Origin of the sequence: Pseudomonas sp. (assembly GCF_035512415.1) — a bacterium.
Classification (GTDB): Bacteria; Pseudomonadota; Gammaproteobacteria; order Pseudomonadales; family Pseudomonadaceae; genus Aquipseudomonas.
The window spans coordinates 1-46,264 of sequence record NZ_DATKDZ010000040.1 but is presented as its reverse complement, the minus strand read 5'-3'; the positions used below and the strand labels follow the sequence as shown (position 1 = coordinate 46,264).

44 protein-coding genes and 1 other RNA gene are annotated in these 46,264 nt (G+C 62.8%); 13 read left to right on the top strand and 32 right to left on the bottom strand.

Going from position 1 to position 46,264, the window contains the following annotated elements:
- The 4 genes from groEL to VMP31_RS20705 all read right to left on the bottom strand — a co-directional run.
- On the bottom strand, positions 1–800 hold an 800-nt coding region (gene groEL / locus VMP31_RS20720), incomplete at its 3' end, for a chaperonin GroEL (RefSeq protein WP_325509596.1).
- Between the two features lie 59 nt (positions 801–859).
- The gene (locus VMP31_RS20715) at positions 860–1,153 is read right to left on the bottom strand and encodes a co-chaperone GroES (RefSeq protein WP_325509595.1); all 294 of its coding nucleotides are present in this window, start codon (positions 1,151–1,153) and stop codon (positions 860–862) included.
- Positions 1,154–1,377: 224 nt separating this feature from the next.
- Positions 1,378–1,827 (bottom strand): FxsA family protein, encoded by a 450-nt coding sequence (locus VMP31_RS20710; RefSeq protein ID WP_325509594.1) that lies wholly within the window; start codon positions 1,825–1,827, stop codon positions 1,378–1,380.
- Between the two features lie 63 nt (positions 1,828–1,890).
- The gene (locus VMP31_RS20705) at positions 1,891–2,622 is read right to left on the bottom strand and encodes a HugZ family protein (protein WP_325509593.1); all 732 of its coding nucleotides are present in this window, start codon (positions 2,620–2,622) and stop codon (positions 1,891–1,893) included.
- A gap of 89 nt (positions 2,623–2,711) precedes the next feature.
- Here VMP31_RS20705 and VMP31_RS20700 point away from each other — a divergent pair, with 89 nt between their 5' ends.
- A complete protein-coding gene (locus tag VMP31_RS20700; protein WP_325509592.1) occupies positions 2,712–3,470 on the top strand; it encodes an SDR family oxidoreductase in 759 nt (252 codons plus the stop codon).
- Positions 3,471–3,665: 195 nt separating this feature from the next.
- Here VMP31_RS20700 and VMP31_RS20695 read toward each other — a convergent pair whose 3' ends face one another.
- Together VMP31_RS20695 and VMP31_RS20690 are read right to left on the bottom strand one after the other, a co-directional pair.
- Positions 3,666–4,670: a DUF481 domain-containing protein gene (locus VMP31_RS20695; RefSeq protein ID WP_325509591.1), complete on the bottom strand. Its 1,005-nt coding sequence runs from the start codon at positions 4,668–4,670 to the stop codon at positions 3,666–3,668.
- Between the two features lie 109 nt (positions 4,671–4,779).
- Entirely contained in the window at positions 4,780–5,778 is a 999-nt protein-coding gene (locus VMP31_RS20690; protein ID WP_325509590.1) for a DUF481 domain-containing protein, read from the bottom strand.
- Between VMP31_RS20690 and VMP31_RS20685 the strand changes: the two genes are divergently transcribed.
- From VMP31_RS20685 to VMP31_RS20675, 3 genes are all read left to right on the top strand, one after another.
- On the top strand, positions 5,777–6,169 hold the full coding sequence (locus VMP31_RS20685) for an MGMT family protein (protein WP_325509589.1): 393 nt from the start codon (positions 5,777–5,779) through the stop codon (positions 6,167–6,169). The genes VMP31_RS20690 and VMP31_RS20685 overlap by 2 nt on opposite strands.
- Before the next feature lie 43 nt (positions 6,170–6,212).
- Complete coding sequence (locus VMP31_RS20680; protein WP_325509588.1) at positions 6,213–7,772, top strand: AmpG family muropeptide MFS transporter; 1,560 nt, start codon at positions 6,213–6,215, stop codon at positions 7,770–7,772.
- 86 nt (positions 7,773–7,858) lie between these two features.
- The gene (locus VMP31_RS20675) at positions 7,859–8,533 is read left to right on the top strand and encodes a lipopolysaccharide kinase InaA family protein (protein WP_325509587.1); all 675 of its coding nucleotides are present in this window, start codon (positions 7,859–7,861) and stop codon (positions 8,531–8,533) included.
- 41 nt (positions 8,534–8,574) lie between these two features.
- On the opposite strand, the gene VMP31_RS20670 is transcribed toward VMP31_RS20675, so the two are convergent.
- Entirely contained in the window at positions 8,575–9,402 is an 828-nt protein-coding gene (locus tag VMP31_RS20670; protein WP_325509586.1) for a mechanosensitive ion channel family protein, read from the bottom strand.
- 114 nt (positions 9,403–9,516) lie between these two features.
- The gene (locus tag VMP31_RS20665) at positions 9,517–9,996 is read right to left on the bottom strand and encodes a YajQ family cyclic di-GMP-binding protein (RefSeq protein ID WP_325509585.1); all 480 of its coding nucleotides are present in this window, start codon (positions 9,994–9,996) and stop codon (positions 9,517–9,519) included.
- A 151-nt stretch (positions 9,997–10,147) separates the two neighbouring features.
- Between VMP31_RS20665 and VMP31_RS20660 the strand changes: the two genes are divergently transcribed.
- The 4 genes from VMP31_RS20660 to VMP31_RS20645 are packed head-to-tail and all read left to right on the top strand — an operon-like array spanning position 10,148 to position 14,678.
- Positions 10,148–11,113: a GGDEF domain-containing response regulator gene (locus VMP31_RS20660; protein ID WP_325509584.1), complete on the top strand. Its 966-nt coding sequence runs from the start codon at positions 10,148–10,150 to the stop codon at positions 11,111–11,113.
- Between the two features lie 8 nt (positions 11,114–11,121).
- Positions 11,122–12,033 carry a putative 2-dehydropantoate 2-reductase gene (locus tag VMP31_RS20655; RefSeq protein WP_325509583.1) on the top strand — a complete coding sequence of 304 codons (912 nt, stop codon included), beginning with the start codon at positions 11,122–11,124 and terminating at the stop codon, positions 12,031–12,033.
- Between the two features lie 48 nt (positions 12,034–12,081).
- Positions 12,082–14,100, top strand: a complete 2,019-nt coding sequence (locus VMP31_RS20650) for an ATP-binding protein (RefSeq protein ID WP_325509582.1) — start codon at positions 12,082–12,084, stop codon at positions 14,098–14,100.
- A gap of 2 nt (positions 14,101–14,102) precedes the next feature.
- Complete coding sequence (locus VMP31_RS20645) at positions 14,103–14,678, top strand: cob(I)yrinic acid a,c-diamide adenosyltransferase (protein ID WP_325509581.1); 576 nt, start codon at positions 14,103–14,105, stop codon at positions 14,676–14,678.
- A 58-nt stretch (positions 14,679–14,736) separates the two neighbouring features.
- Here VMP31_RS20645 and VMP31_RS20640 read toward each other — a convergent pair whose 3' ends face one another.
- The 6 genes from VMP31_RS20640 to VMP31_RS20615 form a co-directional block, all read right to left on the bottom strand.
- Positions 14,737–15,630, bottom strand: a complete 894-nt coding sequence (locus VMP31_RS20640) for a pseudouridine synthase (RefSeq protein ID WP_325509580.1) — start codon at positions 15,628–15,630, stop codon at positions 14,737–14,739.
- Positions 15,631–15,664: 34 nt separating this feature from the next.
- Positions 15,665–16,606: a Nudix family hydrolase gene (locus VMP31_RS20635; RefSeq protein ID WP_325509579.1), complete on the bottom strand. Its 942-nt coding sequence runs from the start codon at positions 16,604–16,606 to the stop codon at positions 15,665–15,667.
- Positions 16,603–17,235, bottom strand: a complete 633-nt coding sequence (locus VMP31_RS20630; protein WP_325509578.1) for a glutathione S-transferase family protein — start codon at positions 17,233–17,235, stop codon at positions 16,603–16,605. The genes VMP31_RS20635 and VMP31_RS20630 overlap by 4 nt, the downstream gene beginning before the upstream one ends.
- A gap of 214 nt (positions 17,236–17,449) precedes the next feature.
- The gene (gene argJ / locus VMP31_RS20625; protein ID WP_325509577.1) at positions 17,450–18,667 is read right to left on the bottom strand and encodes a bifunctional glutamate N-acetyltransferase/amino-acid acetyltransferase ArgJ; all 1,218 of its coding nucleotides are present in this window, start codon (positions 18,665–18,667) and stop codon (positions 17,450–17,452) included.
- 182 nt (positions 18,668–18,849) lie between these two features.
- On the bottom strand, positions 18,850–21,582 hold the full coding sequence (gene secA / locus VMP31_RS20620; protein ID WP_325509576.1) for a preprotein translocase subunit SecA: 2,733 nt from the start codon (positions 21,580–21,582) through the stop codon (positions 18,850–18,852).
- A gap of 118 nt (positions 21,583–21,700) precedes the next feature.
- Entirely contained in the window at positions 21,701–22,627 is a 927-nt protein-coding gene (locus VMP31_RS20615; RefSeq protein ID WP_325509575.1) for a M23 family metallopeptidase, read from the bottom strand.
- 81 nt (positions 22,628–22,708) lie between these two features.
- Between VMP31_RS20615 and VMP31_RS20610 the strand changes: the two genes are divergently transcribed.
- Positions 22,709–23,164, top strand: a complete 456-nt coding sequence (locus VMP31_RS20610; protein ID WP_325509574.1) for a DUF721 domain-containing protein — start codon at positions 22,709–22,711, stop codon at positions 23,162–23,164.
- 83 nt (positions 23,165–23,247) lie between these two features.
- Here VMP31_RS20610 and lpxC read toward each other — a convergent pair whose 3' ends face one another.
- From lpxC to rsmI, 18 genes are all read right to left on the bottom strand, one after another.
- Positions 23,248–24,159, bottom strand: coding sequence for a UDP-3-O-acyl-N-acetylglucosamine deacetylase (gene lpxC / locus VMP31_RS20605; protein WP_325509573.1), 912 nt, complete (start codon positions 24,157–24,159; stop codon positions 23,248–23,250).
- Positions 24,160–24,270: 111 nt separating this feature from the next.
- A complete protein-coding gene (gene ftsZ, locus VMP31_RS20600) occupies positions 24,271–25,467 on the bottom strand; it encodes a cell division protein FtsZ (protein ID WP_325509572.1) in 1,197 nt (398 codons plus the stop codon).
- Positions 25,468–25,510: 43 nt separating this feature from the next.
- Complete coding sequence (gene ftsA, locus VMP31_RS20595) at positions 25,511–26,758, bottom strand: cell division protein FtsA (protein WP_325509571.1); 1,248 nt, start codon at positions 26,756–26,758, stop codon at positions 25,511–25,513.
- Positions 26,759–26,778: 20 nt separating this feature from the next.
- Positions 26,779–27,642: a cell division protein FtsQ/DivIB gene (locus VMP31_RS20590; RefSeq protein ID WP_325509570.1), complete on the bottom strand. Its 864-nt coding sequence runs from the start codon at positions 27,640–27,642 to the stop codon at positions 26,779–26,781.
- 3 nt (positions 27,643–27,645) lie between these two features.
- Positions 27,646–28,596 (bottom strand): D-alanine--D-alanine ligase, encoded by a 951-nt coding sequence (locus VMP31_RS20585; protein ID WP_325509569.1) that lies wholly within the window; start codon positions 28,594–28,596, stop codon positions 27,646–27,648.
- Positions 28,593–30,002 (bottom strand): UDP-N-acetylmuramate--L-alanine ligase, encoded by a 1,410-nt coding sequence (gene murC / locus VMP31_RS20580; RefSeq protein WP_325509599.1) that lies wholly within the window; start codon positions 30,000–30,002, stop codon positions 28,593–28,595. Before murC ends, VMP31_RS20585 begins: the two co-directional genes overlap by 4 nt.
- Positions 30,003–30,036: 34 nt before the next feature.
- Positions 30,037–31,107 carry an undecaprenyldiphospho-muramoylpentapeptide beta-N-acetylglucosaminyltransferase gene (gene murG / locus VMP31_RS20575; protein ID WP_325509568.1) on the bottom strand — a complete coding sequence of 357 codons (1,071 nt, stop codon included), beginning with the start codon at positions 31,105–31,107 and terminating at the stop codon, positions 30,037–30,039.
- On the bottom strand, positions 31,097–32,329 hold the full coding sequence (ftsW, locus tag VMP31_RS20570) for a putative lipid II flippase FtsW (protein WP_325509567.1): 1,233 nt from the start codon (positions 32,327–32,329) through the stop codon (positions 31,097–31,099). Before ftsW ends, murG begins: the two co-directional genes overlap by 11 nt.
- The gene (gene murD / locus VMP31_RS20565) at positions 32,329–33,675 is read right to left on the bottom strand and encodes a UDP-N-acetylmuramoyl-L-alanine--D-glutamate ligase (RefSeq protein WP_325509566.1); all 1,347 of its coding nucleotides are present in this window, start codon (positions 33,673–33,675) and stop codon (positions 32,329–32,331) included. Before murD ends, ftsW begins: the two co-directional genes overlap by 1 nt.
- A gap of 7 nt (positions 33,676–33,682) precedes the next feature.
- Positions 33,683–34,765, bottom strand: a complete 1,083-nt coding sequence (gene mraY, locus VMP31_RS20560; RefSeq protein WP_325509565.1) for a phospho-N-acetylmuramoyl-pentapeptide-transferase — start codon at positions 34,763–34,765, stop codon at positions 33,683–33,685.
- The gene (locus VMP31_RS20555) at positions 34,765–36,135 is read right to left on the bottom strand and encodes a UDP-N-acetylmuramoyl-tripeptide--D-alanyl-D-alanine ligase (protein ID WP_325509564.1); all 1,371 of its coding nucleotides are present in this window, start codon (positions 36,133–36,135) and stop codon (positions 34,765–34,767) included. The genes mraY and VMP31_RS20555 overlap by 1 nt, the downstream gene beginning before the upstream one ends.
- Complete coding sequence (locus tag VMP31_RS20550) at positions 36,128–37,591, bottom strand: UDP-N-acetylmuramoyl-L-alanyl-D-glutamate--2,6-diaminopimelate ligase (RefSeq protein ID WP_325509563.1); 1,464 nt, start codon at positions 37,589–37,591, stop codon at positions 36,128–36,130. The genes VMP31_RS20555 and VMP31_RS20550 overlap by 8 nt, the downstream gene beginning before the upstream one ends.
- The gene (locus tag VMP31_RS20545) at positions 37,591–39,318 is read right to left on the bottom strand and encodes a penicillin-binding protein 2 (RefSeq protein WP_325509562.1); all 1,728 of its coding nucleotides are present in this window, start codon (positions 39,316–39,318) and stop codon (positions 37,591–37,593) included. Before VMP31_RS20545 ends, VMP31_RS20550 begins: the two co-directional genes overlap by 1 nt.
- Positions 39,315–39,608, bottom strand: a complete 294-nt coding sequence (gene ftsL / locus VMP31_RS20540; RefSeq protein WP_325509561.1) for a cell division protein FtsL — start codon at positions 39,606–39,608, stop codon at positions 39,315–39,317. The genes VMP31_RS20545 and ftsL overlap by 4 nt, the downstream gene beginning before the upstream one ends.
- The gene (rsmH, locus tag VMP31_RS20535) at positions 39,605–40,546 is read right to left on the bottom strand and encodes a 16S rRNA (cytosine(1402)-N(4))-methyltransferase RsmH (RefSeq protein ID WP_325509598.1); all 942 of its coding nucleotides are present in this window, start codon (positions 40,544–40,546) and stop codon (positions 39,605–39,607) included. Before rsmH ends, ftsL begins: the two co-directional genes overlap by 4 nt.
- Positions 40,547–40,548: 2 nt before the next feature.
- On the bottom strand, positions 40,549–41,004 hold the full coding sequence (gene mraZ, locus VMP31_RS20530; RefSeq protein WP_296129843.1) for a division/cell wall cluster transcriptional repressor MraZ: 456 nt from the start codon (positions 41,002–41,004) through the stop codon (positions 40,549–40,551).
- Between the two features lie 308 nt (positions 41,005–41,312).
- Positions 41,313–41,671, bottom strand: an RNA gene (gene rnpB / locus VMP31_RS20525) — RNase P RNA component class A.
- 41 nt (positions 41,672–41,712) lie between these two features.
- On the bottom strand, positions 41,713–42,618 hold the full coding sequence (gene rsmI / locus VMP31_RS20520; protein ID WP_325509560.1) for a 16S rRNA (cytidine(1402)-2'-O)-methyltransferase: 906 nt from the start codon (positions 42,616–42,618) through the stop codon (positions 41,713–41,715).
- Positions 42,619–42,721: 103 nt separating this feature from the next.
- Here rsmI and VMP31_RS20515 point away from each other — a divergent pair, with 103 nt between their 5' ends.
- Genes VMP31_RS20515 through VMP31_RS20500 form a run of 4 tightly spaced genes read left to right on the top strand, consistent with a single transcriptional unit; the run spans position 42,722 to position 46,070 of the window.
- The gene (locus tag VMP31_RS20515) at positions 42,722–44,533 is read left to right on the top strand and encodes a penicillin-binding protein activator (protein WP_325509597.1); all 1,812 of its coding nucleotides are present in this window, start codon (positions 42,722–42,724) and stop codon (positions 44,531–44,533) included.
- The gene (locus VMP31_RS20510) at positions 44,530–44,904 is read left to right on the top strand and encodes a YraN family protein (RefSeq protein WP_325509559.1); all 375 of its coding nucleotides are present in this window, start codon (positions 44,530–44,532) and stop codon (positions 44,902–44,904) included. Before VMP31_RS20515 ends, VMP31_RS20510 begins: the two co-directional genes overlap by 4 nt.
- Positions 44,905–44,946: 42 nt before the next feature.
- Positions 44,947–45,540: a phosphoheptose isomerase gene (locus VMP31_RS20505; RefSeq protein WP_325509558.1), complete on the top strand. Its 594-nt coding sequence runs from the start codon at positions 44,947–44,949 to the stop codon at positions 45,538–45,540.
- Positions 45,537–46,070, top strand: a complete 534-nt coding sequence (locus VMP31_RS20500; protein ID WP_325509557.1) for a BON domain-containing protein — start codon at positions 45,537–45,539, stop codon at positions 46,068–46,070. Before VMP31_RS20505 ends, VMP31_RS20500 begins: the two co-directional genes overlap by 4 nt.
- Positions 46,071–46,264: the final 194 nt, after the last annotated feature.

Here is a 46,264-nt window from a genome sequence, read left to right as displayed (position 1 = left end):
AGCTTGTTGATGACCAGCGTGGCAAGGGCCTCGCCCTCGACGTCCTCGGCGACGATCAGCAGCGGCTTGCCCGACTGGATCACCGACTCGAGCAGCGGCACCATCGGCTGCAGCGACGAGAGCTTCTTCTCGTGCAGCAGGATCAGGACATCCTCGAGCTCCGCCACCATCTTGTCGGCGTTGGTGATGAAGTAGGGCGAGAGATAGCCGCGGTCGAACTGCATGCCCTCGACGACCTCGGTCTCGGTCTCGAGGCCCTTGTTCTCCTCGACCGTGATGACGCCCTCGTTGCCGACCTTCTGCATGGCGTCGGCGATCTGGCGTCCGATCTCCTTCTCGCCATTCGCCGAGATCGAGCCGACCATCGCGACCTCGTCCGACCCGCTGACCGGGCGCGAGACGGCGCGGATGTCGGCGACGACGGCCCGCACGGCCTGGTCGATGCCGCGCTTCAGGTCCATCGGGTTCATGCCGGCAGCGACGGCTTTCAGGCCTTCGTTGACGATGGCTTGAGCCAGAACGGTGGCGGTGGTGGTGCCGTCGCCAGCGTCATCGTTAGCACGGGAAGCAACGTCTTTAACCAGCTGCGCGCCCATGTTCTCGAAGCGATCTTTCAGCTCGATTTCTTTGGCAACGGAAACGCCGTCCTTGGTGATGGTCGGAGCGCCGTAGCTCTTCTCGATGATCACGTTACGGCCTTTCGGGCCGAGGGTGGCTTTTACTGCGTCAGCCAGAACGTTGACACCAGTAAGCATTTTCTTGCGGGCGGAATCGCCGAATTTAACTTCTTTAGCAGCCATGATGGTTATTCCTTGATTCGTTCAAATAGAGCGGAATTCGTAGCGACGGGACGCTGAAATCAACCTTCAACTACAGCGAGAATTTCGTTCTCGCTCATTACCAGCAGGTCTTCGCCGTCAACTTTGACAGTGTTGCTGCCGGAGTAAGGGCCAAACACCACTTTGTCGCCGACTTTAACGGCCAGGGCACGTACTTCACCGTTGTCCAGCACGCGGCCGGTACCGACAGCGAGGATTTCACCGCTGTTGGCTTTCTCGGCAGCGGAACCTGGCAGCACGATGCCACCAGCGGTTTTCTTTTCTTCTTCGCTGCGACGGATTACGACGCGGTCATGCAGAGGACGAAGCTTCATTGTCGATCTCTCCCAATAGGTGGTTTACAGCGGCCGGTGCGTTCACCGGCGGGTTAGCAAAATCCGGCGGAGCCGGTAGCGCCGTGCCAGGCACAACGCTGAAGTCTGATCTGCCGAAACGACAGAAAACCTTGCGGTGACCGCTACATAAGGGCGTGCGGGGGGATTTCAAGGGCTGGGGGTGAAATTTTTATCGTGCGAAGACCTTTTTCACGAGCCGCAAATCAGTCGCGGCGTTCGTATTCGCCTTCCAGCACATTGGGGCGAACTTGCCCGGAGCGCGCGGCCTGGTCGTCGAAAAAGGCGCGCTGACGCATGGCCTGTTCGGCCGCACGCAGGCGCAGCTTGTTGACCAGCAGACGGCGAGTAAAGGGAATCAGACAGAACACGCCGAAGATGTCGCTGATAAAGCCCGGCAGCAGCAGCAGGCCGCCACCGACGGCAATCAGCAGACCTTCAAGCATTTCCTGCTCGGGCAGCTCGCCACGGGCCAGTCGCTCGCGGGCGCGCCACGCGGTGGCCACCCCGGCGACCCGTAGCAGGATGCTGCCAAGGATGGCAGTGCCAATCACCAGCAACAGAGTGGGCAGCACGCCGATGGCGCTACCGACCTGAATCAGCAGGGCAAGCTCGATGATTGGAAACAGCAAAAACAGAAACAGAAAAGCACGCATCAAAGGTTCCTTAACGGAAGATCAGCTTCCTATGAGACAGAAGTATGGGGCGTTAGGCTGAATTCAAGCTGAAGCCTGACCGTCGGTCGGCCAGACCTCAGCGCGGGCCAGTGCTACCAAGGCCTGGCGCACCTCCAGCGGACTGTTACAGGATGTTGGAAACCGCAGCCAGTGCAGGCCCTGACCGATGCGCAGATGAAAGCCCTCGCTGTCGATACCAACCAGCTCGGCCGGGGCATGCTGGGGCAACCTCGCCAGTTCGACATAATGGCCGATGGCGGCGGCATGATCGCGGTTCATGTGCGCGAGCATATCGACTTCACTGTCGCCGGCAAAGGGATTGGCCAAGGCCACCTGATCCAGCCAGTGAATCGCGCCAAAACCGCCGATATAGCGCCAACGCACCGGCTCAAGGTGCCAGAAGTCAAAATCATGTACACGGTGATAGTTCTGCGAATCCGGGAAATAGCGGTAATAGCGCGCCGCCGCCGCGTCGATCTGCGCCTCGTCATGCAATTGTCGCGCGTGTGCGAGCAAAGTAAGACGGCCGACCGCCTGCACGTCCTCGGCTCCGCGCTCGCCCACCAGCAGCGAGCATTTACCGTCCTGCTTGAGATTATGGGTGTGCTGAGCGATACGGCTGATCAGGATCAGCGGCCAGCCCTGGGCATCCAGGCAATAGGGCACCACTGATCCGAAAGGGAAACCCGGCATAGCCTTGGAATGGGTGCTGAGCACGCCCCGGTATTCCTTGAGCAGCAATTCTCGGGCATGCTTGCCGGCTTTCACGCTCACAATCTGACTCCTTGCATAGAATCCGTCATTAACGGACAGGCTATTACCAGGCCAGCAAGGTTACACGACACCACTTGAGGGGATAAGCGATGCAACTCAAAGACAAAGTCATCATCATCACCGGCGGCTGCCAGGGTCTTGGCCGCGCCATGGCCGAATACCTGGCAGAAAAAGGCGTCAAGCTGGCGCTGGTCGACCTGAACCAGGAAAAACTCGACGAAGCGGTCGCCGCTTGCAAGGCCTTGGGCGTGGAAGCCCGCGCCTACCTGTGCAACGTCGCCAATGAAGAGCAAGTGACCCAGACCGTGGCGCAGATTGCCGAAGACTTCGGCGCGATCAACGGCCTGGTCAACAACGCCGGGATCCTGCGTGACGGCCTGACCATCAAGGTCAAGGACGGCGAAATCACCAAACTGAGCCTGGCTCAGTGGCAGTCGGTGATCGACGTCAACCTGACCGGCGTGTTCCTCTGCACCCGCGAAGTGGCGGCGAAGATGATCGAGCTGAAGAGTGAAGGCGCAATCATCAACATCTCCTCGATCTCCCGTGCCGGCAATATCGGCCAGGCCAACTACTCCGCGGCCAAGGCCGGGGTAGCGGCTGACACCGTGGTCTGGGCCAAAGAGCTGGCGCGTTACGGCATCCGTGTTGCTGGCGTCGCACCGGGCTTTATCGAAACCGAAATGGTTGCCAGCATGAAGCCCGAAGCGCTGGAGCGCATGACCTCGGTCATCCCGCTGCGCCGTATGGGCAAGCCTGCCGAGATCGCTCACTCGGTGGCCTATATCCTAGAAAACGACTACTACACCGGTCGGATTCTGGAGCTGGACGGCGGCCTGCGGTTGTAATTCGCACTGATCTGCTGAAAATAAAAAGCCCCGCAATGCGGGGCTTTTTTTGCTTTTAATTTTTCAAGATCTAGCGAGCTAGAGACCTGCAAGGCAAAAACAGGCGAGGAAGCGGAGTGTACTTTTGTACATGAGCATTCCGAGCCTGTTTTTAACGCAGCAGGGCCGACGCGCAGCAGATCGACGGCCAAACACTTACCAGCCGACACCAAACCCCAGACTGTAATGGGTTTCATCCAGCTCGCCTTCTGCACCGCTGACCAGGTCCTTCTCGGCCTTCATATTCAGCGAGGCCCAATCGGTCAGCTTGTAACGCAGCCCCACGGTCGCATCCAGGGTGTAATCCGCAACGTTGTCCAACGGCTTACCCACCTCGCCATCGCTGAACAGCTCGACACTCTTGCCGACCAGATAGCGGTTGTAATCCCACTTCAGACTCGCGGCGTAGAAGTTGTCGTTTTCGCCATTGCTGTATTCGTAGTCAGTGCGGTTGAGCAGACTGACTACGGAGAAGGCACCCAGCTCGTTATCCCAGAACTGATAACCCGGACCGGTACCCACGGTACGCTGGCGCGCAAGCTCCTCGACCATGTCGCGCTTGTACTCGAAGCGCCCTTGCCAGAACCACTTCTCAGTCAGGAAGCGGTCAAGTGCGTATTCGGCACTCCAGTTGTCGGTGGTGACCACGTCATCCTGAAACTCGCGGTTGTAGCCCGCTTCCGCGTTATGCCGCCACAGACCGTGCCGCGCCTGGGTCTTGAGGTCGACATCGTAGTCGTCGGTATCGCGCTCGGCCCGTTTGTAATCCAGGGAAGCATCGAGATTGCCCTTGATGGTCAGGTCCTCAACCAGCGGCTTGGGCTTGAGGATCTGCTGGATACTCGCCAGTTCGATGGTCTTGGGCTCGCCACCATTGGCCAGCACCACCTTGCCCGGCTCGGCGGGGCGCAAGGACTTGGTGCGTTCGCCGGCCACGGCATTTTCCTTGATCAACAGCTCCTGATCACTTTCCAGGGTGGCGATCTTGCTCCAGTCCAAGGCGATGGCACCGCCGTATTCGGTTTGCAGCAACAGCTTGCCACCGTCGTAGAACTTGATCTTGCCGGTTAGGCGGTCGCCGTTCTTCAGCCAGACGGTATCCGCCAGGGCGGAGGTGGCAGCCACAGAAAGGGCCAGGCATAGCAGGGTCTTGGAAAACATAGGGGGTAATTTGCAATATCTAGGGTGAGCGGAGGCCGGCATTATCCTCAAGCGCGGCGGCAGAACAAGTACTGACCGACAGGATCACTCCGAGTTCAGCCGTAATTGTTTACCAGCCGACACCGACGCCGAGCAGGTAATGCCGCTCACTGCTGGTGCGCCCCAGACCGCGCACCTGATCGAGTTCGTAAAGCAGGGATAGCCGCGCCCAGCTATTGAGGCGATAACGCAGGCCCACCTCGCTATCGAGCACATAGTCGATCTGCTCAATGTCGGGGATCTGCAGCTCGGCATTGCTGAAGAACTCCAGACGCGTACCCCACAACAGGCGTTTGTAATCCCACTCCAGGGAATAGGTCGAAAAGCTCAGCTCTCCCTCGCTAGTCTGCAGCTGCATGCGGTTGAACTGGCCGATCATGTCGAAGCGCCCCAGCTCGTTATCCCAGAAGCGATAGCCCGGTCCGGTGCCGAGCGAGCGCTGCCGGGTCACGAAGGAAAACTCGTCCTCGTTCTGCTCCGCACCGGCCCGCCAGAACCAGTTATCGCTGATAAAACGGTCGAGGTCGTACTCCAGCTGCCAGTTGTCAGCGGTTTTCACCTCATCCTTGACCTTGCGCTCCAGCTCGCCCCGCAGCCCATGCCGCCAGCGACCGTGCTCCATGCGAGTATTGCCCTTGAGCTTCCACTCGTCGGTTATATTGTCGTCGCGCTTCATATCTAGCTTGGCGTCCAGATTGCCCTCCCCTATGCGGTCCTGCAGCACCGGGCGCGGTGGGATCAGGCGTTTGATACTGGCCAGCGGCACGGTCTGACTGGTCGCATTGACCACCCGCACCATGCCCTTGCCGGCCGCCTCCAGTTGCTGGCTGCGCTCGCTGTCGAAGCCATTGCGGCGGATCAGCAGGGGTTTTTCCGAGCTCAGGGTGTCGATATCCTTCCAGTCGATCAGCACCTGACCGGCGTAGCGGGTTTTCAGGGCCAGCTTGCCGCCGTCCAGCAACAGAATCTCGCCGCTCAGGCGGTCACCATTGTTCAGCCAGACCGTGTCGGCCCACAGGGGCATGGCCCAGCCAAGAAGAACCGAGAGCAGCAGGATGCGTAGCGACATGGCGAAAGTACCGAATAGATCAGCGAAAAATACCTCGCAGCATGACGCGCCGAGGCCGCCTCCAGCAAGCCAGGCCGAACGCCGCGAGGCCCTCTACCTGGTGCTGGCGCAGGTGCCAGCAGGCTGCGTGGTGAGTTACGGACAGCTGGCCGAACTGGCCGGCCTGGGCCGCGCGGCACGCTGGGTGGGGCGCACCCTGAGCCAGTTGCCGGAGGGCACGACGCTGCCCTGGCATAGGGTGATAGCCGCAGGTGGCCGGCTCAGCCTGGCGGCCGGCACCCCCTCGGGTAACGAGCAGCGGGCCCGACTCCAGGCCGAAGGCATATTTAGCCATAACGATAGGGTGGATATCCGACAGTACGGCTGGCGCCCAATGGAGCACAGCGGTTAGAGTGCGCCCTTTATTAGGTCAACCTCAGGCTGATACCCCTTCAATGCCCCGTAAAAGCTGGCGCGATGCCATTGCTGCCTACTCCAGCCCCTCAACATTGGTGCTGCTGCTTCTAGGGTTCGCCGCCGGCCTACCCTATATGCTGGTGTTCTCGACCCTCTCGGTGTGGTTGCGCGAAGCCGGCGTGGCTCGCGACACCATTGGCTTCGCCAGCCTGATCGGCCTCGCGTATGCCTTCAAATGGGTCTGGTCGCCGCTGCTAGACCAGTGGCGTCTGCCGCTGCTGGGCAAGCTGGGCCGCCGGCGCTCCTGGCTGGTGCTGTCGCAGATCCTGATCGCCATCGGCCTGGGCGGCATGGCCCTCTGCGACCCACAAACCCATCTGACCTGGCTGATCTCCCTGGCCGTGCTGGTGGCGTTCGCCTCGGCCACCCAGGACATCGCCGTCGATGCCTATCGCCTGGAAATCGTCGACGACAGCCGCCAGGCCGCCCTGGCCGCCAGCTATATGGCCGGTTACCGCGTCGCCGCTCTGCTGGCTACCGCCGGCGCACTGTATTTCGCCGAAGGCTTTGGCTCCACCGCCCTGCTCTATCAGCACGGGGCCTGGGCCGGGACCTACCTGCTGTTTGCCCTGATGATGCTGCCCGGCCTGCTCACCAGCCTGTGGATGAGCGAGCCGGATGTGCCGCTGCGCACCCAACTGGCCGCCGCCCGCTATGGCTTTAGCCACCAGATTGCCTCTGTTTTGGTGCTAATCGTCCTGTTGATCTCCGTGCCGGCGATGTTCACCCAGCTCTACCACACCGATTTCGCCAGCGTGATCAACGGCGAAGCGAGCATGCTCGACCTGCTGCTGGAAGACCGCGCCTTCCTCCGCGCCCTGCTCTACACCATTCTCACCAGCCTGTGCCTGTCCACCATGGGCCGCCGCGGCCTGGCACCGGTGCTGACCCCGGTCAACGACTTTATCCTGCGTTACCGCTGGCAGGCCTTCCTGCTGCTGGGGCTGATCGCCACCTACCGTATGTCCGACACGGTGATGGGGGTGATGGCCAACGTGTTCTATATCGATCAGGGCTTTACCAAGGACCAGATCGCCAGCGTCAGCAAGCTGTTCGGCCTGGTGATGACCCTGCTCGGCGCGGGCATCGGCGGCCTGCTGATCGTGCGCTTTGGCATACTGCCGATCCTGTTTATCGGTGGCGCGGCCTCGGCGGCAACCAACCTGCTGTTTATGCTGCTGGTCAGCATGGGGGCGGACCTGCAGATGCTGATTCTCACTATCTCTGCCGACAATTTCAGTGCCGGCCTGGCCACCGCCGCGTTCGTCGCCTATCTGTCGAGCCTGACCAACCTGAAGTTCTCCGCCACCCAGTACGCGCTGCTGAGCTCGATCATGCTGCTACTGCCGCGTATGATCGGTGGCTATTCCGGGGTAATGGTGGAAAAGTTCGGCTATGAACAATTCTTTATCGTCACCGCCCTGCTGGGCGTGCCGACCCTGATCCTGATCGTCCTGCAATGGCGTCGCGAGCGTCCCCAGGCCAACGGCGATGCGCCGGCTACCACAGCGGAACATATAACAACCAATAACAACTGAAGCGCAGCGCTTCGTAATCGGCACGGGCATGCCGCAGCTGACGCTTCTAGAGAGTGGAGCGGAACATGACAGCAGATGCAGTTTCAATGCCTGTCCCTGGCAGCCTCGAAACCTGGTGGCAACTGCAGGGCGAATGGGTGGAAGCGCCCAACGACCGCCGCGGTGGCCAGAGCGGCGTCCAACGTATCTGGAAGGACGACGCACTGCTCTATGCCAAGCGCCAGACCGGGCATATCCACCGCAGCCTGCTGCACCCCTTTGGCCGACCTACCGTGCTGCGTGAGCGAGATGCGCTGCTGGGGGCACGCAAAGCGGGTGTAACAGTTCCGGAAATCATCTACTGCGCCACCGAGCACAACCGCCAAGGCTGGCGCGGCCTACTGGTGACCGCGGCTCTGGAAGGCTACCAGCCGATCAGTGACTGGTACCTCGCCCAAGGCCGCGAGCGCCATGGCGAACCCGCCCACCAGCGCCTGCTACAACTGATCGCAGAAAACCTCGCACGCCTGCACAAGGCGCGCTGGCAGCATGGCTGCCTGTATGCCAAGCACATCTTCGTCAAGATCAGCGACAGCGGGCAGGCCGAAGTCGCTCTGCTGGACCTGGAAAAATCCCGCAGACGCCTGTGTCCGACCCAGGCCGCCCGCCACGATCTGCAGCAACTGCGACGCCACTCACCCTGGAGCCAGGCGGACTGGGAAACGTTACTGGATCACTACCAGGCCAGCTTCGGCCGCGCAGTCAAAGGCCTCTCAGCCTAGCGGTGGCACCACGGGCTGGCCGCGGTGCCACCAGAGGCCGGTTAGCTGGGCTGCACCAGGTGCACCACCCGCTGCGGGAAGGGGATGCCGATACCGGCTTCGGTCAGGCGCTCCTTGGCCAGTTCGGTGAAACCGAAGGTCACCGGCCAGAAATCCGGGGTCGCCACCCAGACCCGCAACGACAGGTTGACCGCACTGTCACCCAGCCCGGTGACAAACACCACAGGCTCGGGGTCGCGGTGCACCCGCGGGTCTTCGGCAATCTTCAGCAGCACTTCCCGGGCCAGCTGGATATCGCTGGAGTAGTCGATACCCAGGTTGATATCGGCGCGGCGCTTTGGCTCGCGGGAGTAGTTGGTGATATGGCCGTTGGATAGGCTGCCGTTGGGCACTATCACCACCTTGTTGTCCGCGGTTTTCAGGGTGGTGTGGAAGATCTGGATACTGTCGACACTGCCCGATACGCCCTGAGCCTCGATCCAGTCGCCAGCGCGAAAGGGGCGGAACAGCATGATCAGCACGCCGCCGGCAAAGTTTCCCAGGCTGCCCTGCAACGCCAGGCCAATGGCCAAGCCGGCGGCACCAATCACGGCGATAAAGGAGGTGGTCTCCACACCGATCATCGACGCCACGCTGACTAGCAGCAGCACCTTGAGGATGATCCCAGCCAGGCTGGCGATAAAGCTGTGCAGGGCGCGGTCGACATTGCGCCGCTGCATCAGTGCAGCGACCTTGCCGATCAGGCCATTGATCAGACACCAGCCGATCAGCAGGGTAATAATTGCCAGGGTCAACTGCCCGGCGTACTGCATCATGACCGGCAACCAGGTCTCGGACATCTTCACCAGTTGTTCGACGTTCATTTCCATCTGTTACTCCTTTCTGCACTGCTGAAAACAAACCGCCACAGCGAGCCGTGGCGGTTTTATTGCGATTACAGGCCGTGCGACGCCTGCAACGCCAGAAAGCTCAAGCTCCGCGTTTCAATCACGGAAATTGTTGTACTGCAGCGGCATGCCGAAATCCTTGGTGCGCAGGGCTGCAATCGCCTCCTGCAGGTCATCGCGTTTCTTGCCGGTAATACGCACCTGCTCGCCCTGAATCGCGGCCTGCACCTTGAGTTTGCTGTCCTTGATATGGGCGACGATCTTCTTCGCCAGCTCCTTTTCGATACCTTCGCGCAGAATCACTTCCTGCTTGACGCTCTTGCCCGAGGGGTAAGCATCCTTGAACTCCAGGCATTGCACATCGATCTTGCGCTTTACCAGGCAGAGCTTGAGAATCTCAACCATCTGCTCCAACTGAAAATCCGCATCGGCTGTCAGGTTGACAGTCAGCTCTTTCAGTTCAAAGCTTCCTTTACCGCGCAGGTCATAACGACGGTCCAACTCTTTGATGGCGCTGTCGATAGCGTTGGTAACTTCATGTTTGTCCAACTCGGACACCACGTCGAACGAGGGCATGGTCTTACTCCAGATAGACGGCGCGCCCTGCATCACGAACGGGACGCGCCTGGCTTGACGGTAAAAAAACCCGGCCATTATATAGCGGTAGCGACAAACACTGCCCGGCGATGTACCGGGTCTACGCGAATCCCCTCCAGCGAGCCTGCCAATGCCCAACCCCCATCTCAGCATTCTGGTCGTGGACGATGCCAAGTTTTCCAGCGCGGTGATTGGCCGTGCCCTGACCCAGGCGGGCTATCAGGACCTGCGCTTCGCCAGCAGCGCCGCCGAAGCCATCCGCCTGCTGGAGCAGCGCCCCGCCAGTGTGTTGCTGGCCGACTGGCTGATGCCGGAGATAAATGGTCTGGAGCTGACCGAACAGGTGCGCCAGTTCGATGAAATGACCCATCACTACACCTACATCATCCTGCTCACCGGCAAGGAAGGCGAAAACGTCCTGGGCGAAGCCTTCGACAGCGGCGTGGATGACTTTATCAACAAGGCGGCCATGAGCGAGCAGCTGGTGCCACGGGTGTTCGCCGCCGACCGCCTGTGCAACACCCTGCAACGTCTGCTCCAGGAAAATCGTCTGCTCACGGGCAATATCGCCAGCCTGGAGCAGCGCAACCTGGTCGACCCACTGACCGGCCTGGGCAATCACCGCTACCTGCAGCAGAGGATGCTCGACAGCCTGCGCCAGGTGGAGTCCCGCGGTGGTGCCCTGTGTTACCTGATGATCGGCCTGCAGGATGTCCACGACCTGCGCCAGCAACACGGTGAGCGCTTCTATAACGAACTGCTCAGCGGCGTCGCCCGCCGCCTGCAACAGCTGGTGCGGCCCCTGGACATCCTGGTGCGCCTGGACGAGATGCACTTCGGCCTGATCGCCATGCTCGAAGACCTCCACGAGTGCTCGCCCAGCAGCTTCAAGCGCCTGCACGAAGGCATCAACCTCAAGGCCTTCAAAACCAGCGAAGGCTTTATCAGCCTCAAGGCCGGCATCAGCCTGATCGGCCTCGACAGCAAAGGCCTGCCCTGCACGCCCCAGGCCCTGCAGGAGCATGCCGCCGAGCTGCTGCCGGACTCCTACAGCAGCGGCCTGGTCACCGCCCAGCGCCTGCCCCTGCCACGCTAGACGGCACGATGAGCTGGCATATTCTCGGCGCGGGCAGCCTGGGTAGCCTGTGGGCCGCACGCCTGGCCCGAGCCGGCGTGCCGGTGCAGTTGATTCTGCGCAACCCGCAGCGCCTGCAGGCTTACCATCAAGCGGGCGGCCTGACCCTGGTCGAACAGGATCAGGCGCGGCTCTACCCGGTTGCTGCACAAACGCCCGACAGCACGCAACCCATTCAACGCCTGCTGCTGACCTGCAAGGCCTATGACGCCGAAGCGGCCGTGGCCCAACTGGCTCCGCGCCTGGTGCCCGGGGCCGAGCTGATCCTGCTGCAGAATGGCCTGGGCAGCCAGGATCGCGTGGCCCTGCAGGTGCCCCAGGCGCGCTGCATTCTGGCCTCGAGCACCGAAGGGGCCTTTCGTGAGCGCGACTTTCGCGTGGTCTTCGCCGGCCACGGCCATACCTGGCTCGGCGACCCACTTGATCTGCAGCCGCCCGCCTGGCTGGAAGACTTGCACCAGGCCGGCATTGTTCATGACTGGAGCCTGGATATCCTTAGCCGGCTATGGCGCAAGCTGGCGCTGAACTGCGCGATCAACCCGCTGACCGTGCTGCATGACTGCCGCAACGGCGGCTTGCGCGACCACCCGGCCGAAATCGCCAGCCTGTGCGCCGAACTCGGCGAACTGTTGCAGCGCTGCGGACAAGGCGAAGCCGCCCATGACCTGCATGAGGAAGTGCTGCGGGTGATCCAGGCCACCGCCGCCAATTACTCGTCCATGCATCAGGATGTCAGCCAGGGCCGGCGCACCGAGATCACCTACCTGCTCGGCTACGCCTGCGCCGCCGCGCAGCGTCACCGCCTCACCCTGCCCCATCTGCAGGCCCTGCACGAGCGCCTGCTGGCTCACCTCACTGCACGCGGATTGCCCAGCCATTAAGCCACGCGTTAACCTGCCTGCATCTACGCCACAGCGACCCACCCCGCCATGCCCCTGCGTCAGCATCTTGAAAACCTTCCGGTCGGGCGCAAACTGCTCGCCGCCCTGCTGGCCTTGCTGGCCACCGTATTGCTGGTGGCCAACCTGGCCTTTATCAGCGCGGCCTACTGGATATCCCAGCAAAGCGTGGCCCCCCAGGCCCTGCACACCCTCGGCCGGCTGATTGCCAGCCCGGCCCTGAGCCATGAGGCGCTGGGCTCTGCCCAGGCGGCTGAAGCCCTGCTCAAGCGCCTGGATGACTACGCGCCACTGCGGGCGGCAGTGATCTACGACAGCAATGGCGTCAGCCTGGCGCAGCTGCAGCGCGGCGAAAAACTGCAACTGCCGCTGCGCATGGAACAGGTCGAGTCCTGGCGTCACAGCGAATTTCGCATCAACCATCTGGTCGAGCTGCCACAACCAGATGGAGCCCCGGGCTTCCTCCTGCTGGTCGCCTCCAGCGAGCTGCCGGGGGCCTTTTACACCGGCACCCTGACCGCCAGCCTGGTGATCCTGGCGCTCAGCGTGCTGCTCTGGCTGGTGGTCTCGCGCCAGGTAAAACGCCTGATCACCCGGCCGATCCGCCGTCTGGAAGAACTGTCACGCCAGGTCACCCGCGAGGAGAATTACGCCCTGCGCGCACGGCGCGGCAATGCCGACGAGATCGGCAGCCTGGCCGAGGCTTTCAACACCATGCTGTCGCGCATGGAGGCCCGCGAACAGCAGCTCAAGCGTGCCCGCGACGACACCCAGCAGGCCTTCGACCAGGCCCAGCTGCTGGCCGAGGAAACCCGCCACTCCAACCGCAAGCTGGAGCTGGAAGTGCAGGTGCGCAGCAAGATCGAGAAAAAGCTCACCGGTTTTCAGAAGTACCTCAACAGCATCATCGACTCCATGCCCTCAGCGCTGATCGCCCTCGACGAGCAGCTCTATGTCACCCAGTGGAACCAGGAGGCCAGCAGCCTCTCCGGCACGCGCCTGGACGAGGCGCTGAACCAGCCAATCTTTCTCGCCTTCCCGCCGCTCAAGCCCTTTCTGCCCCAGCTCAAGCGCACCGTGGAACAGCATCAGGTGGAAAAGGTCGAGCGAGTCGCCTGGGGCGACCCCGACGCCCCGCACTATTACGCTCTGACCTTCTACCCCCTGAGCGGCAGCGCCGGGCGTGGCGTGGTGATCCGGATCGACGACATTACCCAGCGCCTGAGCCTGGAGGAAATGATGGTGCAATCGGAAAAGATGCTCTCGGTCGGCGGCCTGGCCGCCGGCATGGCACATGAGATCAACAACCCCCTGGGGGCCATTCTGCATAACGTGCAGAACATCCGCCGGCGGCTGTCGCCGGAACTGGAAAAGAACCGCGAGCAAGCCGAACAGGCCGGCATCTGCCTGGAAGCCATCGACCGCTACCTCAACGCCCGCGAGATTCCGCGCCTGCTCGATGGCATCCAGCAGGCCGGCAGCCGAGCAGCGAAAATCGTCAGCCATATGCTCAATTTCAGCCGCCTCAGCGACCGCCAGCTGGCCCCCTGCCAGCTGCCTGGCCTGATCGATCAGGCCGTGGAAATTGCCAGCAACGACTTCGACCTGACCGAGAGCTTCGACTTCAAGAGTCTGACCATCGTGCGCGAGTACGACCCGGCTCTGGGCCCGGTGCCCGGCACCGCCAACGAGCTGGAGCAGGTACTGCTCAACCTGCTGAAAAACGCCGCCCAGGCTATCCATCAGCGCCAGGACAGCCAGGTACCCGGCAAGATCGTCCTGCGCGCCCGGCTGGCCGGCCTCTGGGCGGAAATCCAGGTGGAGGACAACGGTGTCGGCATGCCCGAGGCGGTGCGCAAGCGCATCTTCGAACCCTTCTTCACCACCAAGGAAATCGGCCAGGGCACCGGCCTGGGGCTTTCCGTGTCCTATTTCATCATCACCAACAACCACAAGGGGCAGATGGAGGTGCAGTGCAAGCCGGGCCAAGGCACCTGCTTCACCCTGCGCCTGCCCTTGGCCGCCACCCCTGCCGATACGGAACAGTGACCATGGCTTATCGACTGTCGAAGATTTACACCCGCACCGGCGATGCCGGCGAAACCAGCCTGGCCGACGGCCGCCGCGTGACCAAGGACCACCCACGGGTGGATGCCATGGGAGAGGTGGACACGCTGAATAGCCAACTCGGCCTGCTGCTGGCCGACCTTGCCGAACAGCAAGCCCAGTGGCCGAAGCTGGGCGAAATTATCGAAGTGCTCGCACCCTGCCAACACCGCCTGTTCGACCTTGGCGGCGAACTGGCGATGCCCGTTTACCAGGCGCTGCAGGCCGCGGAGATCGAGCGGCTGGAGGCGGCTATCGACCGTTGGAACGAGGAAGTCGGCCCGCTGGAGAACTTTATCCTGCCCGGTGGCTCGCGCCTGATCGCCCAGGCCCACGTGTGCCGCAGCCTGGCCCGCAGCGCCGAGCGCCGCTGCCAGCACCTGAACGCCGTGGAGCCGATTCGCGGCGTCGGCCTGGCCTACGTCAATCGCCTGTCAGACCTGCTGTTTGTCGCTGCGCGGCTGATCGCCAAACGCCAGGGGATTGATGAAGTGCTCTGGCAGGCGGCAGAAAAGCAATAACCGTAGCCCGGATGTAATCCGGGAACCCGCTTCCCCGGATTGCATCCGGGCTACAACCTCACAACAAACTGAGCTGGCTCTCGAAACTACGCCGCTCGCCACTCAAAGGGTCAATAAAGCTCAAGCCCTTGGCCAACAACTTGAGCGGTTTGCTGTAGTCATCCAGGGCATCCGGCGCATCCGTGACCTCGGGATAGAACGGGTCATTGAGAATCGGCGCGCCCAGCGCGGCCAGGTGCACACGCAGCTGATGCTTCTTGCCCGTTACCGGGTACAACCGATACAGCCAGTACTCGCCCAGGCGCTGGGCGACCTCGATACGGGTTTCGGTATTGGCTTCACCGGCGACTTCCTGCATGCGAAAGAACGGCTCGGCACCCTCCAGCCGCGTCGCCCGTACCAGCGGAAAAGCCAGCTGCGGCAAGGCCGCCGCCAGCGCCTCGTAGCACTTGTCCATCTGCCGTAGGCGAAACAGCGCCTGGTATTGGCCACGGCTCTGCCGATTGGTGGAAAACAGCACCAGGCCGGCGGTGTGCCGATCGATGCGGTGCAGCGGCACCAGATCGGCATTGCCCAGGCGCTTGGCCAGCCGCGCCTGCAGGGTTTGCTCAACGTATTCACCCGCGGGCATCACCGGCAGAAAATGCGGCTTGTCGGCCACCAGCAGGTGCTCATCGATATGCAGCAGGGTTTCCTCAAAAGGAATCGGCGTCTCCGCTGGCACCTCACGGAAATAGTGCACCTTGAGCCCTTCGCGATAAGCCGCAGCCATCCCCAGCGGCTGGCCCTGGGCGTCCAGCACCCGGCCACGGGCGATCCGCTCCTGCCACACCGCCGGCGCAATCGCCGGGAAGTGCGCACACAGGCATTCGTACACCGTCGCCCAGTTACCACGGGGCAGATGCAGGGTGCTGGGGCGCATATTCGAGGGGGAACGGGCTTCAACAGGCATCAACAAACTCGATCAGACAGGCTAATAAATGGGCTCACCCGGGCCAGAAGGCGCGGATACCCGCCACGCCCTGGGCACCCACCTGCCAGGCTCGCTTCAGGTCGGCGGGAGTAACCCCGCCCAACAGATAGGCCGGCTGATTAAAGCCCTGCAGCAACTCGGCAGCCTGCGCCCAGCCCAGCGGCTGGCCGTCGGGGTGGCTCTGGGTGGCCTGCACGGGAGACAGGGTGACGAAATCCACGCCCATCTGCGCAGCCAGTTCCAGCTCATGCGCCGAGTGGCAGGAGGCCGCCAGCCAGCGCTGCGGCGCAAACGGCCGGCCGCCTGTGCTCAACTCGCACAACTGCTGCGCCGTCAGGTGCCAGCCAGCGTCAGGAAAGTCACCCAGCCACTCCAGCGGGCCCTTGAGCATCAGCTGCGCCTTGCCCGCACAGAGGCCGAGGGCGTCGGCAGCAATATCGCGGTACTGCGCTGCGGGCATCGCCGGGGCGCGCAATTGCAGCAGGCGAATACCGCTATTCAGGGCCGCCTGGATACCCCGCAGCAGCTCAGGCCCACTCAAACCTTCCGGAGTAATCAGATAACGCTCGGGCAAACGTGCGGCCGCGACAATCGGCCGATTGGCCGCGGGAAATTCATAGTCGCCTAGCTGCCGCGGGCTGACCCAGGCCATGGGCTGGCCTTCGGCACCGTGGGGCTCACCGGTAAAGGCCGAGACTTCCCAGACATCCAGCAGCACCTGCTTGTCCGGGTAGTCGTGGCGCACCTGAATCAGCGGTCGCGCGGCAGTTGGGCGAATACCCAGCTCCTCTTCCAGCTCACGGGCCAGGGCCGCCTGCACCGTCTCGCTGGCTTCGACCTTGCCGCCGGGGAACTCCCAGAGACCGCCCTGATGCTTATCCTCGGGACGCTTGGCGAGCAGGATCTGCCCGTCTGCACCACGAATCACCGCGGCGGCCACATGAATACGTTTCACTCCAGCTGTTCCTTCTGAGCGGCTTGGTACCAGCGCTGAAAGGCCGGCCATTGATAGATGGTCGCTACATAAGCGGCCGCCGCCTCGGGCAACGCCACCCGGTAACTGCGCAGCCGCGCTGCAACAGGGGCGAAGAAGGCATCCGCCAGGCTGGCGTGACCGAACAGAAAGGGACCGCCCTCGCCGAACGCGCCACGGCACTCGGCCCAGAGCGCACAGATGCGGCGGATATCGGCCTCGACCTCGGCCGGTACCACATCCAGCGCCTGATCGCGCTTGAGGTCCATGGGCATATGCGTGCGCAGGGCGACAAAACCACTGTGCATCTCGGCGCAGGCACTGCGCGCCACTGCCCGGGCATATTCGCCACGGGGCCACAGATGGGCCTCGGGAAAGCGTTCGGCGAGGTATTCGGCAATCGCCAGGCTGTCCCATACCGGCCCGTCTTCGGTCTTCAGCAGCGGCACCTTGCCGGTTGGCGAATGTTCGAGGATACGCGCCCGGCTATCGGGGCGGTCGAGCGGGACCAGCACTTCGCCATAGCTGGCCTCGGCCAGCTCCATGGCCAGGGCGGCGCGCAGCGACCAGGACGAATAGGTTTTGTTGCCGATAACCAGAACCAGGGACATGGGGCACTCCGTGCGTGATGCGCTTGCTCAAGGGGGTCAACGGACATTAAGACGCCGCGCCACCCAATAGCAAATTCCCGTTGTTTATGGGGCCATAAAAAAGTGCCAGGAGCACTTTTTAACGTCGCGCAGCGACGGCCCGAAGGGAGGCCGCCAGGGATGGCGGCCATAAACAACGGGAATGCGAAGCGTCATACAGTCGATATACGTCGGATCAGGTGCGGTACTCGGCGTTGATCTTGACGTACTCGTGGGACAGGTCGGTGGTCCAGATGGTCTCGCTGCAGCCACCGCGGCCCAGCTCGATGCGGATGGTGATCTCTTCCTTGGCCATCACCGCCGCGCCCTGCTCCTCGGTGTAGCTGGCCGCGCGGCAGCCCTTGCTGGCAATGCACACCTCGCCGAGAAACACGTCGATCAGGCTGACATCCAGCTGCGCCACACCGGCGCGACCGACGGCGGCGAGGATGCGCCCCCAGTTCGGGTCGGAGGCAAACAGCGCGGTCTTGATCAGCGGCGAATGGGCCACGGCGTAACCCACATCCAGGCATTCCTGATGGGTCGCGCCGCCATTCACCTGCACGGTGACGAACTTGGTCGCGCCTTCACCGTCGCGCACGATGGCCTGGGCCACTTCCATGCACACGCTGAACACCGCTTCCTTGAGCTTGGCGAACAGGTCGCCGCTGGCCTGGGTGATCTCTGCCAAGGCGGCCTGGCCGGTGGCGATCAGCATGCAGCAGTCGTTGGTCGAGGTGTCGCCGTCGATGGTGATGCGGTTGAACGACTTGTTCGCCGCATCGCGCAGCAGGTCCTGCAGCACGGCCTGGGCGACCTTGGCGTCGGTGGCGATATAACCCAGCATGGTCGCCATGTTCGGCTTGATCATCCCGGCACCCTTGCTGATGCCGGTGACGGTGACAGTCACGCCGTCATGCACGAACTGACGGCTCGCGCCCTTGGGCAGGGTGTCGGTGGTCATGATGCCAGTGGCGGCTTCGGCCCAGTTGTTCTCGGAAAGATTATCCAGAGCGGCCTGCAGGGCCCCCTCGATCTTCTCCACCGGCAGCGGCTCGCCGATCACCCCGGTGGAGAACGGCAGCACCGCGGCCTCCTCGACACCGGCCAGCCTGGCCAGTGCGGCGCAGGTGCGGGCGGCATTCTGCAGGCCCGGCTCGCCAGTCCCGGCGTTGGCATTGCCGGTGTTGGTCAGCAGGTAGCGCACCTGCCCCAGCACGCGCTTCTTGGCCAGGATTACCGGTGCCGCACAAAAGGCGTTGAGGGTAAACACCCCGGCCACCGTGGCATCTTCGGCACAACGCATCACCACCACATCCTTGCGCCCCGGTCGCTTGATTCCCGCCGAAGCAATGCCCAGCTCGAAACCTGGAACCGGGTGCAGGGTAGACAGCGGGCCAAGACCAACAGCCATAGAGAACGCTCCTTGAGTGGTAAGAGTGATGCGATGGTAAAACGCCGCGGACGGTCAAACCGTTCGCGGCGTTCTTCTAGACGACTCAAGCATAGCCAAATTCGGCCCGGGCTCAACTCACCTTTTTAGTCGTTAACGGCAGGGCCAAAAGCCGGCCCAGCCGTTATTGCATCACAGCCGGCTTAGTTGACCTGACCGTGGCAGTGTTTGTACTTCTTGCCCGAGCCGCAAGGGCACGGTTCATTGCGACCAATCTTCTGCTCGGTGCGCACGGGGGCGGCGGCTACGGCCACATCGCCTTCCTCGGCGGCTTCCGGCTGAGCCAGGGCCGAGGCCTCGGCGTGCTGGAACTGCATACGTTCGGCCAGGGCCTCGGCATCGCGGCGCAGACGCGCCTCTTCCTCGGCCGGGTCTTCGCGGCGTACCTGAACATGGGAGAGGACGCGGATGGTGTCGCGCTTGATCGACTCCAGCAGCTCCTGGAACAGGGTAAAGGACTCGCGCTTGTATTCCTGCTTGGGGTTCTTCTGCGCATAGCCACGCAGGTGAATGCCGTGACGCAGGTGATCCATGGTCGACAGGTGGTCTTTCCACAGGTCGTCGAGTACACGCAGCAGGATCTGCTTCTCGAAGGTGCGCAGGGCTTCGGCGCTGGCCTCGTTTTCTTTCTCGTTGTACGCGTTGACCAGCTCTTCGAGAATGCGCGCACGCAGGGTCTCTTCGTAGAGCTTGTGGTCGTCGTCGAGCCACTGCTGGATCGGCAGGCGCAGGTTGAAGCTGGTGTACAGCGCTTCTTCCAGGCCGGCGATATCCCACTGCTCGGGCAGCGACTGCGGCGCGATATGTTCGTTGATGGTGTTGTCCAGCACTTCGCGGCGGAAGTCGGCAATGGTCTCGCCGATATCGCTAGCGCTGAGCAGGTTGTTGCGCATGTGATAGATCACCTTGCGCTGCTCGTTGGCCACGTCGTCGAATTCCAGCAGTTGCTTACGCATGTCGAAGTTACGCCCTTCGACCTTACGCTGGGCCTTCTCGATGGCGTTGCTGACCATGCGGTGCTCGATGGCTTCGCCGGGCTGCATGCCCAGGGCCTTCATAAAGTTCTTCACCCGGTCCGAGGCGAAAATGCGCATCAGGCTGTCTTCCAGCGACAGGTAGAAGCGGCTGGAACCCGGGTCACCCTGACGGCCGGAACGACCGCGCAGCTGGTTATCGATACGCCGCGATTCGTGACGCTCGGAAGCGATCACATGCAGGCCGCCGGCCTCGATCACCTGCTGGTGACGCTTCTGCCAATCGGCCTTGATCTGCGCAGTCTGCTCGGGCGTTGGGTTTTCCAGCGCCGCCACTTCCACTTCCCAGTTGCCGCCCAGGAGGATGTCGGTACCGCGACCGGCCATGTTGGTGGCGATGGTCAACGCGCCCGGGCGACCGGCCTGGGCAATGATCTCGGCTTCCTTCTCGTGGAATTTGGCGTTGAGCACCTTGTGCTCGATACCTTCTTTTTCCAACAGCTTGGAAACGTATTCAGAGCTCTCAATGGTCGCGGTGCCGACCAGGATCGGCCGGCCCTCAGCCATGCAATCCTTGATGTCGGTGATAATGGCGGCGTACTTCTCTTCCTGGGTCAAATACACCAGGTCGTTGAAATCCTTGCGCGCCATGATCCGGTTGGTCGGGATCACGATCACTGCCAGACCGTAGATCTGATGGAACTCGAAGGCCTCGGTATCGGCGGTACCGGTCATGCCGGACAGCTTGTTGTACAGGCGGAAGTAGTTCTGGAAGGTGGTCGAGGCCAGGGTCTGACTCTCGGCCTGGATCGGTAGGCCTTCTTTGGCCTCGATCGCCTGGTGCAGGCCTTCGGACAGACGACGACCCGGCATGGTACGACCGGTGTGTTCGTCGATCAGCAGCACCTGATTGTTCTGCACGATGTATTCAACGTTGCGGTTGAACAGCTTGTGCGCACGCAGGCCCGAGTAGACGTGGGTCAGCAAACCCAGGTTGTGCGCCGAATACAGGCTCTCGCCTTCAGCCAGCAGGCCGACCTCGGTCAGCATTTCCTCGACGAACTGGTGACCCGCTTCGTTCAGCTCAACCTGGCGGGCCTTCTCGTCCAGCTTGTAGTGACCTTCCTGGGTCACCACGCCTTCCTCTTCCTCAACATGCAGTTTGAGGCGTGGAATCAGCTTGTTGATCTCGGTGTAGAGACGCGAGCTGTCTTCGGCCTGGCCGGAGATGATCAGCGGGGTACGGGCTTCGTCGATCAGGATGGAGTCGACTTCGTCGATCACGGCGAAATTCAGCTGGCGCTGGAATTTGTCTTCCAGGCTGAAGGCCATGTTGTCGCGCAGGTAGTCGAAACCGAACTCGTTGTTGGTGCCGTAGGTGATATCGGCAGCATAGGCCTCGCGTTTCTCTTCCGGCGGCATAAAGGGCGTGACGATGCCCACGCTCATGCCGAGGAACTCATACAGCGGGCGCATCCAGTTGGCGTCGCGGCGGGCCAGGTAGTCGTTGACCGTGACCACGTGCACACCCTTGCCTTCCAGAGCATTGAGGTACACCGCCAGGGTCGCCACCAGGGTCTTGCCCTCACCGGTGCGCATCTCGGCGATCTTGCCTTCGTGCAGGGTCATGCCGCCGATCAACTGGACGTCGAAGTGGCGCATGCCCATGACCCGTTTGCCCGCCTCACGGGCAACGGCAAAGGCTTCTGGCAGTAACTGGTCGAGGGTTTCACCTTTGGCCAGACGGGCTTTGAATTCATCGGTCTTGGCACGCAGTTGCTCATCGGAGAGAGCGAGCATCTGCTCCTCGAAGGCATTGACGGCTTGTACCGTCTTGAGCATGCGCTTGACTTCACGCTCGTTCTTGCTTCCAAAGAGTTTCTTCAACAAAGGCGCAAACATATCGACAGGATCTTCCAGGCGTATGGATTGAGGGGCACTTAAAAAGCGACCCATGCAGCCTGCATGGCTGCGTGCGAAGGGGGCATTCTACCCGGAAACGCAGATGAGGAAAGCGGCGTTATTCGACGTCGCTTACTCGCGCTATGTAGCTGGCGGGATTGACCACGCGGCCATTCTGGCTGACCTCGAAGTGCACATGGTAACCACTGGCACGGCCGCTGCGGCCGACTTTGGCAATGGTCTGGCCGCGCTGCACCAGATCGCCGATCTGCACCAGGTTGCTCTGGTTATGGGCATAGAGGGTGACGTAGCCGTCGGCATGGCTGATTTCGACGGTATTGCCATACCCCGACTTGCTGCCGGAGAAGGTCACCACACCAGCGGCCACGGATACCACGTCGCTGCCGGGCTTGGCGGCAAAGTCGACCCCCTTGTGCAGGGTATTGCGCCCGCTCAGGGGGTGGACGCGCCGGCCAAACGGCGAGGACATATAGCCCTGGCGCACCGGCATGCCGGACAGGTATTCGGCCTCGCTCAGGCGGCGCTCACCGATCAGCTGTTCAAGCACCTCAAGCAATTGTTCGCGGCTATCGAGGCGCAGGCTCAGGCGATCCAGTTCATCCATAAAGGGCGGCGGAGCATAGGCCGCATCACCCATGCTGTCTTCAGCACCGCCCTGCCCCACATTAAGGGAGAAGTCGAACTCGCTGGAATCCAGCTCCGCCAGCTCGGTGAGGCGTTCGCCCAGAGCATCGAGGCGGGTCAGGCGAGCCTGTAGCTCGGCGACATGGGCGGCAAAGGCATCCAGCTGGCGCTGCGCATCGCGGCGCACTACGGTCACTTCGGCCCGTTGCTGATCCAAGGCCTGGCTGATCTGGGCCTCGCCCGCCGGAGCGACGATGGCCGGTGCCCACCAGGCACCGACTGCAGCACCGCTGACACCGGCTACGCCCACCAACAGCAGCACGGCCATCAGCAACCAGCGCATATCCAGGCTCAGGGTGCGCGCGGCACCGTGACGCCGACTTAATAAAATGATCTGCAAGGCTTCCCCCTAGTGGTGGAGCCCAAGTCGGCAGCAGGGATTCTGCTACCATGGCGGCTCCACTCTCACAGGCGTCCTGCCATGACTTTTCGTCCTTTGCCGGCTAAAGCGACCGCCGCGCTTATGCGCGAAGCGAAGCCTCTGAAGGCGCTGTTCAGTCAGGCGCAACGCCTCGACCATCTACAGCATCTGCTTGAAAGCCAGCTGCAACCCGCGGCCCGCGAACACTGTCATGTCGCGTCCTGGCGTGAGGGCTGCCTGCTACTGATAATCACCGATGGCCACTGGGCCACGCGCCTGCGTTATCAACAAAAACGCTTGTTGAAACAGCTGCAGGCACTCGAAGAATTCGCGACCTTAACGAAGATACTGTTCAAGGTGCAACCTCCGACTGCCGAAAGGCGTGCACCCGGTCGCACAACCAGCCTATCCAGCAGCGCCGCGGAAAACATTCAGGCCACCGCCGACGGCATCAGCGACCCCAAGCTACGCGCCGCCCTGGAGCGTCTGGCCAAGCATGGCAAGCCCAGCGAATAAGTACTTTTATGCCCACCAAAACCTAGGTAAAAAAGAGGCCACCCGAAGGTGGCCTCGCAAAACAAAGTAAGGAGGGTTTTACGTTACACGGCCGCAACCGGGCGCATGTACGAGATCGGTGCCGTGCTGGGGTCGTCAAAGGTGACCACTTCCCAGGCATCGGCTTGCTCAACCAGGGCACGCAGCAGGCGGTTGTTCAACGCATGCCCCGATTTGAAGCCCTTGAACTCGCCAATCAGGCTATTGCCCAGCAGGTAGAGATCGCCGATGGCATCGAGAATCTTGTGTTTGACGAACTCGTCCTCGTAACGCAGGCCGTCTTCGTTCAACACACGGAACTCGTCCACCACAATGGCGTTGTCTACGCTGCCGCCGAGTGCCAGGTTCTGCGAACGGAGGAACTCGATGTCGCGCATAAAGCCGAAGGTACGCGCGCGGCTGACTTCTTTCACAAAGGAGGTGCTGGAGAAGTCAACGCTGGCCGACTGGGTGCGATTGCGGAACACCGGATGATCAAAATCGATCTCGAAGGTCACCTTGAAGCCCTCGAAAGGCACGAAGGTGGCGCGCTTATCGCCCTCTTCGACCGTCACTTCGCGAAGGATACGGATGAACTTCTTGTGGGCGTCCTGCTCTTGCAGACCAGCGGATTGAATCAGGAAGACAAAGGGCCCGGCGCTGCCATCCATGATCGGCACTTCGGATGCGGAGAGCTCGACGTAGGCGTTATCGATGCCCAGGCCTGCCATGGCCGAAAGCAGATGCTCTACCGTATCCACCTTGACATCACCATTGACCAAAGTGGTCGACATGGTGGTTTCACCAACATTGCCTGCACGCGCGGGAATTTCCACGACAGGATCCAAGTCGGTACGACGGAACACGATACCGGTGTCCACAGGGGCCGGCTTCAGGGTCAGGTAAACCTTCTCCCCGGAATGCAGGCCAACGCCAGTGGCGCGGATAATGTTCTTCAGGGTGCGTTGTTTGATCATGGCTTGGCCGCTATAGCACTAGTTGCGAATTGTTTTCAACAATGGCCGGCGATAATAGCAGAACCGGCCTTTGCTGAACACCAATCAACCCAATGCTCCTGATACATTCCATCAATCGGCCTGACGACGCAGAAAGGCCGGGATGTCCAGGTAATCCAGGTCATCCTGCGCATTCAGCTTGGCCGCAGTGGCCGCGCCGCCATGGCTCTGACGCTGCACGGTTGGGCGCTCGTAGTCCTTGTAGTTGACGCTCTGCTCGCCACGGCTCGAAGCCGGGGCCTGCTGGGCATGGGTGGCGTTGTTGGTTGCCACCTGGACGGTGTTGTCGATCACCTTGACCGGCTTCTCGATACGCGCGCCCAGGCCAGTAGCAACCACGGTCACGTGCAGCTCGTCGCGCATGTCCGGATCAATTACGGTGCCGACCTTGACGGTGGCGTGCTCGGAAGCGAACTGCTCGATGATGTTACCCACGTCGGAGTACTCACCCAGGGACAGGTCAGGACCGGCGGTGATGTTCACCAGAATGCCGCGTGCACCTTGCAGGTTGACGTCTTCCAGCAGCGGGTTACGGATCGCCGCTTCGGTGGCTTCACGTGCACGGTTAGGACCGCTGGCGCAGCCAGTGCCCATCATCGCCATGCCCATTTCGCTCATGACGGTTTTCACGTCGGCGAAGTCGACGTTGATCATGCCCGGACGCTTGATGATGTCGGAGATACCGCGCACGGCACCTGCCAGGACATCGTCAGCCTTGGCGAAAGCCGACAGCAGGCTGGCGTCCTTACCGAGGATGGTCAGCAGTTTTTCGTTGGGGATGGTGATCAGCGAGTCGACACTTTCCGACAGTGCGCGGATACCTTCCTCGGCGATCAGCATGCGCTTCTTGCCTTCGAACGGGAACGGACGAGTCACCACCGCAACGGTGAGAATGCCCATTTCCTTGGCCACCTGAGCAATTACTGGGGCTGCACCGGTACCGGTACCGCCGCCCATGCCGGTGGTGATAAAGACCATATCGGTGCCTTGCAGCACTTCAGCGATACGCTCGCGATCTTCCATGGCCGCCTGACGGCCGACTTCCGGATTGGCACCTGCGCCCAGGCCCTTGGTCACGCCAGTGCCCAGTTGCAGCACGGTACGTGCACCGATGTTTTTCAGTGCCTGCGCATCGGTGTTGGCGCAGATGAACTCAACGCCTTCGATGTTGTTTTTCGCCATGTGGTTGACCGCGTTACCGCCGCCGCCGCCCACACCGATGACCTTGATGACTGCACTTTGTGGTGCGCTGTCTACGAGTTCAAACATTTTCCCTCTCCTTTACTTTCTAGTTGTAACGCCTACTGCAAAATCAGAAATTGCCCTGGACCCAGCGTTTCAGCCGTTCCAGCACAGGTTGTTTGGGTTCGTCGCTGTAACTGCCGATGGCCGACATGGAAATGCCATCGGTCTGCTTCTGCAGGCCGTACATAAGCAGGCCCACACCAGTGGAATAAATCGGGTTGCGCACTACGTCGGCCAGGCCCCTGACGCCTTGCGGCATGCCCAGACGTACCGGCATATGGAAGATCTCTTCGGCCAGTTCGACCGCACCTTCCATCTTCGCCGTACCGCCGGTGAGGACGATGCCGGCCGGAATCAGGTCTTCGTAACCGCTGCGACGCAGCTCGGCCTGGATCAGGGTGAACAGCTCGTCATAACGCGGCTCGACCACCTCAGCCAGAGACTGACGCGACAAGTCGCGCGGCGGCCGGTCACCAACGCTTGGCACCTTGATGGTTTCGCCGGCACCGGCCAGCTTGGCCAGGGCGCAGGCGTAACGAATCTTGATTTCTTCGGCGTACTGGGTCGGCGTACGCAGGGCCATGGCGATGTCGTTGGTGACCTGATCGCCAGCAATCGGGATCACTGCGGTGTGACGGATCGCGCCTTCGGTGAAGATGCAGATATCGGTGGTGCCGCCGCCGATATCCACCAGGCACACGCCCAGCTCTTTCTCGTCGTCGGTCAGCACCGCATAAGCGGAGGCCAGCTGCTCAAGAATGATGTCGTCGACTTCCAGGCCGCAGCGGCGCACGCATTTCTCGATGTTCTGCGCGGCATTTACCGCGCAGGTGACCACATGCACCTTGGCCTCCAGACGCACGCCGGACATGCCCAGTGGCTCACGCACGCCTTCCTGATTATCGATCACGTAATCCTGCGGCAGGGTGTGCAGCACGCGCTGGTCGGCAGGAATGGCCACGGCCTGGGCGGCGTCGAGTACGCGCTCCAGATCAGCCGGGCTGACTTCACGATCACGGATGGCGACGATGCCGTGGCTGTTGAGGCTGCGGATATGGTTGCCGGCCACACCGACGAAGGCCGAGTGGATACGGCAGCCGGCCATCAGCTGGGCTTCTTCGACGGCGCGCTGGATCGACTGCACGGTGGATTCGATATTCACCACCACGCCCTTTTTCAGGCCGCGGGACGGATGGGTGCCGATGCCGACGATTTCCAGTTGGCCGTCCGCATTCACTTCACCGACCAGCGCCACCACCTTGGAGGTGCCGATATCCAGGCCCACTATCATCTTGCCGCTCTGCACATTTGCCATGAGTCTTGTCTTCTCCTGATTCACTGCACGACAGCGGTTTGCGCCGCCGTGGGCGCGACCGGCTCGTGCCACGCCACGGCCAGGCCGTTGGCGTAGCGCAGATCGATCCGCGCGATATTCGCTTGCTGCTCTTTCAGCGTCTTGCCGTAGATGGCGCTGAAACGGCGCATTTTTTCCACCAGATGGTCACGCCCCAGCAGCAGTTCGATGCCCTGCCCGGTGGAGAGGAACCAGCTGCCGCGTTCACGCAATTCCAGGCGTGTCACGGTAAAGCCCATGGGCCGCAGCATCTGGCTGAGCACCTGGTATTGCTGCATGACTTTCTGCTGCGCGCGCTTGGGGCCATAGAGCTGCGGCAGGTTCTGGTAATGAGCCAGTTCGCTCGGCGCAAAGGCCTGGCCCTGGTTGTTGAGCAATGCCTCATCGCCCCAACGGGCAATCGGCAACTGCTCCTCCAGGTGCACCAGCACCTGGTCCGGCCAGATCCGCCGCACCTGGGCGCTGGCGATCCAGGGCATTTGCTCCAATTCGCGACGCATACCGAGCAGGTCGACGCTGAAGAAACTGGCCGAAACGAACGGCGCAATGCGCTGCTGCACCGCCTCCTGGCTGATATAGCTGAGGTCGCCTTCGACGCTGATGCGCGCGATCGGCTGATCGGCATAGGGCATCAGGCGCAGCGACAGGTCGTACGCGCCATAGCCCAGGGCCAACAGCAACAGCGGCCAGGTCACGCGCTTGAGCCAGGCGAGGTTCGGTTTGGGCAGGCGCACCCGCAGGCTGATTGGCTCCCGAGCCACCATACGGCTGGCACCACGCGGCACAGGCTTGCCGCGCTGAGGCGCGCGGGCAGATCCTGACGGGTGGCGCAAGCTGGCAACCATGATTTAACCCCTTGCCTCAAGGCTGTCGGCGAGAATCGCCAACACCAGTTGCTGGAAATCCAGACCGGCTGCCGCGGCGGCCATCGGCACCAGGCTGTGGTCGGTCATGCCCGGTACGGTGTTGACCTCCAGCAACCAGAACTGGCCGGCGGCGTCCTGCATCACGTCGACCCGGGCCCAGCCCTGGGTGCCGACCGCTTCGCAGGCGCGGGCGCTAAGTTCTTTCAGTTCCTCTTCCTTGGCCGCATCCAGGCCGCAGGGAATGCGGTACTGGGTGTCATTGGCCAGGTACTTGGCGTCGTAGTCGTAGAAGCTGTGCGGGGTGCCCAGGGCAATCGGCGGCAGCACCTGGCCGCGCAGCAGCGCGATGGTGTACTCCGGGCCATGGATCCACTGCTCGACCAGCACTTGCGAGTCATAGCGACTGGCGTCCTGCCAGGCGGCGATCAGCTCATCCAGGCTGGCGACCTTGGCCATGCCGATGCTCGAACCTTCATGGGCCGGCTTGACGATCAGCGGGAAGCCCAGCTCGCTCGCCGCGGCTTCGCAGTCGGCCGCCGAGGCCAGCACGGCGTGACGCGGAGTCGGCAGGCCCAGGCTCTGCCACACCTGCTTGGTGCGCAATTTGTCCATGGCCAGGGCCGAGGCGAGGATGCCGCTGCCGGTGTAAGGAATGCCGGCGCACTCGAGCAGACCCTGCATGCTGCCGTCTTCGCCGCCGCGACCGTGCAGGACGATAAAGGCGCGGTCGATCTTCTCGGCCAGCAGGCGCTGCAGGAAGTCCTCGCCGACATCGATGCCAAAGGCATCCACTCCGGCGCTCTGCAGAGCTTTAAGCACAGCATTGCCGGACTTCAACGAGACTTCGCGTTCGGCACTCTTGCCGCCGAACAACACGGCAACGCGACCGAAGGCCGTGACCGGGAGCTGGGATTTCACGCTATCTGTACTCATTTCGTCTTACCTGCAGCCGCCGCGAACAGCTTGCTTTGCAACAGTTGTGGAGCCAGGCCGCCGATATCGCCAGCACCCTGGCACAGCAGGATGTCGCCGGCGCGCAGCAGCGGTTTGATCAGCGGGGCCAGATCGACGCCGCGTTCGATATAGATGGGGTCCAGCTGGCCGCGCTGACGAATGCTGTGGCACAGGTGCTTGCTGTCGGCACCCGGGATCGGCTCTTCGCCGGCCGGGTAGACCTCCATCAGCAGCAGCACATTGGCGTCGGCCAGTACCTGGACGAAATCCTCGTAGAGGTCGCGGGTACGGCTAAAGCGGTGCGGCTGGTAAACCATCACCAAACGACGCTCCGGCCAGCCACCGCGCACGGCCTTGATCACCGCCGCCACTTCGCGGGGGTGATGGCCGTAGTCGTCGACCAGCATCACGCTGCCGCCATCCACCGGCAGTTCGCCGTAGACCTGGAAGCGTCGCCCAACGCCCTGAAAACCGGACAGCCCCTGAACGATGGCTTCATCGCTGATGCCTTCGTCGCTGGCAATCGCAATGGTGGCCAGGGAGTTCAATACGTTGTGGTTGCCCGGCATATTGACCGACACATCCAGCGGCTCGCGGCCTGTGCGCAGCACGGTGAAGAAGGTCTGCATGCCCTGCTGACGCACATTGATAGCGCGCACATCAGCACCTTCATCGAAACCATAGGTAACGGTCGGGCGGGCGATCTGCGGGAGAATCTCGCGTACCACCGGGTCGTCCACACAGACCACGGCCAGGCCGTAAAACGGCAGGTTATGGAGGAACTCGACGAAGGTTTTCTTCAACTTGCTGAAGTCACCTTCGTAGGTGCTCATATGGTCCATGTCGATATTGGTGACCACCGAAACCATCGGCTGCAGATGCAGGAAGCTGGCATCGCTTTCGTCGGCTTCGGCAATCAGGTAACGGCTGGTGCCAAGCTGGGCATTGGTGCCGGCGGCATTCAGCCGACCGCCAATCACGAAGGTCGGGTCCAGGCCGCCGGCGGCGAATACCGAAGCCAGCAGGCTGGTGGTGGTGGTCTTGCCGTGGGTACCAGCGACCGCGATACCGTGGCGATAGCGCATCAGCTCGGCGAGCATTTCGGCCCGCGGCACCACCGGAATACGCCGTTCCAGGGCCGTGGCCACTTCCGGGTTGGCGGTATTGATGGCGCTGGACACCACCAGTACGTCGGCATGCTCGACGTTTTCGGCGCTGTGGCCGATAAAAATCTGTGCGCCAAAGCTTTCCAGGCGCTCGGTCACGGCCGAGGCCTTGAGGTCGGAGCCGGAGACTTCGTAGCCGAGGTTGAGCAGCACCTCGGCGATGCCGCACATACCGGCACCGCCGATACCGACGAAGTGAATGCGGCGAATGCGGCGCATACGGCGGATTTCCGAACGAGCAGCGGCGGGAGACTTAGCCACGGGCCACCTCCAGGCAGATATCGACAACGGTGCGAGTTGCATCGGGCTTGGCCAGGCGACGCGCGGTGCTGGCCATTTCTTTTAATCGTTCGGGGTGCATCAAAACCTCGGTCAGCTGCGCGGCCAGCTTGGCGGCGTCAGTGGAGCCTTGCGGCAGAAGGACGGCAGCACCGTCCCTGGCCAGATAGCCGGCGTTATACGTCTGGTGATCGTCGATGGCATGGGGCAGTGGCACCAGGAACGACGGCAAACCCGCGGCGGCCAACTCGCTGACGGTCAAGGCACCTGCGCGGCAAACCACCAGATCGGCCCAGGCGTAAGCCCGCGCCATGTCCTTGATAAAGGGTACGACCTGCGCTTCGACGCCAACTGCGCCGTAGCGTTCAGCGGTAATTTCGGCGTGCTGCTTGCCGGCCTGATGAAACACCTCAGGGCGCAGTTCGCCAGCCACCCGCGCCAGGGCTTCGGGCAGCAGTTTATTCAGCGGCTCGGCACCCAGGCTGCCACCCAACACCAGCAAACGCGGCTGGCGATTGCGCAACGAATCACGCGGGGTTTCCAGAAACAGCTCTTCGCGCACCGGGTTGCCGGTGGTGCGGCGCTTGTCGCTGGCACCGAAGGTATCGGGGAAGGCTTCACAGACGCGGCTGGCAAATGGCACCAGGCTGCGATTGGCGGTGCCGGCCACGGCATTCTGTTCGTGGATGATCAGCGGCGCGCCACTCATGCGAGCGGCCAGGCCGCCAGGGCCGGTGACATAACCGCCCATACCGAGCACACACACAGGTTCCAGCTCACGCACGATCCGCCGCGCCTGAAACAGCGCCCGGAGCAGCTGGAACGGGGCCTTGAGCAGGGACAGCTTGCCCTTGCCGCGCAGGCCGCTGACGCTGATCAGATGCAGCGGCAGGCCGGCTGCCGGTACCAGCTCGTTCTCGATGCCGCGCGGGGTGCCCAGCCAATGCACGCTGTAGCCGCGCGCCTTGAATTCCTTGGCGCAGGCCAGGGCCGGGAACACGTGGCCGCCGGTGCCGCCGGCCATGATCAGCACATTACCGCGCATGCTGGGGCTCCTTGGCATTGCCGGTGTCGTCTTGGAAAAAATCGGACTCGGTAAAATCGGCGTCCTCGGTGCCCAGCTGGGTACGCCGCTCCCACTCGATGCGCAGGAGCATGGCCAGGCTGACGCAGCAGATCACCAGGGAGCTGCCGCCATAGCTGAGGAACGGCAGGGTCAGGCCCTTGGTCGGCAGCAGACCGACGTTCACGCCGATATTGATCAGCACCTGGCCGATCCACAGAAAAGACAGGCCGTAGGCCACGTAAGCGGCGAAAAACTGCTTGGCCTTCTCCGCCCACAGACCGATATACAGGGCGCGCACGCTGACGAAGACGAACAGGCCGACGGTCACCAGCGCGCCGACCATGCCCAACTCCTCGGCCAGTACGGCGAAGACGAAGTCGGTATGGGCTTCGGGCAGGTAGAACTGCTTCTGGATGCTGTTGCCCAGGCCGACGCCGAACCATTCGCCGCGACCGAAGGCGATCAACGCCTGACTCAGCTGGTAGCCGGCACCGTACTGATCGGCCCAGGGGTCGATAAAGTTGGTCAGGCGCTGCATGCGGTAGGACTGGCTGGTCATCACCAACACACCCGCCGCCAGCACGCCGGCCGCCAGGGGAATAAAGCGCAGCAGGTTGACCCCGCCGAGGAACAGCATGGCAATCGACGCGCCGACCAGCACCACGGTGGCCCCGAAGTCCGGCTCGGCCAGCAGCAGCCCGGCGATAGGTCCGAGCACCGCCAGCGGCTTGAGAAAACCGATCAGCTTCTCGCGCACTTCGGCCTGGCGGCGCACCAGATAACCGGCGAGGAACAGCACGGTAAACAGCTTGGCCAGCTCGGACGGCTGCAGGTTGATGATGCCCAGACCGATCCAGCGCTTGGCCCCGTTGACTTCACGGCCGATGCCCGGCACCAGCACCAGCACCAACAGCACCACCGCCGCCAGCAGCAACATGCCGCTGTAGCGCTGCCACAGGGCCATGGGCACCAGCAGGGTGACCAGTGCCGCACCGAGGCCGATACCCAGGTAAATCAGGTGGCGGATCATGTGATAGAAGGGATTACCCGACTGCGCCGCCGCCACTTCGGAGGAGGCAGAGGCGATCATCACAAGACCCAGGCCAAGCAGCGCCAGGCACCCCACCAGCAGCGGGAAGTCCAGGTCGATGCCGCGACGGGTATGCAGCGGCGAGGGCGCGGCGAGCAGGTGCGCGAGCATCAGTGCAAACCCTCCACGGCCTGGGCGAACAGACGTCCGCGCTCCTCGAAATTCTTGAACATGTCCAGGCTGGCGCAGGCCGGCGACAGCAACACGGCATCGCCCGCCTCGGCCAGTTCTGCGGCGCGCTGCACGGCTTCATCCAGAGTCTTGACCCGGATCAGCGGCGCGGCATCGCCCAGGGCGGCAGCCAGCAATTCAGCGTCGCGACCGAGCAGAATCACCGCGCGGCAGAACTTGCCGACCGGAGCTTGCAGCGCCGAGAAGTCCGCGCCCTTGCCATCACCACCGGCGATCAGCACCAGTTTGCCGCTGATATCCGCACCCAGGCCTTCAATAGCAGCCAGCGCGGCACCGACGTTGGTGGCCTTGGAATCGTCGTAGTAGCTCACGGCATTGCGTTCGCCCACCCACTGGCAGCGATGCGCCAGGCCGGCGAACTGCTTGAGGGTTGCCAGCATCGGCTCGAACGGCAGGCCCACCGCATGCCCCAGCGCCAAAGCAGCCAGGGCGTTGGACTGGTTGTGTGCGCCACGAATCTTCAGTTCACGCACCGGCAGCAGCGCAGCGAACTGATAAGCCAGAGATTTCTCACCATTTTCTTCGAGCAGGCCGAAACGCTTGAAGTCCGGCTTGCCCAGGCCGAAGTACCAGCACGGCAGTTGATCAGCCACCAGCGGACGCGACAGCGCGTCGTCGCGGTTCACCACCACCTGCCGCGCACCACGGAAGATGCGGTGCTTGGCCAGGTGGTATGCCGGCAGATCGGCGTAGCGATCCATATGGTCTTCGCTGATGTTCAGGCAGGTCGCCACTTCAGCGTTGAGCTGATCGGTGGTTTCCAGCTGGAAGCTCGACAGCTCCATGACGTACAGCTCGATCTCATCATTCAGCAGATCCAGCGCCGGCGTACCGAGGTTGCCGCCGACGGCGACCTTCTTGCCCGCCGCAGCCGCCATCTCACCAACCAGGGTGGTCACGGTGCTTTTGGCGTTGGAGCCGGTGATGGCAATGATCGGGGCCTTGGCATAACGGGCGAACAGATCGATATCACCCGACAGCTTGACCCCACGCGCAGCGGCCGCCTGCAGCGCCGGGGTGGCGATGGCCAGGCCCGGGCTGACCAACAGCTCACTGGCGCGGCAAAGGAACTCGACATCCAGCTCGCCACAACGCACTTCAACCTGCGGGAACTGTTCGCGCAAGGCGGCGAGCTCCGGCGGGTTGGCACGGGTGTCGACCACAGCAAAGGGCAAGCCCTGGCGCGCGAGGAAGCGCACCAGGGACATGCCGCTCTTGCCGAGGCCGACAACGATGCGGAAGTGGTCAGAAGCGATCAGGGTCATGGGTTCCTCAACGCAGTTTCAGGGTGGCAAGGCCGATCAGCACCAGAATCACGGTGATGATCCAGAAGCGCACGATCACGCGCGGCTCGGGCCAGCCTTTGAGTTCGAAATGGTGATGAATCGGTGCCATGCGGAACACCCGCTTGCCGGTCAGCTTGAAGCTGGCGACCTGGATAATCACCGACAGGGTTTCCATCACGAACACCCCGCCCATGATGAACAGCACCACTTCCTGACGGACGATCACGGCGATGGTGCCCAGAGCCGCGCCCAGCGCCAGCGCGCCGACGTCGCCCATAAATACCTGGGCCGGGTAGGTGTTGAACCAGAGAAAGCCCAGACCCGCACCGACCAGCGCGGCGCAGAAGATGATCAGCTCGCCGGCCCCCGGCACATAGGGGATCAGCAGGTACTCGGAGAAATTCACGTTGCCCGACAGGTAGCAGAAGATCCCCAGCGCGCCGCCGACCATCACGGTGGGCAGGATGGCCAGGCCGTCGAGGCCGTCGGTCAGGTTTACCGCATTGCTCGAACCGACGATAACGAAGTAGGTCAGCACCACGAAGCCGAATCCCAACGGGATGCTAACGTCTTTCAGCAATGGCAGGATCAGGGTGGTTTCCACCGGGCTCTGCGCAGTCATATAAAGGAACAGCGCCGCGCCGAGGCCGAACACCGACTGCCAGAAATACTTCCAGCGGCTCGGCAGGCCCTTGGAGTTCTTCTCGATCACCTTGCGGTAATCGTCGACCCAGCCCACGGCCCCGAACAGCAGGGTTACGGCCAATACGGTCCACACATAGCGATTGGCCAGGTCGGCCCAGAGCAGGGTGCTGACGGTAATGGCGGAGAGGATCAGCGCGCCGCCCATGGTCGGCGTGCCCTTCTTCGACAGGTGCGACTGTGGGCCGTCGTTGCGCACCGACTGGCCGATCTGGCGGATCTGCAGGGTGCGGATCATCCAGGGGCCCAGCCACAACGACAGCGCCAGCGCGGTAAGCACACCAAAAATGCCGCGCAGGGTCAGGTACTGAAAGACCGCGAAGCCTTTGTGGAACTGTTGCAGGTATTCGGCCAGCAGCAGCAGCATTAGTGACTCTCCCCGGATACGCCACACAGCGCCGCCACGACGTTTTCCATCGCGGCGCTGCGTGAACCTTTGATTAGAAGGGTGGTGTCGCCCGACTCGCCGGCAAGGGCGGCGATCAGGCTGGCCTGGTCGGCGAAGTGCCGGCCCTGGGCTCCGAATTCGGCGACGGCGTGGGCCATCAGCGGGCCCACTGCATAGAGTGCGCTGACCTTACCGGCGGCATGGCGGCCCACTTGCCGGTGGCCCTGCTCGGCCCAGTCGCCCAGCTCACCCATATCGCCGAGGACCAGCACGGTGCGTCCGGCAAAACCGGCGAGGATATCCACCGCGGCGCACATCGACGCGGGGTTGGCGTTGTAGCTGTCGTCGATCACCCGCATGCCGTTCGGCGCAAGTTGCGCCACCGCACGGCCCTTGACCGGCTGCAGGCTTTCCAGGCCGGTCTTGATATCCATCAGCGGCACGCTCAGGGCCGTCGCAGCCGCAGCGGCGGCCAGGGCATTGGCCACGTTGTGTTCGCCGAGCAGGTTGAGTTGAACCACCGCCTGGCCCTGACGGCAATGCAGGGTAAAGGCCGAGCAGCCGCGGGCATCGCGCTGCAGATCGCTGGCGTGAAAATCCGCCGCAGGCTTGCTCAGGGAAAAACTGGCGACGGAACGCCCCTTGGCGCGCTGCTGCCAGGTGGCAAAGGCCGCATCGTCCAGGTTGAGCACGGCCACGCCGCTGCCGCGCAGGCCTTCGAGGATTTCACCCTTGGCCAGAACAATCTTCTCCGGGCCGCCGAACTCGCCGACATGGGCGCTGCCGGCATTGGTGATAATGGCCACATGAGGCTGGGTCAGGCCAACGGTGTAGGCGATCTCGCCGACATGGTTGGCCCCCAGCTCGATCACCGCTGCAACATGCTCGGCAGTCAGCTCGAGCAGAGTCAGGGGCACGCCAAGTTCATTATTGAGGTTGCCGCGAGTGGCCAATACCGGCCCACGCAGGCCAACCCGCAGGATGCTGGCGAGCATTTCCTTGACCGTGGTCTTGCCACTGGAACCGGTAATCGCCACCACCGGGCCGCCGAAAGCGCGGCGCTTGAGCGCACCCAGCTGACCCAGGGCCAGGCGGGTGTCGCTCACCAACAGTTGCGGCAAGGGTGCGCCGATGACTTCGCGCTCGACCAGTGCAGCCACCGCACCCTTGGCGGCGACCTCGGTCAGGTAATCATGGCCGTCGAAGCGCGGCCCGCTCAGGGCGACAAACAACTGCCCGGGGGCAATCGCCCGGCTGTCGCTGCTGACGGCAGCAAAAGCGCAATCGCGGCCGATCAGGCGCGCACTCAGGGCCACGGCCACTTCGCTCAACCGTAGAGCCTTAAGCATGGGCCACCTCCCAAACGGCCAAGGCCTTGCCGGCTTCGATCAGATCGGAGAACGGCTGACGCTCGCCGTGAATTTCCTGGTAGTCCTCATGCCCCTTGCCGGCCAGCACCAGCACGTCGTCGGCACTGGCAGCCGCGACCAACTGGGCGATGGCCTGGCCACGGCCATGGACAAACTGCACCGACTCCGGATTGGCAAAACCGGCGCGGATATCATTGAAAATCTGCTCGGGGGCCTCGCTGCGCGGGTTGTCGTCGGTCACCAGCACGCCATCGGCCAGACGCTCGACCACGGCGGCCATCAGCGGACGCTTGCCGCGGTCGCGATCACCGCCACAGCCGAACAGGCACAGCAGGCGGCCTTTGACATGCGGGCGCAAGGCTTCGAGGACTTTCTCCAGGGCATCCGGGGTGTGGGCGTAATCGACCACCAGCAACGGCTGCTTGACGCCGCCGAGGCGCTGCATGCGACCCACCGGCCCCTGCAACTGCGGCAGCAGCTTGAGAATTTCGTCCAGCGCGTAATCCATGCCGAGCAGCGCACCGACCACCGCTAGCAGGTTGCTCAGATTGAAACGACCGAGCAGCGAGCTGCGCAGGTGGCCCTCGCCACGCGGGGTGACCAGGGTGGCGCGCACGCCCTGCTCATCGAAATGGATATCGCGGCAATACAGGTAGGCCGCAGGATTTTCCAGGCTGTAGCCGATCAGGCGCGAGGGGTGTTCGGCCTCTGCCAGCTCGCGGCCAAAGGCATCATCCAGGTTGAGCACCCGGCAACGCAGGCTGGACCAGGCAAACAGAGCTGCCTTGGCCTCGCCGTAGGCCTGCATCGAACCGTGGTAGTCCAGATGGTCACGAGACAGGTTGGTGAACACCGCCACATCAAACGCCAGGGCGGCCACGCGGCCCTGGTGCAGACCATGGGAGGACACTTCCATGGCCACGGCGCGAGCGCCGGCATTCTTCATATCGGCCAGGGTAGCCTGCACCCCGATCGGATCCGGAGTGGTGTGGCGACCCAGGGCCAGGGCGTTATAGAAGCCGTTACCGAGGGTGCCGACGATGCCGCAGCGCTCGCCGAGCAGGTCCAGAGCCTGGGCCAGCAACTGGCTGACACTGGTCTTGCCGTTGGTGCCGGTAATACCGATCAGATGCAGGCCACGGCTCGGCTCGCCATAAAAGCGCCCGGCGATGGCCGACAGCTGCCCGGCCAGGCCCTTGAGCGCCACCAGTTCGGCGCTATGGGCGGTCATCGGCAATGCGCCCTCGGCCTCATAGGCCACCGCGGCAGCCCCGCGGGCGATGGCGTCGGCGATATGTACGCGGCCATCCTGCTGGGTGCCGGGTACGGCAAGAAACAGGTCACCCGGGCGCACCTTGCGGCTGTCCAGGGTCAATTCGCGGATCAGCACCGAACTGGCGGCTTCCGGCAACAACTGATTAAGGGGCATAGGCATCAGATACGCCCTCCTTTAACGGTTTCGACCACGGCGGTCTGCGGGTCGGGCAGGTTGTCCGGGGCGACGTTCATCAGGCGCAGGGCACCGGCCATGACCTTGCCGAATACCGGTGCCGAAACCAGGCCACCGTAATAGCCGCCGCCCTCTCTGGGCTCATCGATCATGATCACGGCGGCAATCCGCGGGTTATCTATGGGCGCGACGCCGGCAAAGAAGGCCCGGTAGGCCTTGTCGACATAACCCTTGCTGCCGGTGGAGGCTTTACGTGCGGTGCCGCTCTTGCCGCCGACGTGGTAGCCGGGCACCTTGGCCCGCGCACCGCCGCCGCCCGGTTCCTCCACCACCGCCTGGAGCATGCCGAGCACGGTCTTGGCAATCTGCTGATCGATCACCTGAGTGGAAACCGGCTGGCGATCCAGGCGCACCATGGACAGCGGCACGTTACCGCCCTCATTGGCCAGCACCGCATAGGCATGGGCCAGCTGCACGGCGGTTACCGACAGGCCGTAGCCATAGGCCAGGGTGGCGGTTTCGGCCTGCTTCCAGACCCGGTGATTGGGTAGGTTGCCGACCCGCTCGCCAGGGAAGCTCAGACCGGTATCCTGGCCTAGGCCGACCTGCTGCATCACGGCATAGATAGGCTCGGCACCGATATCGAAGGCGATCTTGCTGATGCCGACGTTGCTCGACTTCATCAGGATCTCGGTCAGGTTCAGCACGCCGCCGCGAGACACGTCGCGGATGGTATAGCGACCGATACGCAGGCTGCCGGGCGCGGTGTCCACGGTCATTTCCGGGGTCCAGCGGCCAGAGCCCAGGGCGGCGGCAATGGAAAACGGTTTGACCGTGGAGCCGGGCTCGAACACGTCGATCATCGCCCGGTTGCGCATCGCCGCTGGCTGCAGGCTGCGACGATTGTTCGGGTTGTAGGTGGGCTGGTTGACCATGGCCAGCACTTCGCCGGTCTGCACGTCGAGCAGCACCAGGCTGCCGGCCTTGGCCCCGAATTCGGTCACGGCATTGCGCAGCTCGCGGTGCGCCAGGTATTGCAGGCGCAGGTCGATCGACAACGCCAAGGTCCGGCCGGCCTTGGCGTTCTGCGCCACCTGCACGTCCTTGATCAATCGGCCGCGGCGGTCCTTGAGCACCTGACGCTTGCCCGGCACACCGGCCAGCCAGTCCTCAAAGGCCAGTTCCATGCCTTCGCGCCCACGGTCATCGATATCGGTAAACCCGACCACATGGGCGGCCACTTCGCCGGCCGGATAGAAACGGCGGAATTCTTCGATGCCGTACACGCCCGGTACTTTCAGATCGAGAATGCGCTGACCCTGCTCAGGCGTCAGCCCGCGCACCAGGTACATAAATTCGCGTTCGGCATTGGCCTGCAAACGCGTACTGAAAGCCTTGCTTTCCTGGCCCAGAGCGGCCGCCAGAGCAGGCCACTGGGCCTTGCCATTCTGCAGCTCCTTGCCGTTGGCCCACAGAGTGGTCACCGGGGTGCTGACGGCCAGGGGTTCGCCATTGCGATCGGTGATCAGGCCACGGTGTGCCGGAATCGGGATATGGCGCACGCTGCGGGCATCACCATGGGCCTGCAGGAAACTCTGGTCGAATACCTGCAGATCGACGATGCGCCAGGCGATGGCACCGACCATCAAGGCCAGCAACAGCAGCACCAGGCGGAAGCGCCACGGGTAGAGTGCGCCTTCGAGCCGGATCATGGAGCCACCATGCGCACTTCGGCGGCATCCGGGATGCGCATGCCGAGGCGTTCGGAGGCCAGGGTCTCGATCCGGTTGTGCGCGGTCCAGGTGCTCTGCTCGAGAATCAGCCGTCCCCACTCCGCCTGTACCTTGTCGCGCACGCTGAGCTCGGCATACAGCTCGTTGAGCAACTGGCGATTCCAGTGGGCGCTGTAGGACACCGCTACGGCCGAAACCAGCACGCCAAGAAACAGCACCAGCATCAGCAGGCTGCCGCCGGGCAAGGGCTTGGCGAAAATCGCGCTCATCGCATTTTCTCCGCAATGCGCATAACGGCACTGCGCGAACGCGGGTTGGCTTTTTGCTCGGCTTCAGAGGCGAACTGCGCCTTGCCGATCAGCTTCAGACGCGGCTCAAAGGCTTTCGGAATGATCGGCAGGTCACGCGGCAACTTGTCCTGTTCGCCCTTGGCATGCTTGCGCATAAAGAGTTTGACGATGCGGTCTTCCAGCGAGTGGAAGCTGATCACCACTAGGCGGCCACCCACCTCGAGGGTTTCCAGGGCGGCATCCAGACCGGCTTCCAGATCGCCGAGCTCGTTATTGATAAAGATGCGCAGCCCCTGGAAAGCGCGGGTGGCCGGATTCTTGCCCTTTTCCCAGGCCGGATTGGCCACGGTCAGCACCTGAGCCAGGTCGGCGGTACGCTCGAACGGCTGCTCGGCGCGGCGCAGTACTACCGCACGGGCCATGCGCTTGGCGAAACGCTCTTCGCCGTATTCCTTGAAGACCCGAGCAATTTCCTCTTCGGCGGCGCTGGCAACAAACTCCGCAGCACTGATGCCCGCATCCGGGTTCATGCGCATATCCAGCGGGCCATCGTTCATAAAGCTGAAGCCGCGCTCGGCATCATCGAGCTGCGGCGAGGACACGCCGAGGTCAAGCAGGATGCCGCTGACCTTGCCCGCCAGGCCGCGGACAGCAACTTCTTCACCAAGTTCAGCAAAACTGCGCTGCACAACGACAAAGCGGCCGTCTTCGGCCGCCAGCGCATTCCCCGTCGCAATCGCCAGGGGATCTTTGTCGAACCCCAGCAAGCGCCCGTCAGGGCCAAGCCTCTCGAGGATCAGCCGGCTGTGCCCGCCGCGCCCGAAGGTACCATCCAGATAGCAACCATCCGCGCGCACAGCCAGCCCCTCGACCGCCTCGTCGAGTAGCACTGTTATATGGCGAAAGCTGCTGGACATAGTCACAGGATCAGGTCCCGTAGTTCGTCGGACAAAGCACCCGGTTGCTTGATGGCGGCCAGATCGGCATCCGCCACGGCATTCCAGGCATCTTCATCCCACAATTGAAATTTATTGAGCTGACCCACCAGCATCGCGCGCTTATCCAGCTTGGCGTACTCGCGCAGCCGGGGCGGCACCAGGAAACGACCACTGGCATCCAGCTCAAGGTCAACCGCGTTACCGATCAGCAGACGCTGCAAACGACGGTTTTCCTCACGAAAGGACGCCAGTTCACGCAGCTTGGCTTCGATCAGCTCCCACTCGGCCAGGGGGTAGACACACAGACAGGGGTCGATAGCATCGATGGTGACGATAAGCTGGCCGGCACAACGCGAGACGAGCTCATCCCGATACCGACTTGGCATCGCGAGGCGCCCTTTGGCGTCGAGACTGATGGCGTTAGCTCCGCGAAACACGACCGCGCTTCCCCTTTAATTAGCTGTCCATGCCTAAAAAACCCACTTTATGCCACTTCTTACCACTCGCGCACACTATAGGAACGCACGCACCCCACCGTCAAGGCGCGCCCAGCCGGAAAAACCCTTATAGAACGGAGATTTAGCGATACAAAGGGAGAAAGAAACAGAGAATGGACAGGCAACCGACACACTAAAACGAGCCCACGCAAGAAGCTGCACTTCAAACTTAAAGTGATTTGTTAAGAGTAAGATTTTTTCGGTCTTAGAAAGCGGGGAATGAAAGTGAAGCGGATCAATAGAGAAAGGTGGAGAGTCGATCTGTAAGCCGGGTTCTGTCGAGGACAGTCATTCCTCTACGACGTACATCACTGCACGCCTTTAGCAACCTACCCGGTTCCAGCGCGGGCCACGCCAATGGAACCCTATTTGGTCTTGCTCCGAGTGGGGTTTGCCTAGCCACGAACTGTTACCAGTCGCGCGGTGCGCTCTTACCGCACCTTTTCACCCTTACCGGCACCGAAGCGCTTAGGCGGTTATTTTCTGTGGCACTTTCCGTAGGCTCACGCCTCCCAGGCGTTACCTGGCACTCCGCCCTATGGAGCCCGGACTTTCCTCCCCCGCATTACGCAGAACGCAACACGGCAGCGACTGTCCGATCGACTCTCCGCCGCCAAGGTTACCGACACCGGCCCGATAGAACAAGGCTCAAGCGCCTTTCTGCCGCTCCAGCGCAGCCTGATAGAGCAAGTTCTTGCGCACTCCGGTGATCTCCGCCGCCAACGCCGCGGCGCGCTTGAGCGGCATTTCCTCGAGCAGCAGATCGAGCACCCGCAGCGCCTCGCTGCTCACCGCCTCTTCCCCTTCAGGAGCCTGCCAACCGGCGACCAGCACCACGCACTCGCCGCGCTGCTGATTGCTATCGGCCGCCACCCAGGCCGCCAGCTCCGCCAGCGGCAGCCCCTTGAGGGTTTCGAAGGTCTTGGTGATTTCCCGCGCCAGCAGCGCCGGGCGCTCATCGCCGAACACCGCCTGCATATCCTCCAGGCACTCGAGAATGCGATGGGGCGCTTCGTAGAAGATCAGGGTGCGCGGCTCTTCCTTTACCTGCTCCAGGCGCGCGCGCCGGCCGGCAGTCTTGGCCGGCAGAAAACCCTCGAAGATAAAACGGTCGGAGGGCAAGCCGGCCGCCGACAGGGCCGCGATCAAGGCGCAGGCCCCTGGCACCGGCACCACCGCCACGCCAGCTGCGCGCGCCTGACGCACCAGGTGATAGCCCGGGTCGGAGATCAGCGGCGTGCCGGCGTCGGAAATCAACGCCACATCCTCCCCCGCCTGCAAACGCGCGAGAAAGCGCCCACCCTGATCGCGCTCATTGTGCTCATGACAGGCCGCCAGGGGCGTCGCGATACCGAAGTGCTGCATCAGCCGCGCCGAGTGGCGGGTGTCCTCGGCTGCAATCAGGGCGACGCTGCGCAGGATAGTCAGCGCCCGCGCGCTGATGTCGTCCAGGTTACCGATGGGTGTGGCCACCACATAAAGCGTGCCGCAGATGGGATTCGGAGCAGCGGATGGGGTCACAACACAGGCCTCGTCAATCAACAAAGCGCGCATTGTAGCCCGTTTCCAACCTTCGACATCGCGTCACCCGGCGGGCTTGGGTACAATTCAACGCTCATTTGATCAAGTATCAGGAACGCCCTACATGCCCACCAGCCTGATCGCCCGCCTGCGCCCACTCTCCATCTTCTGCCTCGCCGCCCTCCTCGCCGCCTGCGCCAGCTCCCCCACGTCCAACTTGGGCGAACTGCCGCGCACCCCGCAAGCCAGCATCGAGCAACTGCTGCAAGAGGCCGGCGACAGCACTTCCGAACAAGCCGAGCTGCTACGCCTGTCCGCCGCCGACCTGGCCTACCGGCAGAAAAACCTCGCCCGCGCGTTCAGCATCCTCGAGAAGGTCCAGCTGGAGAACCTGAAGCCGGCGCAGCAGATCTATGCCAGCACCCTGCGTGCCGAACTGGAGATGGCCCGCGAACAACCCAAAGCGGCCCTGCACGCCCTGAGCCACCCGAGCATGGAGCGCCTCGGCGAACTGCCGGTTGAACAGCAGGTACGCAGCCAGCTGGTCCGTGCCAGCGCCCTGCAAGCCAGCGGGCAGACTCTGGCAGCGGCCCGCGAACGTGCCTTTATCGCCCCCCTGCTCAGCGGCGAAGCCGCCGCACGCAACCACCAGGAAATCTGGACCCTGGTCTCCAGTCTGCCCCTGGAGCAGCTGCAAGCCAGTGGCGATGCCGACCTCAATGGCTGGGTGGAACTGGCCCGCGTCACCAAGAGCGCCGGCACCCTGGAACAACAGCAGAGCGACATCGACAACTGGCTGCTGCAGAACCCCGGCCACCCCGCCGCCCTGCAGCTGCCTGAAAGCCTGGTCGAGCTGAAGAAGCTTTCCAGCCAGCCGCTGAGCGAAATAGCCCTGCTGCTGCCCCAGGATGGCCAACTGGCCAACGTGGCCCGCGCCCTGCGCGACGGTTTCCTCGCCGCCCATTACCAGGCCCAGCAGGCCGGGCAGAACCCACCCAACATTCAGATTTTCGACAGCTCGCGCATCGGCTCTCTGGATGAGTTCTACCGCCAGGCCCAGGCCTCTGGCGTGCAGCTGGTGGTAGGGCCGCTGGAAAAGCCGCTGGTTACCCAGCTCAACGCCCGCGAACAACTGCCGATCACCACCCTGGCCCTGAACTACAGCGAAACCGCCCAGGAAGGCCCCGCCCAACTCTTCCAGTTCGGCCTCGCCGCCGAAGATGAAGCCCGCGAAGTGGCCCGCCGCGCCTGGGCTGACGGCCACCGCCGGGCAGTGGCCCTGGTGCCGCGCGGCGACTGGGGCGACCGCGTGCTCGACGCCTTCCGTCAGAGCTGGCAGGCGCAAGGTGGCACCCTGATCGCCGCCGAGCATGTCGACCAACCGGTGGAACTGGCCAAGCAGATTGCCGAGCTATTCCAGCTGCGCGAGAGCGAAGCCCGCGGCAAGCGCCTGCAGAATGCACTGGGCAGCAGCGTTGCCGCCGCACCGTCGCGCCGCCGTGATATCGACTTTATCTTCCTCGCCGCCACCCCGCAGCAGGCCCAGCAGATCAAACCAACCCTGGCCTTCCAATACGCCGGCGACGTGCCCGTGTACGCCACCTCGCACCTGTTCACCGGCAGCCACAGCCAGGCTCAGCACGCCGACCTGAACGGCATCATGTTCTGCGAAACCCCGTGGCTGCTGAACGTCAACGACCCATTGCGCCAACAAGCCAGCAGCCAGTGGCCTCAGGCTGACGGCGGCCTTGGCCGGCTGTATGCCATGGGTGCGGATGCCTACCACCTGGCCCCGCGCCTAACTCAGTTCAAGGCTCTGCCTGAGACTCGCCTGGACGGCCTGTCCGGCAGCCTCAGCCTGAACCCGGCGCAACGCATCGAGCGCCAGCTGCCCTGGGCCGAGTTCCGCGACGGCCAGGTTCAGCGCCTGCCCGACAGCGCCTTTTGACCGAGCGCAGCAACCCACAACAAAGCGGCCAGGCAGCCGAAGCCTTGGCACGCCAGTTCCTTGAGCAGCGCGGCCTGCGCCTGCTGGCACAGAACTGGCGCTGCCGCCTCGGCGAGCTCGATCTGGTCATGCTCGACAGCGATACAGTAGTATTCGTGGAAGTTCGCTATCGGCGCTATAGCGCTTGGGGCGGCGCAGCTGAAAGCGTCGATGCACGCAAACGTGAGAAACTCAGCCGCGCCGCCCAGCACTTCCTGCAACAAGAGTCACGCTGGGCCAAGCACCCATGCCGCTTTGATGTGATTGCCATAACTGCCGACAGCCCAGCCCCCGCGCCACTGAACTGGATTCAAAACGCCTTTGATACCTAAGCAGACGCCCCACTGATAGTTCTATCGCCTATGGATATGCCAATGGACATGCAAGCCCGTATTCGCCACCTGTTCCAAGCCAGCATCGACACCAAGCAGCAGGCCATGGAAGTGCTCATCCCCCTTATCGAGCAAGGCAGCCTGGCCATGGTTCAGGCCCTGCTCAGCGAGGGCAAGATCCTTACCTGCGGCAATGGCGGCTCCGCTGGCGACGCCCAGCACTTCTCCTCCGAGCTGCTCAACCGCTTCGAGCGCGAGCGCCCGAGCCTGCCGGCCATCGCCCTGACTACCGACAGCTCGACCATCACCTCGATTGCCAACGACTACAGCTACAACGAGATCTTCTCCAAGCAGATTCGCGCCCTTGGTCAACCGGGTGACGTGCTGCTGGCGATCTCCACCAGCGGCAATTCGGCCAACGTGATCCAGGCCATCCAGGCCGCACATGATCGAGAAATGGTTGTCGTAGCCTTGACTGGCCGCGACGGCGGCGGCATGGCTTCACTGCTGCTGCCGGAAGACGTGGAAATCCGCGTCCCCTCGAAAGTTACCGCACGCATCCAGGAAGTCCACCTGCTGGCCATCCACTGCCTGTGCGACCTGATCGACAGCCAACTGTTTGGGAGTGAAGAATGACCCGTTCACCACTGATCCTCGCCACCCTCGCGCTGACCCTGGCCCTCGCCGGCTGTGGCAGCCGCAGCCTCGGCAACAAGATTGACGACCAGTTTATCGCCCCGGAAGTCAGCGCCAATGTGGCCCGTGCGCATATCGACCTGACCAGCCCCACGTCGCGCATCGTGGTCACCAGCTATAACGGCGTGGTCCTGCTCGCCGGCCAGACCCCGCGCAGCGACCTCAAGGCCATGGCCGAACAGGCGGCGCGCAAGGTCAATAACGTCAGCAAGGTGCACAACGAGCTGCAGGTGCAACAACCCACCTCGCTGCTGGTACGCAGCAACGACTCGCTGCTGACCACCCGGATCAAGAGCCAGATGCTCGCCGACGCCACGGTGCCCGGCTCGCGCATCAAGGTGATTACCGAGAACGGTATCGTCTACATGCTCGGACTGGTCTCACGCGCCGAGGCGGCCCAGGCCACCAATCTGGTGCAGAGCGTGTCCGGGGTGCAGAAGATCGTGCGACTGTTTCAATACACCAACTGAGTTCGCCACGCCCACAAAAAAGGCGACCTTCGGGTCGCCTTTTTTGTGAATCATGTCCCGTCCTGAATAAGGTTTACACCTCCCATCCCGAATTTCCGGAGATCCTGATGGAACAAGGTGTAAAGCGAACACAGCGCGATTACTCGCTGGCCTTTAAATTGGCGGTTGTCGATCAGATCGAAAAAGGCGAATTG

What these genes read in the sequence shown, in the direction of transcription:
- VMP31_RS20715 (WP_325509595.1), bottom strand. Translation starts at nt 1,153, where the DNA reads ATGAAGCTTCGTCCTCTGCATGACCGCGTCGTAATCCGTCGCAGCGAA.
- VMP31_RS20710 (WP_325509594.1), bottom strand. Translation starts at nt 1,827, where the DNA reads ATGCGTGCTTTTCTGTTTCTGTTTTTGCTGTTTCCAATCATCGAGCTT.
- VMP31_RS20700 (WP_325509592.1), top strand. Translation starts at nt 2,712, where the DNA reads ATGCAACTCAAAGACAAAGTCATCATCATCACCGGCGGCTGCCAGGGT.
- VMP31_RS20695 (WP_325509591.1), bottom strand. Translation starts at nt 4,670, where the DNA reads ATGTTTTCCAAGACCCTGCTATGCCTGGCCCTTTCTGTGGCTGCCACC.
- VMP31_RS20685 (WP_325509589.1), top strand. Translation starts at nt 5,777, where the DNA reads ATGGCGAAAGTACCGAATAGATCAGCGAAAAATACCTCGCAGCATGAC.
- VMP31_RS20690 (WP_325509590.1), bottom strand. Translation starts at nt 5,778, where the DNA reads ATGTCGCTACGCATCCTGCTGCTCTCGGTTCTTCTTGGCTGGGCCATG.
- VMP31_RS20680 (WP_325509588.1), top strand. Translation starts at nt 6,213, where the DNA reads ATGCCCCGTAAAAGCTGGCGCGATGCCATTGCTGCCTACTCCAGCCCC.
- VMP31_RS20675 (WP_325509587.1), top strand. Translation starts at nt 7,859, where the DNA reads ATGCCTGTCCCTGGCAGCCTCGAAACCTGGTGGCAACTGCAGGGCGAA.
- VMP31_RS20670 (WP_325509586.1), bottom strand. Translation starts at nt 9,402, where the DNA reads ATGGAAATGAACGTCGAACAACTGGTGAAGATGTCCGAGACCTGGTTG.
- VMP31_RS20665 (WP_325509585.1), bottom strand. Translation starts at nt 9,996, where the DNA reads ATGCCCTCGTTCGACGTGGTGTCCGAGTTGGACAAACATGAAGTTACC.
- VMP31_RS20660 (WP_325509584.1), top strand. Translation starts at nt 10,148, where the DNA reads ATGCCCAACCCCCATCTCAGCATTCTGGTCGTGGACGATGCCAAGTTT.
- VMP31_RS20655 (WP_325509583.1), top strand. Translation starts at nt 11,122, where the DNA reads ATGAGCTGGCATATTCTCGGCGCGGGCAGCCTGGGTAGCCTGTGGGCC.
- VMP31_RS20650 (WP_325509582.1), top strand. Translation starts at nt 12,082, where the DNA reads ATGCCCCTGCGTCAGCATCTTGAAAACCTTCCGGTCGGGCGCAAACTG.
- VMP31_RS20645 (WP_325509581.1), top strand. Translation starts at nt 14,103, where the DNA reads ATGGCTTATCGACTGTCGAAGATTTACACCCGCACCGGCGATGCCGGC.
- VMP31_RS20640 (WP_325509580.1), bottom strand. Translation starts at nt 15,630, where the DNA reads ATGCCTGTTGAAGCCCGTTCCCCCTCGAATATGCGCCCCAGCACCCTG.
- VMP31_RS20630 (WP_325509578.1), bottom strand. Translation starts at nt 17,235, where the DNA reads ATGTCCCTGGTTCTGGTTATCGGCAACAAAACCTATTCGTCCTGGTCG.
- argJ (WP_325509577.1), bottom strand. Translation starts at nt 18,667, where the DNA reads ATGGCTGTTGGTCTTGGCCCGCTGTCTACCCTGCACCCGGTTCCAGGT.
- secA (WP_325509576.1), bottom strand. Translation starts at nt 21,582, where the DNA reads ATGTTTGCGCCTTTGTTGAAGAAACTCTTTGGAAGCAAGAACGAGCGT.
- VMP31_RS20610 (WP_325509574.1), top strand. Translation starts at nt 22,709, where the DNA reads ATGACTTTTCGTCCTTTGCCGGCTAAAGCGACCGCCGCGCTTATGCGC.
- lpxC (WP_325509573.1), bottom strand. Translation starts at nt 24,159, where the DNA reads ATGATCAAACAACGCACCCTGAAGAACATTATCCGCGCCACTGGCGTT.
- ftsZ (WP_325509572.1), bottom strand. Translation starts at nt 25,467, where the DNA reads ATGTTTGAACTCGTAGACAGCGCACCACAAAGTGCAGTCATCAAGGTC.
- ftsA (WP_325509571.1), bottom strand. Translation starts at nt 26,758, where the DNA reads ATGGCAAATGTGCAGAGCGGCAAGATGATAGTGGGCCTGGATATCGGC.
- VMP31_RS20590 (WP_325509570.1), bottom strand. Translation starts at nt 27,642, where the DNA reads ATGGTTGCCAGCTTGCGCCACCCGTCAGGATCTGCCCGCGCGCCTCAG.
- VMP31_RS20585 (WP_325509569.1), bottom strand. Translation starts at nt 28,596, where the DNA reads ATGAGTACAGATAGCGTGAAATCCCAGCTCCCGGTCACGGCCTTCGGT.
- murC (WP_325509599.1), bottom strand. Translation starts at nt 30,002, where the DNA reads ATGCGCCGCATTCGCCGCATTCACTTCGTCGGTATCGGCGGTGCCGGT.
- murG (WP_325509568.1), bottom strand. Translation starts at nt 31,107, where the DNA reads ATGCGCGGTAATGTGCTGATCATGGCCGGCGGCACCGGCGGCCACGTG.
- ftsW (WP_325509567.1), bottom strand. Translation starts at nt 32,329, where the DNA reads ATGCTCGCGCACCTGCTCGCCGCGCCCTCGCCGCTGCATACCCGTCGC.
- murD (WP_325509566.1), bottom strand. Translation starts at nt 33,675, where the DNA reads ATGACCCTGATCGCTTCTGACCACTTCCGCATCGTTGTCGGCCTCGGC.
- mraY (WP_325509565.1), bottom strand. Translation starts at nt 34,765, where the DNA reads ATGCTGCTGCTGCTGGCCGAATACCTGCAACAGTTCCACAAAGGCTTC.
- VMP31_RS20555 (WP_325509564.1), bottom strand. Translation starts at nt 36,135, where the DNA reads ATGCTTAAGGCTCTACGGTTGAGCGAAGTGGCCGTGGCCCTGAGTGCG.
- VMP31_RS20550 (WP_325509563.1), bottom strand. Translation starts at nt 37,591, where the DNA reads ATGCCTATGCCCCTTAATCAGTTGTTGCCGGAAGCCGCCAGTTCGGTG.
- VMP31_RS20545 (WP_325509562.1), bottom strand. Translation starts at nt 39,318, where the DNA reads ATGATCCGGCTCGAAGGCGCACTCTACCCGTGGCGCTTCCGCCTGGTG.
- ftsL (WP_325509561.1), bottom strand. Translation starts at nt 39,608, where the DNA reads ATGAGCGCGATTTTCGCCAAGCCCTTGCCCGGCGGCAGCCTGCTGATG.
- rsmH (WP_325509598.1), bottom strand. Translation starts at nt 40,546, where the DNA reads ATGTCCAGCAGCTTTCGCCATATAACAGTGCTACTCGACGAGGCGGTC.
- rsmI (WP_325509560.1), bottom strand. Translation starts at nt 42,618, where the DNA reads ATGCGCGCTTTGTTGATTGACGAGGCCTGTGTTGTGACCCCATCCGCT.
- VMP31_RS20505 (WP_325509558.1), top strand. Translation starts at nt 44,947, where the DNA reads ATGGACATGCAAGCCCGTATTCGCCACCTGTTCCAAGCCAGCATCGAC.
- VMP31_RS20500 (WP_325509557.1), top strand. Translation starts at nt 45,537, where the DNA reads ATGACCCGTTCACCACTGATCCTCGCCACCCTCGCGCTGACCCTGGCC.